Consider the following 55,750-nt stretch of genomic DNA (forward strand, 5'->3'; position numbering starts at 1 on the left):
GTTTGGCTGCGCCAAACGGTCGCTGCGCTCCCACCCCCGGATCAATCCCTCCTCTCAGCCTTCCGATGTCGCCCGTGGATCAAGATCAAGAGCAGGCGAGCTGACACTCGGCCTATTGAGTGGTGAAGAGCGGGTGTTCGGCTTTGGTTTTGTGGTGGATTCGCCCCTCATCGGAACGCCGCCCGCCCAGCCCTCTCCCGAGGGAGAGGGAGCCGATTTGTGAGCCTTTCAAAATCTGAGTTCAACTCGGTATCGCACGTCGGCGTAACTCTCCCAAACACCTCGGTCAGTCCCCTCTCCCTCTGGGAGAGGGCTAGGGTGAGGGTTGGCTTTTGGCTGTTTAAATATGTGGCAAATATCCAGAACCTTCCCACAAGGTTTTCAGGTTGTCCGTCGGACGCTCGCTCTCTAGGCTCTGGGTGTCGCTGAATGTTCAGTGATCGGGTGTGAGAACCCGCCGAGCTTGAAACTAGCACCAGTAAGACCATAATTGCGGCCGGCTTATTAGCTGTCGTAATGCCTTATGGCGGCTGTGTGCGGGCAGACTTCGGTCTGGCCGGTTTTCTGCTCACCGGTTTCTCACTCCGCACATAGCTGCCACCCTTTGCCACGTGAGAAATGGCTGAGGGCGGCTCGAATGACGAGCAGATTTTCATGAAAGATAATGTTGTCCCCCGATCCACCTATCGATCCCACATCTCCACTCGAAGAAGCCATCCGCGCCGACGACCAGATCAAAACCCGCGAAGCCATCAAACGTGCCCTGGATTTCTACCTCAGCCCCGACCCGGTCAAACCCCGGCAGCCCAGCACGATGTTCCTGATCCAGCCAAACATCGACACCGAAAGCCTGTTGGCACATGCCTGTGAGTCACTGGCGTCGGCGAATACGTTAACCGGTAACTTTGCCGATCAATTGGGCCGGCCCGAGCGCAATACGGCGTTGGCGATTCAGCAGATTGTGATGCTCGCTGAGCTGGCGGTGAATCGAGCGTTGGACCGGGTTGATCCGCAGACCTGAGACCGCGTTATCGTTCTTCGCGAGCAAGCTCGCTCCCACAGGTGGATTGCATTTCAACCTGTGGGAGCGAGCTTGCTCGCGAAGGCGGCGGTTCATCCACAGCAAATCCCAGGCACAAAAAAACCGCCGATCATGCACCGATCGGCGGTTTTTCATTCAACCCACTTCAAATCACTGCATCAACACTTCAATCGAGCCATCAGCGGTCATGCTCACCTGGCTGGTGCCGGCTTCAACTTCCGGCGTCACCGGTGCCGAATCCATGGCGGCGGCTTTCATCATCATCGGTGCGCGCAGGTACGGCTGTGGATAGCCGTTGCTGTTGAGGTTCAGGTTGACGATTTTGTAACCCTTGCCGCCCAGTGCGTCGGTGGCCAGTTGCGCGCGGGCCTTGAAGGCGGTGACGGCTTCTTTCAGCAACTGGTCTTCACTGGCCTTGCGGGTCGGGTCGGCGATGGCGAAGTCCATGCCGCCCATTTTCAGGTCGCCGAGCAGTTCGCCGGTGAGTTTGGACAGGGCGGCGAAGTCGGCGCTTTCCAGGCGCAGTTCGGCGCGTTCACGCCAGCCGGTGATTTTCTGGCCTTTGGTGTCGTAGATCGGGTAGCTGTTGCGGCTGCCCTGGCGCAGGGTGATGTCTTTGACTTGCTTGGCCTGGGCCAGGGCCTTGTTCATGGTGGTGCTGACGTCGGCGGCGAGTTTGGCCGGGTCGGTGTTTTGTTCTTCGGTGTAGAGGGTGACGATCATCAGGTCGCGGGCGACTTCCGTGCTGACTTCGGCGCGCAGGGAAATCTGGTTGTAGTGCAGCTCATCGGCGGCCAGGGCTGGAAGGCTGGCGATGCTGCCGACGGTCAGGGCGAGAAGGGCGGCGCTGCGGCGAAATGTGTGCATGAAAGCTCCTTGATGAGGGCGCAGGTGATGGTTCGGGGGCCTGCGTGAAACAATCAGACTCTAGCTTTTATGATCCGGTTCGCCCAGTTACAACTTCTATACAGATGACCGGGGCTGCTGCGCAGCCATTCGCGAGCAGGCTCGCTCCCACCTTGAAATGCATTCCCCTGTGGGAGCGAGCCTGCTCGCGAAGACGTCCTTATAGCCGCCGAAAATGTTTTCGCCATGTGGTCGTTTGCCGCACTTTCGCCTCTGAAGGGCGCGGCTTGGTTATACTCCGTGCGATCCGCCTGGAGCGCTCATCAGGAGAGCTCATGCTCGCCCCCGTACAACTGACTTCCGCCACTCGCCAGAACCTCTGGCGGCTGACTTTCATCCGCACCCTGGTGCTCGCCGCGCAGGCCGGCTCCGTAGGCCTGGCTTACTGGCTGCAACTGTTGCCGTTGCCGTGGGTGCAACTGGCGATGACCCTCGGCTGCTCGACGCTGCTCTGCGTGTTTACCGCCGTGCGGTTGCGCACCTCGTGGCCAGTGACCGAACTCGAATACGCCCTGCAATTGGCCTGCGATCTGGTGATCCACAGTGCGCTGCTGTATTTCTCCGGCGGTTCGACCAATCCGTTCGTTTCCTATTATCTGGTGCCGCTGACCATCGCCGCGGTGACGCTGCCGTGGCGCTATTCGGTGATCCTCTCCGGTATTGCGCTGGCGCTGTACACCGTGATGCTGACGCGTTTCTATCCGCTGGAAACCCTGCCGGTGGCCCGCGAAAACCTGCAGATTTACGGCATGTGGCTGAGCTTCGCGCTCGCCGCTGCGGTGATCACCTTCTTCGCCGCGCGCATGGCCGAAGAGCTGCGTCGTCAGGAAGAATTGCGCGCGATCCGTCGTGAAGAAGGCCTGCGTGATCAGCAACTGCTGGCCGTTGCCACCCAGGCCGCCGGCGCCGCGCATGAACTGGGCACACCGCTGGCGACCATGAGCGTGTTGCTCAAGGAAATGCAGCAGGATCATCCCGACCCGATGCTGCAGGATGATCTGAAGGTGCTGCAGGATCAGGTCAAACTCTGCAAAGAAACCTTGCAACAACTGGTGCGCGCCGCCGAAGCCAATCGTCGTCTGGCCGTCGAGATGCAGGACGTCACCGACTGGCTCGACGAAGCGTTGAACCGTTGGCACCTGATGCGTCCGGAGGCCAGTTACCGTTTCCACCGTCTCGGCCAAGGCACGGTGCCGCGCATGGCGCCGCCGCCGGACCTGACTCAGGCGCTGCTGAATCTGCTCAACAACGCCGCCGATGCCTGCCCGGAAAACCTGCAGGTCACGCTCGACTGGGATGCGGAAAACCTGACCATCAGTATTCGTGACCACGGCGCCGGTGTGCCGCTGGCCATCGCCGAGCAAATCGGCAAACCGTTTTTTACCACCAAGGGCAAAGGTTTCGGCCTGGGCCTGTTTTTGAGCAAGGCCAGCGTGACACGCGCCGGCGGCTCAGTGAAACTCTATAGTCATGAGGAAGGCGGCACGCTCACCGAGCTGCGCCTGCCCCACGGCGCCCGAGGAGACCAACATGAGTGACGAAATCCAAGTCGAAGGCGAAGAACTGCCGCATTTGCTGCTGGTCGACGACGACGCAACGTTCACCCGAGTGATGGCCCGTGCCATGGCTCGTCGTGGCTTTCGCGTCAGCACCGCCGGTTCCGCCGAAGAAGGCCTGACCATCGCCCAGGCCGATCTGCCTGATTACGCCGCGCTCGACCTGAAAATGGACGGCGACTCCGGTCTGGTGCTGCTGCCCAAACTGCTGGAGCTGGACCCGGAAATGCGCGTGGTGATCCTCACCGGTTATTCGAGCATTGCCACCGCCGTCGAGGCGATCAAGCGCGGCGCCTGCAACTACCTGTGCAAACCGGCCGACGCCGACGACGTGCTGGCCGCGCTGCTGTCGGAGCACGCTGACCTCGACAGTCTGGTGCCGGAAAACCCGATGTCGGTCGATCGACTGCAGTGGGAACACATCCAGCGCGTGCTCACCGAACACGAAGGCAACATCTCCGCCACTGCCCGCGCCCTGGGCATGCACCGCCGCACTCTGCAGCGCAAACTGCAGAAGCGCCCGGTTCGTCGCTGAACCTGCGCTGAACGACTATCGCCAGCCCTCGCGATAAAACGCACCGATCTACTATGATCGGTGCGTGTCTGTTCTTTTCTATATCGAGCCTTATCCATGAATCAGAACGCTGAATATTCCGCGGTCAACGATGCTGTGCGCGGGCAGTTTTTTCGCAAGGTCTGGGCGATTATCACGCCGTATTGGCGCAGTGAAGAGAAGGGCAAGGCCTGGACGCTGCTGATCGCGGTGATCGCGCTATCGCTGCTCAGTGTGGGCATCTCGGTGTGGTTCAACACCTGGTACAAGGATTTTTACAACGCCCTGCAAAAGAAGGACGAAGCGGCGTTCTGGCAATTGATTCTGTATTTCTGCGGCATTGCGGCCGTGGCGATTATCGGTGCCGTGTACCGGCTCTATCTGACCCAGATGCTGACGATTCGCTGGCGGGCCTGGCTCACTGAAAAGCATTTCTCGCGTTGGCTTGCCGACAAGAATTACTACCAGCTGGAGCAGGGCGGTTACACCGATAACCCGGACCAGCGGATTTCCGAAGACCTCAACAACTTCACTTCCAACACCCTCGAGCTGGGGATCGGACTGCTGCGCAATATCGTCAGTCTGGTGTCATTCTCGATCATTCTCTGGGGTGTTTCGGGCAGCATTGAAGTCTATGGCATCACCATTCCCGGCTACATGTTCTGGTGTGTGCTCGTCTATGCGGTGGTGGGCAGTTGGCTGACGCATTTGATTGGTCGTCGCTTGATCGGTCTGAACAACCAACAACAACGCTTCGAAGCTGACTTGCGTTTTTCCATGGTGCGAATTCGCGAGAACGCCGAAAGCATCGCGTTGTACAACGGTGAGCCGAACGAAAATCGTCGGTTGAGCGCCCGCTTCGGCAATGTCTGGCACAACTTCTGGGACATCATGAAAGTGTCCAAGCGCCTGACCTTCTTCACCGCCGGTTACAGTCAGGCGGCCATCATCTTCCCGTTCATCGTGGCCTCGCCGCGTTACCTCGCCGGCAAGATCGAGCTGGGTGAACTGATGCAGATCAGCTCGGCATTCGGCAACGTTCAGGAGAGCTTCAGCTGGTTTATCAGCGCGTACCAGAGCCTGGCGTCCTGGCGCGCCACTTGTGATCGACTGCTGAGTTTCCGCCAGGCCATGACCGACAACGAAGAACGCACCCCGGCCATCGATGTGCAGAATCAGGGCAGCGAATTGAAAGTGCATAACCTCGGTCTGGATCTGGCCGATGGTCGTCATCTGCTGACCAGCGCCGACATGACGGTGGAACCTGGTGAGCGGGTGATGCTCAGCGGGCGCTCCGGCAGCGGCAAATCGACGTTGTTGCGGGCGATGGGGCATTTGTGGCCGGCGGGGCACGGCAACATCCGCTTGCCGGCGGCGCGTTATCTATTCCTGCCGCAGAAACCCTATCTGCCGATTGGCACCCTGCGCGAGGCCTTGAGTTATCCACAGGCGGGCGACACCTACGCGTCGGAACGTTATGCACAAGTGTTGGAAACCTGCCGCTTGCCGCATCTGGTCGCGCGACTGGACGAGGCCAATCACTGGCAACGCATGCTCTCGCCGGGTGAGCAACAACGACTGGCCTTTGCCCGCGCACTGCTTTACGCACCGCAATGGCTGTACATGGACGAAGCCACTTCGGCGATGGATGAAGAAGACGAAGCGACGCTGTATCAGGCGCTGATCGATCAGTTGCCGGGCCTGAGCATTGTCAGTGTCGGCCATCGCAGCAGTCTGAAACGCTTCCATCCACGGCATGTGCGGATCGACAGCGGCCATTTGGTTGAACAGACCGTGACTGCTTGATCCCACACATCCCCTTGTGGGAGCGAGCCTGCTCGCGAAGGCGATGTCCTGGTCGAAGTATGTGTCGACTGGCAGTACGCTTTCGCGAGCAGGCTCCCACAGGGGCGCAGTGGAATGCCAACAGTGATCGTACAACCCGCTTGAGCTATGATGCCCACAAGCCGAATTTTCGAGACAAGATGCACACCATGGAAAACCTGATCGACACCCCGCGTCTCCCGCGCAAGCGCCGCAGCCTGGCCCAGGAACTGGTGACGGTGCTGAGCGAGCAGATCCGCGATGGCCTGCTTAAACGCGGTGACAAATTGCCTACCGAGTCGGCGATCATGGAAGCCCATGGCGTCAGCCGCACCGTGGTGCGCGAAGCGATTTCCCGTTTGCAGGCTGCCGGCCAGGTGGAAACCCGCCATGGCATTGGCACCTTTGTGCTCGACACGCCAAGCCCGAGTGGCTTCCGTATCGACCCGGCCACTGTCGTCACCCTGCGCGATGTATTGGCCATTCTCGAATTACGCATCAGCCTTGAAGTCGAGTCTGCCGGCCTCGCTGCACAACGCCGCAGCGCCGAGCAACTGGCGACCATGCGCGCCGCCCTCGATGCGCTCAATGAAAGCGCCGCCCACGCCAGTGATGCGGTTGCGTCGGACTTTGCCTTCCACCTGGAAATCGCGCTGTCCACCGGCAACCGTTACTTCACCGACATCATGACCCACCTGGGCACCAGCATCATTCCGCGTACACGGCTGAATTCGGCGCGACTGGCCCACGATGATCAACAGCACTACATGAGCCGCCTGAGCCGTGAGCACGAAGAAATCTACGACGCGATTGCCCGTCAGGATTCCGATGCAGCGCGTGCCGCGATGCGGCTGCACCTGACCAACAGTCGTGAAAGACTGCGCCAGGCCCATGAAGAGGCGCAGGCGCAGGGCTAGCTCACCGTTTACTTGATAATCCACAAAGAGATTGGCGGTGTCGGGAAGTAAGCATCATTTCGGGCACACCAGAACCTCGGGAACGTGATGTCGAATTCTTCTTTCTGAATTTGAAATTCGAATTCCTTTCCATAATTTTCTTCAGTCACAGGTTTCGAAGAAACCCAAGGATTTATTTGGATCAGCTCAAAGGTGATCTGATCTCCAATCTTGAATTCGGGATTCCAGGGAACGATGCCGTGGGCTGGGCCGCTCAATTTAGTAAGGTCAAGAGTTAGAGAGCCATTATCATCGGCAGTAGCTTCTCTAAATCCAGGAAAGTAAGAGTTTTTTTCTGATTGGGGTGAATTCATCTCTAATTCCTTTTTTCACAATGATTAAGCCGTGATTCGATTCACAGCGCGTAGGGGTGTCTCGTCACCTACGTGATCATTACGGGCGAGAAAAAAATGGCTGGCACCTGTAAGAAATACCAGTTCAGACGAACGGTCGATCTGCTGCCTGCGTACGCCTGACCGTTACACGGACAGGCGCGGAGAGAGGCTCAACCCTCGATCCGTAACGTCAACACCTGCGAAAACGGCTCCATACTCGACTCATCGGAAAACTTGTAGCGCAATTCAACCTCTCTGTTCAGGTACGGAAGCAGCGCCTCTTTGGGGATCTGCAACTCGATCCCCGTGAGTTTTTCCATCTCGTCTTCGGCATCGTCCCAGGTGCCAGTGTCCACTTCTTCGCCTGCCCATTCCGGCTCTTCCGGGTCGTCACCGAGAATTGGATAAACACTCCAGTTCGCCGGAAAATCGCTCGAATCCGGGACCTGTACGATCAATACATCGGGTAGCACGGATAGCTGAAGGGTGAGGGTGTCAGAGGCAGAAGAGGCGATTTGCGCGAGGGTCGGTGCAGCATAATTCACAAACATTTCGGTTTCCTTCGAAGGTCCGCCACGATCCTTCGTGGCAGTCGTCACACCTTACCCGGCGTTTCTCCCAGCGCTCATTAAACGAATCTTGACCAGACATTTCCGCAGCTCAACCCAGTAAACACGGGCCATTGCGATCAATACCGTTGCGTCTTGTACGATTTTGTCCGACAAAAAACCACCCGCAACGATGAAATGCAGTTGACGGTTATCTTTTAAGTTGTACGATGACCTACAACTTCAGCGAGTGCTGAACGATCAACTCACAAAAAACGTTGCTACCAGGGTGTTCGAATAATGAATCCACAAGAACTGAAGTCCATCCTCTCTGCCGGCCTGCTGTCTTTCCCGGTGACCGATTTCAACGCGCAGGGCGATTTCAACCGCGCGGGCTACATCAAACGCCTGGAATGGCTGGCCCCGTATGGCGCTTCAGCCTTGTTCGCCGCCGGTGGCACCGGTGAGTTCTTCTCCCTCGCCGCCAGCGAATACTCGGAAATCATCAAGACTGCCGTCGACACCTGTGAAACCAGCGTGCCGATCCTCGCCGGTGTCGGTGGTTCTACCCGTCAGGCCATCGAATACGCTCAAGAAGCCGAGCGTCTGGGCGCCAAAGGCCTGTTGCTGCTGCCGCACTACCTGACCGAAGCGAGCCAGGACGGTGTTGCTGCTCACGTTGAAGCGGTGTGTAAATCGGTCAACATCGGCGTGGTCGTTTACAACCGCAACGTTTGCCGCTTGACCGCGCCGCTGCTGGAACGTCTGGCCGAGCGCTGCCCGAACCTGATCGGTTACAAGGACGGTCTGGGCGATATCGAGTTGATGGTGTCGATCCGTCGCCGCCTCGGTGATCGCTTCAGCTACCTCGGTGGTTTGCCGACCGCCGAAGTCTACGCCGCCGCCTACAAGGCGCTGGGCGTGCCTGTTTACTCGTCGGCAGTGTTCAACTTCATCCCGAAAACCGCGATGGACTTCTACCACGCGATCGCCCGCGAAGATCACGCCACCGTCGGCAAGATCATCGACGACTTCTTCCTGCCGTACCTCGACATCCGCAACCGCAAGGCCGGTTACGCCGTGAGCATCGTCAAGGCAGGCGCGAAAATCGCCGGCTATGACGCAGGCCCGGTGCGCGCGCCGCTGACCGATCTGACTGGCGAAGAGTACGAAATGCTCGCTGCGCTGATCGACAAGCAAGGTGCGCAGTAACACCCGACAAAAACGCGGCCGCTGAGTAATCAGCGGCTTTTTGCGTAAAGGCTTTTAGTTTTGAGGGCTGCCCCTGTGACAAATGCAAAACGTTACGACAACTACATCAACGGCGAATGGGTTGCCGCTGCCGATTACTCGGCCAACATCAACCCGTCGGAACTGAGCGACACCATCGGCGATTACGCCAAGGCTGACCTGACTCAGGTTCACGCCGCCATCGACGCCGCCCGCGCTGCGTTCCCGGCGTATTCGACTTCGGGCATTCAGGCCCGTCATGATTCGCTGGATAAAGTCGGCACTGAGATTCTGGCCCGTCGCGAAGAACTCGGCACCTTGCTGGCGCGCGAAGAGGGCAAGACCTTGCCCGAAGCCATCGGCGAAGTGACCCGCGCCGGCAACATCTTCAAGTTCTTCGCCGGTGAATGCCTGCGCCTGTCCGGCGACTACGTGCCGTCGGTGCGCCCGGGCGTCAATGTTGAAGTGACTCGCGAAGCACTGGGTGTGGTCGGTCTGATCACCCCGTGGAACTTCCCGATCGCGATTCCGGCGTGGAAAATTGCCCCGGCCCTTGCCTACGGTAACTGCGTGGTGTTGAAGCCGGCCGATCTGGTGCCGGGTTGCGCTTGGGCTCTGGCGGAAATCATCTCCCGCGCAGGCTTCCCGGCCGGTGTGTTCAATCTGGTGATGGGCAGCGGTCGCGTGGTTGGCGATGCGTTGGTGCAGAGCCCGAAAGTCGATGGCATCAGCTTCACCGGTTCGGTCGGCGTTGGCCGGCAGATCGCGGTCAGCTGCGTTTCGCGCCAGGCCAAGGTGCAGCTGGAAATGGGCGGCAAGAACCCGCAGATCATTCTCGACGACGCCGACCTCAAGCAAGCGGTCGAGCTGTCGGTACAGAGCGCGTTCTACTCCACCGGTCAGCGTTGCACCGCGTCGAGTCGTTTGATCGTCACTGCCGGTATTCACGACAAATTCGTTGAGGCCATGGCCGAGCGCATGAAGTCGATCAAGGTCGGCCACGCCCTGAAATCCGGCACCGACATCGGTCCAGTGGTTTCCCAGGCGCAGCTGGAACAGGACATGAAGTACATCGACATCGGCCAGTCCGAAGGTGCGCGTCTGGTCAGCGGTGGCGGTCTGGTGACGTGCGATACCGAAGGCTACTTCCTCGCGCCAACGCTGTTTGCCGACAGTGAAGCGTCGATGCGCATCAGCCGTGAAGAGATCTTCGGGCCGGTGGCCAACATCGTTCGCGTGGCCGATTACGACGCGGCGCTGGCGATGGCCAACGACACCGAGTTCGGTCTGTCGGCGGGTATTGCGACCACCTCGCTGAAGTACGCCAACCACTTCAAGCGTCACTCGCAGGCCGGGATGGTGATGGTCAACTTGCCGACCGCTGGCGTCGATTACCACGTTCCGTTCGGTGGCCGTAAGGGTTCATCCTATGGCTCACGTGAGCAAGGCCGCTATGCGCAAGAGTTCTACACGGTCGTGAAGACCAGCTACATCGGTTCCTGATCCATGCAAAACCTGTAGGAGCTGGCCTGCCAGCTCCTGCAGAAGACCAAAGAAGATTCACCCGCGCATAAAAATAATCAGTGGGAGTACATCTACATGCAATCGTCCAAGCCGACTCACGTCCGCTATTTGATCCTGCTCATGCTGTTTCTGGTGACCACGATCAACTACGCCGACCGCGCCACGATCGCCATCGCCGGCTCCAGCCTGCAAAAAGATCTGGGCATCGACGCGGTCACCCTCGGCTATATCTTCTCCGCATTCGGTTGGGCCTACGTGGCCGGGCAAATTCCCGGTGGCTGGCTGCTCGATCGCTTCGGCTCGAAAAAAGTCTATGCCCTGAGCATTTTCACCTGGTCGCTGTTCACCGTGCTGCAAGGCTTCGTCGGTGAGTTCGGCATGTCCACCGCCATCGTTGCGCTGTTCATGCTGCGCTTTCTGGTCGGCCTCGCTGAAGCGCCGTCGTTCCCCGGTAACGCGCGCATCGTTGCGGCGTGGTTCCCCACCGCTGAGCGCGGTACCGCCTCGGCGATCTTCAACTCGGCGCAATACTTTGCCACCGTGCTGTTCGCACCGCTGATGGGCTGGATCGTTTACTCCTTTGGCTGGGAGCACGTGTTCATCGTCATGGGCCTGTTCGGCATCGTCTTTTCGGGCATCTGGTTGAAGGTTATCCACAGCCCGCGCCAACACCCGATGGCCAACGAAGCCGAAGTGCAGTTCATCGCCGACAACGGCGGCATGGTCGACATGGACGTCAAGCAAGGCAAAAAGGCTGATGGCCCGAAATGGGATTACATCCGTCAGTTGCTGACCAACCGCATGATGCTTGGTGTGTATCTGGGTCAATACTGCATTAACGGCATCACCTATTTCTTCCTGACATGGTTCCCGGTGTATCTGGTGCAAGAGCGTGGCATGACCATTCTCAAGGCCGGTTTCATTGCCTCGTTGCCGGCGATCTGCGGCTTTATCGGCGGTGTGCTGGGCGGGGTGATTTCCGATTACCTGCTGCGCAAGGGCCACTCGCTGACCTTCGCCCGCAAAGCGCCGATCATCGCCGGCCTGCTGGTGTCGAGCAGCATCGTCGCCTGCAACTATGTTGATGTGGAGTGGATGGTCGTTGGCTTCATGGCCCTGGCCTTCTTCGGCAAAGGCGTTGGCGCGCTGGGTTGGGCGGTGGTCTCCGACACCTCGCCAAAACAGATCGCCGGTCTGAGCGGTGGCCTGTTCAACACCTTCGGCAACATCGCTTCGATTACCACGCCGATCGTGATTGGCTACATCATCAGCTCCACTGGCTCGTTCAAATGGGCACTGGTGTTCGTCGGTGCCAACGCACTGGTCGCGGTGTTCAGCTATCTGGTCATCGTCGGCCCGATCAAACGTGTGGTACTCAAAGAGCCGCCAACCAACGGCGGTACTGAAGCCACCGGTAAATTGTCTCAAGCGCATTCCTGAGGAGCGGCGTCATGCAGTTGATTGAACATTCCGACTCGCCGCGCTACATCCGCCTGCACGAGCGGGACAACGTAGTGGTAGTGGTCAACGATCAGGGCGTGCCGGCCGGCACTGAATTCGCCGATGGCCTGGTGACGCTGGATTTCGTCCCGCAGAGCCACAAGGTCACCCTCGAAGACATTCCCGAAGGCGGCCAGGTGATTCGTTACGGTCAGGTGATTGGCTACGCGTTGCAGCCGATCCGCCGTGGCAGTTGGGTCAAGGAAGATCAACTGCGCATGCCGACCGCGCCGCCGCTGGACAGCTTGCCGCTGTCCACCGAGGTGCCGGACGCGCAGGCTCCGCTGGAAGGTTTCACCTTCGAGGGTTATCGCAACGCCGACGGCACCGTCGGCACGCGCAATATTCTCGGCATCACCACCACCGTGCAGTGCGTCACCGGTGTGCTTGATCACGCGGTAAAACGCATCAAGGACGAGCTGCTGCCGAAGTACCCGCACGTCGATGACGTGGTCGCGCTGACCCACAGTTACGGCTGCGGCGTGGCGATTACCGCCACCGACGCCTACATCCCGATTCGCACCGTGCGCAATCTGGCGCGCAACCCGAACCTCGGCGGTGAAGCGTTGGTCATCAGCCTGGGCTGCGAGAAATTGCAGGCCGGGCAGGTGATGCACGAGGACGATGCGTCGGTGGATCTCAGCGATCCGTGGCTGTATCGCTTGCAGGACTCCAGTCACGGCTTCACCGAGATGATCGAGCAGATCATGGAACTGGCTGAAGTGCGCCTGAAGAAACTCGACCAGCGCCGCCGCGAAACCGTGCCGGCGTCCGAGCTGATTCTCGGCATGCAATGCGGCGGCAGTGATGCGTTTTCCGGGATCACCGCCAACCCGGCGTTGGGTTATGCCTCGGACTTGTTATTGCGTGCGGGGGCGACGGTGATGTTTTCCGAAGTCACCGAAGTGCGCGATGCGATTTATTTGCTGACCTCCCGCGCGCAGACCAAAACGGTGGCCGAAGAACTGGTGCGCGAAATGGACTGGTACGACCGTTATCTGGCCAAGGGCGAAGCGGATCGCAGCGCCAACACCACGCCGGGCAACAAGAAGGGCGGGCTGTCGAACATTGTCGAGAAGTCGCTGGGCTCTATCGTCAAGTCCGGCAGCAGCGCGATCAATGGCGTACTCGGCCCGGGTGAGCGTTTCAAGCACAAAGGTTTGATTTTCTGTGCGACGCCGGCGAGTGACTTTGTCTGCGGCACGTTGCAGTTGGCGGCGGGGATTAATTTGCATGTGTTCACTACCGGGCGTGGCACGCCATACGGTTTGGCGATGGCGCCGGTGGTGAAGGTTTCGACGCGTACGGAGCTGGCGCAGCGTTGGCCGGATTTGATCGATATCGATGCCGGTCGGATCGCGACCGGGCGCGCGACGATTGAGGAGTTGGGTTGGGAGCTGTTCCACTATTACCTGGATGTTGCGAGCGGCAGACAGCAGACGTGGGCTGAGAAGCACAAGCTGCATAACGACATTACGTTGTTCAACCCGGCGCCGATTACCTGATGGTTTTGGGGGTAGGTCAAAAGCTACCCTCACCCCAGCCCTCTCCCGGAGGGAGAGGGGGCCGACCGAGTTGTCTTGCGCAATACATCGACCTGAAATACCGAGTTGATTATGGACTCGACACGCAGTTGTGGATTCAGCAAAGTCATTTCAGGTCGGTGAAATTATTGAATATCCCGCGGTCAGTCCCCTCTCCCTCGGGGAGAGGGCTAGGGTGAGGGGGCGACCGAATTGACTTGCGCTATACATCGACCTGACAAATCGGGTCGATTATGGATTCAGCGAAGTCATTTCAGGTCGGTGGATTTCTGCAATATCCCCTGATCGGTTCCCTCTCCCTTTGGGAGAGGGCTAGGGTGAGGGGCTTTTGCTTTATCATTGTCCCCTAACGACGCTCACCCAAGGCTCCCCGGCATGCTGGCAATTTTTCTCGAAACCCTGAACATCACCGCGCCGGTGTTTGCCATGCTGTTTCTCGGTGTGTTGCTCAAGCGCATCGACTGGATCAACGACAACTTCATCCACACCGCCTCGTCGCTGGTGTTCAACGTGACCATGCCGGCGCTGCTGTTTCTCGGCATTCTGCACGCCGACCTTCATGCCGCACTGCAACCGGCGCTGCTGATCTACTTCGCTATCGCCACACTGGTCAGTTTTGCCCTGGCCTGGGGCTGGGCGATTTTCAAATGCCCGCGTGAAGATCGCGGTATCTACACCCAAGGCGCGTTTCGCGGCAACAACGGCGTGATCGGTCTGGCGCTGGCCGCGAGCATGTACGGCGATTACGGGATTTCCCTCGGGGCGATTCTCGCGGCGCTGGTGATCCTGTTTTACAACACGCTGTCGACCATTGTGCTGGCGGTGTACAGCCCGGTGATCAAGTCCGATCCGTGGAGCATCTGCAAAAGCGTGTTCAGCAATCCGCTGATCATCAGCGTCATCGCGGCAGCGCCGTTTGCCTATTTCAAGATCGGTTTGCCGGGGTGGCTGGAAACCTCAGGTCAGTATCTGGCGCAGACCACGTTGCCACTGGCGCTGATCTGCATCGGCGGTACGCTGTCCCTGGCAGCGTTGCGCAAGAGCGGCAACATGGCGCTCAGTTCGAGTCTGGTGAAGATGATCGGTTTGCCGGTGCTGGCAACGCTGGGCGCATGGTTGTGGGGTTTTCGCGGCGCTGAGTTGGGGATTCTGTTTTTGTACTTCGGCAGCCCGACGGCGGCGGCGAGTTTTGTCATGGCGCGGGCGGCGCAGGGCAATCATGAACTGGCGGCGGCGATTATCGTGATGACCACGTTGATGGCGGCGGTGACCACCAATATCGGGATCTTTGTTTTGCAGTGGGGTGGGTGGATCTAGCGTTAAATCTTGTGGTGTTGCTCAGGGCCTCTTCGCGAGCAGGCTCGCTCCCACATGTGAAATGCATTCCAATGTGGGAGCGAGCCTGCTCGCGAAAGCTGTTTCACGGGCGCTGAATCACTCAGGCTTTTGGTAGGTATCGATCACTTCCTGCGCCGCACGAAACGCATCAATCGCCGCTGGCACACCGGCATACACCGCGCAATGCAGCAATGCCTCGCGAATCTCGTCCACCGTGCAGCCATTGTTCAGCGCACCGCGCACGTGGCCCTTCAACTCTTGCGGGCACTTCAACGCCGTCAGCGCCGCGAGGGTGATCAGACTGCGGGTCTTCAGCGGCAGACCTTCACGGTTCCACACACCGCCCCAGGCGTGTTCATTGACGAAATCCTGCAGCGGCTGAGTGAACTCGGTGGCGTTGCCCAGGGCGCGATCAACAAACGCATCGCCCATTACCTGGCGACGGACTTCTACCCCGGATTGCTTCGATTCGGTCATGGCGTGTCACTCTTGTGGTGTTGGCGGCGCCAGGCGCGGATCGACGTGAACAGCAGAAACGTCAACAGCGTCGGCAAGACGTAAAACAGCATCAGCCGCTCAAGCTTGCCAGCCAGCGGCATGCCGGTGGTGAACGACACCACGTGCAGCCCGTAAGCCAGGTACAAACCGAGCAGCAACAAACCTTCGGCGCGGGTCACGCGGTAGCCGGAATAGAACACCGGCAGGCACAACGCGGCGACGCCGAGCATCACCGGCAGGTCGAAATCCAGCGCATTCGGTGACACTGACAGCGGTGTCGGCGCGATCAGTGCGGTCAGGCCGAGCACCCCGAGCAGGTTGAACAGGTTGGCGCCGATCACGTTGCCGACAGCGATGTCGCGTTGCCCGCGCAAAGCCGCGATCAACGAGGTTGCCAGTTCTGGCAGCGAAGTACCGACAGCGACCACGGTCAGACCGATCACGCGTTCGGAGAATCCAAGGTCAGTGGCCACCACAACGGCGGCGCCTAGCAACAGATGCCCGGCAAACACCAGCATTGCCAGACCGATAACGATCATCAGCAGGCTGCCGAACCAGGAGGCCTGTGCTGCTTCAGGTTGTTGCGAATGCGGCCGCGCCGAATGCCGTGACTGGCGCAACAGCAAACCGAGATACAACGCCAGTGCGGCCAACAACAGGATGCCGTCAAAGCGACCGATCTCTTCATTCCAGGCCAGGACGAACACCAGCAGACTGGCACCGATCATCAGCGGAATGTCGAGCCGCACCAATTGCCGCGAGACGCGCAGAGGAATGATCAGCGCCGACAGGCCGAGGGTGACGAGGATATTGAAGATGCTACTGCCGACCACGCTGCCAACGGCAATGTCCGGGTTGTGCGCCAGCGCGGCTTGCAGGCTGACGGCCATTTGCGGCGCACTGCTGCCGAGGGCGACGATGGTCAGACCGATGATCAATGGCCGCACATGCAGACGCTCGGCCAGACGCACCGCCGCGCGCACCATCAATTCGGCACCGAAGATCAGCAGGCACAGGCCGGCGAGCAGTTCGATCACGCTGATCAGCGGTAAATCGGTCAGTCCGAAAATGGTCAGCGCTCCATCAATCGTCGAGGGCCTGCACGCGAACCCGTGCGGTGCCGTTGCGCAGCATGCCAAGCTGCTCGGCGGCTTCGCGGGACACGTCGATCAGGCGCCCGCGGGTGTGCGGGCCGCGGTCGTTGATACGGACCACGACGGATTCATCGTTTTTCAGATTGGTGACCTTCACCCGCGTGCCGAAGGGCAGCTGGCGGTGGGCGGCGGTCAGGGAATTCTGGTTGAACGCTTCGCCACTGGCGGTGCGTTTACCGTGGTGTTTGGCACCGTAATAAGAAGCGACGCCGGTCTGGTCGTAACCGTGCGGGTCGATGGTGTCGGTGCTGGCGCAACCGGCCAGCAAGGAGAGCAGGGCGCAGGCGCCGAGCAGACGTTTCATTCGAAAGCTCCCAAATAACAATGTGGGAGCGAGCCTGCTCGTGAAGAGGCCGTCACATTCAATATCGCTATTGGATGTCATGACGCTTTCGCGAGCAGGCTCGCTCCCACAGGGAATAGAGCCAGGCTTTGGATCTGGCTCCATTGTGGTCAGCCTTCGAGCTTGCTTTTCAGCAGTTCGTTCACTTGCTGCGGGTTGGCTTTGCCTTTCGACGCTTTCATCGCCTGGCCGACAAAGAAGCCGAACATCTTGCCGCGTTTGGCTTCATCCGCCGCACGATATTGTTCAACTTGCTCGGCATTGGCCGCGAGCATTTCGTCGAGTACCGCCGAAATCGCGCCGCTGTCGGTAACCTGCTTCAGGCCGCGTTTTTCGATGATCTCGTCCGCGCTGCCTTCACCGTTGGCCATCGCTTCGAACACCACTTTGGCGATTTTGCCGGAGATGGTGTTGTCCTTGATGCGCTGCAGCATGCCGCCCAATAACTCGGCAGATACCGGCGACTCGTCGATGTCCAGGCCTTGCTTGTTGAGCAGGCTGCCCAACTCGACCATCACCCAGTTCGCCGCCAGTTTGGCGTCGCCGCCGATGCTTGCGACTTTCTCGAAGTAATCGGCTTGCTCGCGGCTGGTGGCCAGGACGCTGGCGTCATAGACCGACAGACCGAATTGCTCCTGGAAGCGCTCGCGTTTTTGCGGTGGCAGTTCCGGCAGGGTGGCGCGCACTTCGCCGAGGAACGACTCTTCGATGACCACCGGCAGCAGGTCCGGATCGGGGAAGTAACGGTAGTCGTTGGCTTCCTCTTTTGAACGCATCGGACGGGTTTCGTCCTTGTTCGGATCGTACAGGCGGGTCTGCTGGATCACTTTGCCGCCGTCTTCGATCAGCTCGATCTGACGCTGGATCTCGGAGTTGATCGCCTTCTCGATGAAGCGGAACGAGTTGACGTTCTTGATCTCGCAGCGCGTGCCGAATTCAACCTGGCCTTTCGGACGGATCGACACGTTGCAGTCGCAACGCAGCGAACCTTCGGCCATGTTGCCGTCGCAGATGCCCAGGTAACGCACCAGCGCGTGGATCGCCTTGACGTAAGCCACGGCTTCCTTGGCGCTGCGCATGTCCGGTTCGGAAACGATTTCCAGCAGCGGCGTGCCGGCACGGTTCAGGTCGATGCCGGTGGCACCGTTGAATTCTTCGTGCAGGCTCTTGCCGGCGTCTTCTTCCAGGTGTGCGCGGGTGATGCCGACACGTTTGACGGTGCCGTCTTCCAGCGCGATGTCCAGGTGGCCTTTGCCAACAATCGGCAATTCCATCTGGCTGATCTGGTAGCCCTTCGGCAGATCCGGGTAGAAATAGTTTTTACGGGCGAACACGTTGTGCTGACCGATCTCGGCGTCAATCGCCAGACCGAACATCACGGCCATGCGCACGGCTTCCTGGTTCAGCACCGGCAACACGCCGGGCATGCCCAGATCGATCAGGCTGGCCTGGGTGTTCGGCTCGGAACCGAATGTGGTGGAACTACCGGAAAAGATTTTCGACCGGGTAGTGAGCTGAGTGTGAATCTCCAGCCCGATCACGACTTCCCATTGCATGTGTGTCTCCTCAGAAGCCGGTTGGGGTGCGGGTGTGCCAGTCAGTGTTCAACTGATACTGGTGCGCAACATTGAGCAAACGGCCTTCCTGGAAATACGGCGCGAGCAACTGCACGCCCACCGGCAGACCGTCGACAAAACCGGCCGGCATCGACAGGCCCGGCAGGCCCGCGAGGTTGGCGGTGATGGTGTAGACGTCTTCCAGATAGGCCGCGACCGGGTCGCTGTTCTTCGCGCCAAGCTTCCAGGCCGGGTTCGGCGTGGTTGGGCCGAGGATGATGTCGACTTCATTAAAGGCAGCCATGAAGTCGTTCTTCACCAGGCGACGGATCTTCTGCGCTTTCAGGTAGTAGGCGTCGTAGTAACCCGCGGACAGCGCGTAGGCACCGACCATGATCCGGCGCTGCACTTCCGCGCCGAAGCCTTCGCCACGGGAGCGTTTGTACAGGTCGATCAGGTCTTTCGGGTGCTCGCAGCGATGGCCGAAACGCACGCCGTCGAAACGCGACAGGTTGGAGGAGGCTTCTGCCGGCGCGATCACGTAGTACGCGGGAATCGCGTGCTGCATGTTCGGCAGGCTGATTTCCTTGATCACGGCACCGAGCTTCTGCAGCTCTTTAATGCTGTTCTGGATCAGCTCGGCGATGCGCGGATCGAGACCGGCGCTGAAGTATTCCTTCGGCACACCGATGCGCAGGCCTTGCAGCGAATCGCCGAGGCTGGCGGAGTAATCCGGCACCGGCTCATCGATGCTGGTCGAGTCGTTCTGATCGAAGCCGGCCATACCTTGCAACAAAATGGCGCAGTCTTCGGCAGTGCGTGCCAGCGGGCCACCCTGATCGAGGCTGGAGGCATAAGCGATCATGCCCCAGCGCGAAACGCGACCGTAGGTCGGTTTCAGGCCGGTGAGGTTGGTGAAGGCCGCCGGCTGACGGATCGAGCCGCCAGTGTCGGTCGCCGTCGCCGCTGGCAACAGACGCGCGGCAACCGCCGCCGCCGAACCACCGGACGAACCGCCCGGTACGTGTTCCAGGTTCCACGGGTTTTTCACCGCACCGTACCAGCTCGACTCGTTGGCCGAACCCATGGCGAATTCGTCCATGTTGGTCTTGCCCAGGGTCACGGCGCCGGCAGCAGCCAGCTTCGCAACGACCGTGGCGTCGTACGGGGCTTTGAAGTTGTCGAGCATCTTCGAGCCGCAGCTGGTGCGAATGCCCTGGGTGCAGAACAGGTCTTTGTGAGCGATCGGCGCGCCAAGCAGGGCGCCACTCTCACCGTTGGCGCGGCGGGCATCGGCGGCTTTCGCCTGCTCGATGGCCAGCGCTTCGGTGAGGCTGATGAAACTGTTGAGCTGCGGATCGAGCTGGGTGATACGCGCCAGCAGGACTTTGGTCAGCTCTTCGGAGGAAAACTTTTTATCGGCGAGACCGCGGGCGATCTCGGCCAGAGTCATTTGATGCATTGCAGGCTCTTTCCCTTTAGTCGATGACTTTCGGAACCAGATACAGGCCGTTTTCGACCGCTGGTGCGATGGACTGGTAGGCCTCGCGGTGATTGGTCTCGGTCACAACGTCGGCGCGCAGGCGCTGACTGGCTTCCAGCGGGTGGGCCAGAGGCTCGATTCCGTCGGTATTAACAGCCTGCATTTCGTCGACCAGACCGAGAATGCTGTTGAGGGCGGAAGTAATGTGTGGAAGATCGGCATCATTGAGGCCAAGGCAGGCCAGATGAGCGATTTTTTCCACGTCGGAGCGTTCTAGCGCCATCGGGATTCTCCTGTGGAAAACAGAACGGACGGCGTCCGTGTGTTAGATTGTCGGAACACTACCGCACTTCTACGGTCATAAGGCCGCGATTGTGGGGCTTGGTGCACAGAAAAGCGGCCAATTTAACATATTGGCGCCTTGCCCAAAATCCCTGTCGTTGTTAGAGTTTGCCGCACTTTTTTACCCACGCGTTGCCTAGGGTCCCTTTCCCATGTTCAAGAAACTGCGTGGCATGTTTTCCAGCGATCTTTCCATTGACCTGGGCACTGCCAACACCCTTATTTACGTGCGCGAGCGCGGTATCGTCCTGAATGAGCCATCGGTTGTGGCCATTCGGACACACGGTAACCAGAAAAGTGTCGTTGCTGTCGGCACCGAAGCCAAGCGCATGCTCGGCCGTACGCCGGGCAACATTGCTGCCATTCGTCCGATGAAGGACGGCGTGATCGCCGACTTCAGCGTCTGCGAAAAGATGCTGCAATACTTTATTAACAAGGTTCACGAAAACAGCTTTCTGCAGCCTAGCCCTCGTGTGCTGATCTGCGTTCCATGCAAATCCACTCAGGTTGAGCGTCGTGCCATCCGTGAATCGGCCCTTGGTGCCGGTGCGCGTGAAGTGTTCCTGATCGAAGAGCCAATGGCTGCTGCGATCGGTGCCGGCCTGCCGGTTGAAGAAGCACGCGGCTCGATGGTCGTGGATATCGGTGGTGGTACCACTGAAATCGCGCTGATCTCCCTGAACGGTGTGGTTTATGCCGAATCCGTGCGCGTTGGCGGCGACCGCTTCGACGAAGCGATCATCACTTATGTACGTCGTAACTACGGCAGCCTGATCGGTGAATCCACCGCTGAGCGCATCAAGCAGGAAATCGGCACGGCCTACCCGGGCGGCGAAGTTCGCGAAGTCGACGTTCGCGGTCGCAACCTGGCCGAAGGCGTTCCACGCGCATTCACCCTGAACTCCAACGAAGTGCTGGAAGCTCTGCAAGAGTCCCTGGCCACTATCGTTCAGGCTGTGAAAAGCGCCCTGGAGCAATCGCCGCCGGAACTGGCTTCCGACATCGCCGAGCGTGGCCTGGTGCTGACCGGTGGTGGCGCGCTGCTGCGTGACCTCGACAAGTTGCTGGCGCAGGAAACCGGTCTGCCGGTGATCGTTGCCGAAGATCCGCTGACCTGTGTTGCTCGCGGCGGTGGCCGTGCATTGGAAATGATGGATAAACACACCATGGACCTGCTCTCCAGCGAATAAGTGCTGGGTTGCATTACATGGGTGAGCGCGCAGGCAGCACTTTGCAGTGCTGCCTGTTGGCGTTTATCTTCTGTCAGTCTTCATCCAGGCCGGTTTGATGCCGTATGAATAAACAGAACATTTGCCTGGGAGGAGCGGCTTATTAAACCGCTTTTCGCCAAGGGCCCTTCGTTGGGCGTGCGCCTGTTGGTGCTGGCCGTGCTATCGGTCGCGCTGATGGTGGTCGATGCCCGCTTCGACCTGCTCAAACCCGCGCGCAAACAAGCGTCGCTGGTGCTGATGGACGCCTACTGGATCACTGACCTGCCCGGACGTCTGTGGGAAGGGATTGCCAGCCAGTTCGGCAGCCGCACCGAGCTTGTCGCCGAAAACGAAAAACTCAAGACCGAAAACCTGCTGCTGCAGGGGCGCATGCAAAAGCTTGCCGCCCTCACCGAGCAGAACGTTCGGCTGCGCGAGTTGCTCAATTCTTCTGCGCTGGTCAATGAGAAGGTCGAAGTGGCCGAGTTGATCGGCATGGACCCCAATCCCTTCACCCATCGCATCATCATCAATAAAGGTGAGCGCGACGGCGTGGTGCTCGGTCAACCGGTGCTCGATGCGCGCGGCTTGATGGGGCAGGTGGTCGAGTTGATGCCTTACACCTCGCGTGTATTGCTGTTGACCGACACCACTCACAGTATTCCTGTACAGGTGAACCGCAATGGTCTGCGGGCGATTGCCAGCGGCACCGGCAACCCGGAGCGCCTTGAACTGCGCCACGTCGCCGACACGGCGGATATCAAGGAAGGCGATCTGCTGGTCAGCTCCGGTCTGGGTCAGCGCTTCCCGGCGGGTTACCCGGTCGCCACGGTGAAAGAAGTCATTCACGATTCCGGTCAGCCTTTTGCCATCGTGCGTGCGGTGCCGACTGCCGCGTTGAACCGCAGCCGCTACCTGTTGCTGGTATTCAGCGACAATCGCACGGCCGAAGAGCGCGTCAACGACGCGGCGCAAGCTCAGGAAAATCTTGATGCCTTTGGCGGCGGGCCAATCATTCCGGCCACCGTGCCGAAAACCGTGACCCCGCCTGTCGCAGCGCCAACCCCTGCGCCGGCTGCCACGCCTGCTGCACCTGCTGCTGCGGCGGCGAAACCGCCGGCGAGCAAACCGCCAGCGGCGGCCAGCAAACCTCCAGCTGCCCAGCCGGCGGCGCGACCCGCGGCGAAACCGCCGGTCAGTGTCCCGGCCACAACCGGGAGACAAGAATAATGGTCGGCGCTACTGCATCGCGAAACGGCTGGATTGTCTGGCTGACGTTTCTCATTGGCATCTTGCTCAGCGTATCGCCATTGCCAGTGTTCATGGAAATCCTGCGTCCGCTCTGGCTGGCCTTGCTCCTGACATTCTGGGCCTTGTACATGCCCCACACGGTCGGCATGGTCACGGCGTTTTGCCTGGGACTTGCCGAAGACGTGTTGCAAGGCGATCTGCTCGGTCAAAACGCCTTGATCCTGACCCTGATCACTTTCCTCGTGTTGTCGTTGCAGCAACGCCTGCGGATGTTTCCGATGTGGCAGCAATGCTTGGTGATTCTAGTGATCTTCGGCCTCGCGCAACTGGTGCAGTTGTGGCTCAGCGCCTTGACCGGCAACCGTCAGCCGACGCTGGCGCTGGTCCTTCCGGCACTGGTCAGTGCCTTGCTCTGGCCTTGGGTCAGCTTCGCTTTGCGTGGATTGCGCCGCCGCTACAAAATCAATTGATCCGGTGAAGCAAGGCACTGAACAGGGAGATGTTTTGATGAAGCCGCTTTACCTCGCCTCCGGATCGCCACGTCGACGTGAACTGCTCACGCAGATAGGCGTTCCGTTCTCCGCCATCAGCGCGGATATCGATGAAACCCCATTACCCGAAGAACCACCTTCGGCCTATGTCGAACGCCTCGCGCGCGGCAAGGCCGAGGCCGGTCGGCGCACGCTCGTGTCCGCTCAGCCGTTCTGCGTGCTGGGTGCCGACACCGCCGTGGTGCTTGACGGCAAAATTCTTGGCAAACCGGTGGACGAAGCCGATGCATGCGCCATGCTGATGATGTTGTCCGGCAAGGAACATGAAGTGCTGACCGCCATCGCCGTGCTTGAAGGTGAGCGCTGCGAGTCGCGGGTGGTGCGCAGCCTGGTGCGGTTTCGGCGTATCGGTGCTGCAGAAGCTGCCGCCTATTGGGCCAGTGGCGAGCCGCGCGACAAGGCCGGCGGTTATGGCATTCAGGGGCTCGGTGCGGTGTTTGTCGCCGGGCTCAATGGCAGTTATTCGGCCGTGGTCGGGCTGCCTGTTTGCGAAACCGCAGAACTGTTGGGCCATTTCGGCATACCCTGTTGGCAAAACCTGAACGCGCAATGAGCGTCGTACGAATCCAGATGCGGCCATTATCGTGAACATGCCTGAACGAGATCCTGCCATGAGTGAAGAGATTCTGATCAACATCACGCCGATGGAGTCGCGCGTGGCGGTGGTCGAAAACGGTGTGCTGCAAGAAGTCCATGTCGAGCGCACGCAAAAGCGCGGGATCGTCGGCAACATCTATAAAGGCAAGATTGTTCGGGTTCTGCCGGGCATGCAGGCGGCGTTCGTCGATATCGGCCTGGACCGTGCCGCGTTCATTCACGCAGCGGAAATCTCCCTGCGCGAAGGGCCGGCGGTGGAAAGCATCAGTTCGCTGGTGCACGAAGGTCAGAGCCTGGTAGTGCAGGTCACCAAGGACCCGATCGGCTCCAAGGGCGCGCGATTGACCACGCAGTTGTCGATCCCCTCGCGCTATCTGGTGTACATGCCGCGCACGGCCCACGTCGGTATTTCCCTGAAAATCGAAGACGAAGCCGAGCGCGAACGCCTCAAGCAAGTGGTCAGCGATTGTGTCGCCAAGGAAGGGATCAAAGAGGCAGGCGGCTTCATCCTGCGCACCGCCGCCGAAGGCGCTGGCGCCGATGAAATCCTCATGGACATCCGTTACCTGCGGCGCCTGTGGGATCAAATCAACGAGCAGATCAAAACCATTGCCGCGCCGAGCGTGATTTACGAAGACCTCGGTCTGGCGTTGCGCACCTTGCGCGATCTGGTCAACCCGAAGATCGAGAAAATCCGCATCGATTCCCGGGAAACCTTCCAGAAAACCACGCAGTTCGTCGCGGAGTTGATGCCAGAGATCGCCGACCGTCTGGAACATTATCCGGGCGAACGACCGATTTTCGACCTGTATGGCGTCGAAGACGAAATCCAGAAAGCCCTGGAACGTAAAGTGCCGTTGAAGTCTGGCGGTTATCTGGTGGTCGATCCGGCGGAAGCCATGACCACCATCGACGTGAATACCGGGGCGTTCGTCGGCCATCGAAATCTTGAAGAGACCATCTTCAAGACCAATCTGGAAGCCGCCACCGCGATTGCCCGACAGATGCGTCTGCGCAATCTCGGCGGGATCATCATCATCGATTTCATCGACATGGAAGATGAAGAGCATCAGCGTCAGGTCCTGCGGACCCTGGAAAAACAGCTGGAGCGTGACCACGCCAAGACCAACATCATCGGCATCACCGAGTTGGGCCTGGTGCAAATGACCCGCAAGCGCACCCGCGAAAGTCTTGAGCAAGTGCTCTGCGAGCCGTGCAGCAGTTGCCAGGGTCGCGGCAAATTGAAGACCGCAGAAACCATATGTTACGAGATCTTCCGCGAGATTCTCCGCGAAGCCCGCGCCTATCAGGCCGAGGGCTATCGGGTGCTGGCGAACCAGAAAGTGGTCGATCGCCTGCTTGACGAAGAATCCGGTAACGTTGCCGAGCTTGAAGGGTTCATCGGTCGGACCATACGCTTCCAGGTCGAAACCATGTATTCCCAGGAACAATACGACGTGGTGCTGCTCTGATCACCTGCGTCACATTTATTCCACCGCGGCTGGCCTCAGCTTTTCGCAGTATTTTTGCCATGGGAGCCATCTGACATGGAGCGTCTGACACGCATTCTGGCCATAATCACCCGTTGGGGGCTGGGCCTGTGCGCGTTGGTTCTGGTGTTGATGGCGTTGTACGTCAGCCTTGGCCGTGAGCTGACCCCACTGGTCGCGGAATACCGCACTGACATCGAAGACAAGGCCAGCGCCGCGCTGGGTATGCCTTTGCAGATTGGCGAACTGGAGGGCAACTGGAGCGGGTTTGCACCGATCCTGCTGGCGCACGATGTGATGGTCGGCAGCGGTGCCAACGCTTTGCGTCTGGATCGGGTGCGCGCCGTGCCGGATTTGTGGGCCAGCCTGCTGGCTCGCGAAGTGCGCATTGCTCATCTGGAACTCAACGGTCTGAAAATCAGCCTGAAAGAGGCCGAAGACGGCAGTTGGGCACTGGAAGGCCTGCCGGTGCAGAGCGATCAGCCGCTCGATCCGCAGCAGTTGTTCAACCGCTCGCAAATGATTCAGCAACTGTCGGTGCTCGACAGTCAGGTGACCCTGCAACCGCTGGATCACGCGCCGCTGACACTCACCTATGTCGGCCTCAATCTGAAAACCGGCGCCAGCCGTCAGCGCCTCGATGCGCGTCTGACCTTGCCGGATGGCCAGCCTGTTGCACTGAGCCTGCGCACGCGAATTCGCCCTGAGCAATGGCAGGACAGTGTGATCGATGGCTATGCCAGCCTGCCGCAAAGCGACTGGTCGAAGTGGCTGCCGGAACGCCTCACCCAGCAGTGGAATTTTTCCGAGATCAAGGCGGGCGGCGAACTTTGGGTCAACTGGGCCGAAGGTACCCTGCAGAGTGCCGCTGTTCGCCTGAACGCGCCGCAACTGACAGGTGCATACGCGGACCGCAAGCCGATCCAGATCAACAATCTGGCGGTTAACGCTTACTACCAGAACAGTGCCGAGGGGGCGATCCTCACGTTCGATTCCCTGGCAATGAGTTTCGGCGAGAACCGTTGGGATTCACATATACAGCTGAAGCAGACGCGCGCGACCGACAAGGTCGAGGAGCTCTGGCACTTGCAGGCGGATCGTCTCGACCTGACCCCGATCACTCCTTTGCTCAACGCACTTGGACCGCTACCCCAAGGTTTCGCCACGGTCGTTGATCATCTGAAAGTCACCGGTGGCCTGCGCAACGTGCTGCTGGATTTCCGCCCCAACGCCACCGATGGCAATAAATTCAGTTTCGCTGCCAACCTCGATAACGTCGGTTTCGACGCCTATCACGGCGCGCCGGCAGCACGAAACGTCAGTGGCAGCCTCAGTGGCAACCTCGACGGCGGCGAGTTGCGCATGGACAGCAAGGATTTTGTCCTGCACCTCGACCCGATCTTCGCCAAGCCATGGCAATACATTCAAGCCAACGCGCGCCTGACCTGGAAACTGGATAAAGACGGCTTCACCCTGATCGCGCCGTATCTGAAGGTGCTGGGCGAAGAGGGCAAGATTGCCGGTGACTTCCTGATTCGTCTGCACTTTGATCATAGCCAGGAAGACTACATGGACCTGCGGGTCGGTCTGGTGGAGGGCGACGGTCGCTACACCGCCAAGTACCTGCCCCAAGTCCTGAGCCCGGCGCTCGACGAGTGGTTGCGTACGGCGATTCTCAAAGGCGCGGTCGATCAGGGTTTCTTCCAGTATCAGGGTTCGCTGAGCAAGAACGCCGGAGAGGCCGATCGCAGCATCAGTCTGTTCTTCAAGGTGCACGACGCTGAACTGGCCTTTCAGCCAGGCTGGCCGCACGTGAGCAAGGTCAGTGGCGACGTGTTTATCGAAGACACTGGTGTGCGGATCGTGGCCGACAAGGGCCAATTGCTCGACACTCAAGTCAGTGATGTCTTCGTCAACATTCCCCACGTGCCTGCCGGGCAACATACGCATATGTTCCTTGACGGTGCCTTTGCCGGCGGCTTGGGGGACGGGCTGAAGATTCTTCAGGACGCACCGATCGGCACCGGTGAAACCTTTGCCGGCTGGGAAGGCGCAGGCGACCTGCAAGGCAAGCTCAAACTGGACATTGCGCTGGACAAGGGCGGCGACCTGCCGAAGATTCTGGTCGATTTCAAAACCGCCAATGCACGTCTGAAGCTCGCCGAGCCGAAGCTTGAGCTGACGCAACTCAAGGGGGATTTCCGCTTCGACAGTGCCAAGGGGCTGAGCGGCCAGAACATCACGGCGCGTGCCTTCGACAAACCGGTCACGGCGCAGATTTTTGCCGATGGCAGCCCGAACAAACTCAAGACTCGAGTGGCGGCTTCCGGCCAGGTCGAGGTGAAGAAACTCACCGACTGGCTGGGCGTGAAGCAAGCGCTGCCGGTGTCCGGGACGATTCCCTATCAGTTGCAATTGAATCTGGACGGTGCCGACAGTCAGTTGATGGTCAGCTCCAGCATGAAAGGCGTGGCGGTGGATCTGCCGGCGCCATTCGGCATGGCGGCGGACGTCGGTCGCGACACGGTGTTTCGCATGACCCTGCAGGGGCAGGAGCGGCGCTACTGGGTCAATTACGATCAACTGGCGAATTTTACCTTTGCGGCGCCGCCGACCAATTTTGCCGAGGGCCGTGGCGAGTTGTTCCTTGGTGCTGGCGAAGCGGTGCTGCCCGGCGCCAAAGGCTTGCGGATTCGCGGGGTGCTCTCGGAACTGGATGTAGCGCCGTGGCAGGATCTGGTCAACAAATACGCAGGGCAAGATCCGGGCGGCAGCGCCAAGCAACTGTTAAACAGTGCTGACTTCAAGGTCGGCAAACTCACGGCGTTCGGCACCACCCTTGATCAGGCCTCGGTTCAGGTCAATCGCAAGCCCGGGGCGTGGAATCTGGCGCTCGACAGCCAGCAGGCCAAAGGCACCGCCAGTCTGCCGGACGCCAAAAGCACACCGATTGCGGTGAATCTGCAATACGTGAAACTGCCAGCCCCCGACCCGTCGGTACAGGCTGACGAGAACTCGCCTGATCCGTTGGTTTCGGTCGATCCAACAAAAATCCCGGCGCTGGATATCACCATCAATCAACTGTTCCTCGGCCCGGATCTGGTCGGTGGCTGGTCGCTCAAGGTCCGCCCGACGGCCAAAGGCATCGCCCTGAATAACCTCGACATGGGCCTCAAGGGCATCCTGTTGCAGGGCAATGGTGGTTGGGAAGGTGCGCCGGGCGCGACCAACAGTTGGTTCAAGGGGCGCATTGGCGGCAAGAACCTCGCGGATGTGCTCAAGGGCTGGGGCTTTGCGCCGAGTGTGACCAGCGAAGAATTCCATATGGACGTCGATGGCCGCTGGCCGGGTTCGCCGGCGTGGCTGGCGACCAAGCGCTTCTCCGGCACCCTCGATGCGTCGCTGAACAAAGGTCAGTTCGTTGAAGTAGAAGGTGGCGCGCAGGCGCTGCGGGTGTTTGGTCTGCTCAACTTCAATTCTATTGGCCGGCGTTTACGTCTGGACTTCTCTGATCTGTTCGGCAAAGGCTTGAGCTATGACCGGGTCAAAGGTTTGCTGGTCGCCACCAACGGCGTCTACGTTACCCGTGAGCCGATCCGTCTGACTGGCCCGTCGAGCAACCTTGAGCTGGACGGCACGCTGGATCTGGTCGGCGATCAGGTCGATGCCAAGTTGCTGGTGACGTTGCCGGTGACCAACAACCTGCCGATCGCCGCGCTGATCGTCGGTGCACCAGCGGTTGGCGGCGCGTTGTTCCTCATCGACAAGTTGATCGGCGACCGTGTGGCGCGCTTTGCCAGTGTCAAATACACCGTCAAAGGCCCATGGAAAGAGCCGAAAATCACCTTCGACAAACCTTTTTGAACAGCCAGCCCCTGAGCCGATGGAGTAGCATGGCCGCATACCTCTTGCGGAGTTCGCCATGTCTTTAGCGGTGATTCAAATGGTCAGCCAGAGCGACGTGCTGGCCAATCTGGCTCAGGCCCGGCGCCTGCTCGAACAGGCTGCCGCCGGCGGCGCGAAGCTGGCGGTACTGCCGGAAAACTTCGCCGCCATGGGGCGTCGTGACATCGCCGACATCGGCCGTGCCGAAGCGCTGGGCGAAGGGCCGATCTTGCCGTGGTTGAAACAGACCGCCCGCGACCTCAAGTTATGGATAGTGGCCGGCACCTTGCCGTTGCCGCCGATGGATCAACCGACGGCCAAGGCCAATGCCTGTTCGCTGCTGGTCAATGATCAGGGCGAAACCGTTGCTCGCTATGACAAGTTGCATCTGTTCGATGTCGATGTCGCGGACAATCGCGGGCGTTATCGTGAATCCGATGACTATGCTTATGGCTGTGGCGTGGTGGTTGCCGACACGCCGGTGGGCAAACTCGGTCTGACCGTGTGTTACGACTTGCGCTTTCCGGAGCTGTACAGCGAATTGCGCGCCGCCGGTGCCGAGTTGATTACCGCACCGTCGGCCTTTACCGCGGTGACCGGCGCCGCCCATTGGGATGTGTTGATCCGGGCGCGGGCCATCGAGACCCAGTGTTATGTGCTGGCCGCAGCGCAGGGCGGGACCCACCCGGGACCGCGAGAAACCTTCGGTCATGCGGCGATTATCGATCCGTGGGGCCGCGTGTTGGCGAGTCAGGATCAAGGCGAAGCGGTGTTGTTGGCCGAACGCGACAGTATTGAACAAGCGTCCATCAGGGCGCGAATGCCGGTGGTGAGCCATCGGCGGTTTTTCTCGCAGGGCGCACAGCGGCCTGCTTCAGAACACGAATTTAAGGCGTAAACCTATGAGCGAGTTGTTGTCCTCAGTCAGTGATCACCTGTTGGCGCCCGGCGGCGTGACGATCGAGAGCCTGCAGAGCGTGCTCGGCGATCTGGCCGGTCCCGGCATCGATGCGGCCGACCTGTATTTCCAGGGCCAGATCTCCGAGTCGTGGGCGCTGGAAGACGGCATCGTCAAGGAAGGCAGCTTCAACCTCGACCAGGGTGTCGGTGTGCGCGCGCAGTCCGGCGAGAAAACCGGTTTTGCCTACAGCAACGCAATCACCCTCGAAGCCCTCGGTGCCGCTGCCCGTGCCGCGCGCTCGATTTCCCGTGCCGGGCAGAACGGCACGGTGCAGGCGTTCACCACGCAGGATGTTGCGCAGTTATACGCGCCGGATAACCCGCTGGAAGTGTTGAGCCGGGCCGAGAAAGTCGAACTGCTCAAGCGCATCGATGTGGCTACCCGGGCACTCGACCCGCGTATTCAGCAGGTCAGCGTCAGCATGGCCGGCGTCTGGGAGCGGATTCTGGTGGCCTCCACCGACGGCGGGCTGGCGGCGGATGTGCGCCCGCTGGTGCGCTTCAACGTCAGCGTGATCGTTGAGCAGAATGGCCGGCGCGAGCGCGGCGGGCATGGCGGCGGCGGGCGTACCGACTACCGTTATTTCCTCGCTGAAGACCGCGCCATGGGCTACGCCCGCGAGGCGCTGCGTCAGGCGCTGGTGAATCTGGAAGCGATTCCGGCGCCGGCCGGCACCTTGCCGGTGGTGTTGGGTTCGGGTTGGTCCGGCGTGCTGTTGCACGAAGCGGTCGGCCACGGTCTCGAAGGCGATTTCAACCGCAAGGGTAGTTCGGCCTACAGCGGGCGCATGGGCGAAATGGTTGCCTCCAAGCTGTGCACCATCGTCGATGACGGCACTTTGAGCGGCCGTCGCGGTTCGCTGAGCGTCGACGACGAAGGCACGCCGACGGAGTGCACCACGCTGATCGAAAACGGCGTACTCAAGGGCTACATGCAGGACAAGCTCAACGCGCGCCTGATGGGCGTGGCCCGCACCGGTAACGGCCGTCGTGAGTCTTATGCGCATCTGCCGATGCCACGCATGACCAACACCTACATGCTCGGTGGCGAAAGTGATCCGGCGGAAATCATCGCTTCGGTGAAAAAGGGTATCTACTGCGCCAACCTCGGCGGTGGTCAGGTTGACATCACCAGCGGCAAGTTCGTGTTCTCCACCAGCGAGGCCTACTTGATCGAAGACGGCAAGATCACCGCGCCGGTCAAAGGCGCGACGTTGATCGGCAACGGCCCTGAGGCGATGAGCCGGGTGTCGATGGTCGGTAACGATCTGGCGCTGGACAGCGGCGTGGGCACGTGCGGCAAGGATGGGCAGTCGGTGCCGGTAGGCGTGGGTCAGCCGACGCTGAAAATCGATGCGATCACCGTGGGTGGCACGGGCGCATAAGAAGAGGTGGAGCTTCGGGTGGCGCGCAGGGCGGCCACCCGGTGGCGAATATCAACGCAGACCGCGTTGGGTATCGTCCAGCTCACGGATGTACTTGAAGATTTTACGGCTGGAAGCAGGAGGTTTGTTTTGCGCAACCTCGTGCTGAGCCTGACGGATCAGGGAACGCAATTGCTGGCGATCGGCGTCCGGGTACTCGACGACGAATTTCTCCAGCACGGCATCGTCGCCTGCGATCAGGCGATCACGCCAGCGTTCCAGGTTATGGAAACGCTCGTTGTACTGACGAGTCGAGGCATCGAGTTGATCGAGCAACGTCAGAATCGCGTCAGTGTCCTGGTCGCGCATCAGCTTGCCGATGAACTGCAGGTGCCGTTTACGCGCGATGTTCGCGGTGTGCTTGGGCGCATCGGCCAGAGCCCGGCGCAAAGCGTCGGTCAACGGCAGTTTTGCCTGCAAGTCGGGCTTGAGTGTTGTAAGGCGCTCGCCAAGGTCAACCAGAGCATGCAGCTCGCGTTTGACCTGAGATTTGCTTTTTTCTCCCGTATCGAGGGAGTCGTCGTAAGAATCAACCATGGTGGCAGTCCGCAAAGAAACGCCGCCATGATAACCAGTCGGGGGCCGCTTGTCCGGCCCGGTCGCTCGATGACCCCAGCCGAAAGCAGAATTTGAGTGGAGATGAGCATGAGTGCAGTTCAAAGCGTCGGCCCGCAGGCATTGCCGGCACTGCAGGAACAAGTCGAGCAGATCATCGCCGAAGCCAAGCGTCAGGGCGCCAGCGCCTGCGAAGTCGCGGTGTCGCTGGAGCAGGGGCTGTCGACTTCGGTGCGCCAGCGCGAGGTCGAAACGGTCGAATTCAACCGCGATCAAGGCTTTGGTATCACGCTGTACGTCGGTCAGCGCAAAGGCTCGGCCAGCACTTCGGCGACTGGCCCGGATGCAATCCGCGAAACAGTGGCGGCGGCTCTGGCCATTGCCAAGCACACTTCCGAAGATGAAGCGTCTGGCTTGGCCGATGCTGCGCTGATGGCCAAGGAACAACACGATTTCGACCTGTTCCACGAATGGGACATCACCCCGGAGCAGGCCATCGAGAAGGCCTTGATCTGTGAAGCGGCGGCGTTCGATGCCGATGCGCGGATCAAGAACGCCGATGGCACCACCCTCAGCACCCATCAGGGCTGCCGCGTGTATGGCAACAGCCACGGTTTCATCGGTGGCTATGCGTCGACCCGGCACAGCCTGAGTTGCGTGATGATCGCCGAGGCGGACGGCCAGATGCAGCGCGATTATTGGTATGACGTCAGCCGTCAGGGCACCTTGCTGGCGGATCCAGTGAGCATCGGTCAGCGTGCCGCGCAGCGGGCGGCAAGCCGCTTGGGCGCGCGTCCGGTGCCGACCTGTGAAGTGCCGGTGCTGTTTTCGGCGGAACTGGCCGGCGGCTTGTTCGGCAGTTTCCTTTCGGCGGTCTCCGGCGGCAGCCTGTATCGCAAATCGTCGTTCCTCGAAGGCACTTTGGGGCAGAAGCTGTTCCCGGAGTGGCTGACCATTGATGAGCGTCCGCACCTGATGCGCGCGATGGGCAGTGCTTCGTACGACGGTGATGGTCTGGCAACGTATGCCAAACCGTTCGTCGAAAAGGGCGAGCTGGTTTCGTACATTCTCGGCACGTACTCCGGGCGCAAGCTCGGCATGCCAAGCACCGCCAATGCTGGCGGCGTGCACAACCTGTTCGTCACCCATGGCGATGAAGACCAGGCGGCGCTGTTGAAGCGCATGGGCCGTGGCTTGTTGGTCACCGAATTGATGGGGCACGGCTTGAACATGGTCACCGGCGATTATTCGCGCGGGGCGGCAGGTTTCTGGGTCGAGAACGGCGAAATCCAGTTCGCGGTGCAGGAAGTGACCATTGCCGGCAACATGCGCGACATGTTCAAGCAAATCGTTGCCGTGGGTAACGATCTGGAAATGCGCAGCAACATTCGCACCGGTTCGGTGTTGATCGAGCGAATGACGGTGGCGGGCAGCTAAACCCCATTCGTCAAAACTAAAAAGGCGCGCCACCCCATCGGGTGGCGCGCCTTTTTTATTGGCTCCCCACAAAACCCTGTGGGAGCGAGCCTGTTCGCGAAAGCGATTTAACAGCCGACCGCAGCGGTGACTGACAGGACGCCTTCGCGAGCAGGCTCGCTCCCACAATGAACTCTGTGTAACCCGGCGCTCTTGTTTTGGTTCTCATTATCATCTAATAATAAATCTCATTATCGGATGAGCCCCGGATCATGAGTTCTGCCTTGCACGAGCAGCCGTACCTCGAAAGCTGGCGCTGGATGAGTCGCCAGATCCGTTGCGCGATGGATCCTGACGAACCGCGCCTGATCGAACATTACCTGGCCGAAGGCCGGTACCTGTCTTGTTGCACCGCGACCTCAGCCTGGACGGTCGCCGAAACTTCCTTCCGTTTGTTGCTCGACACCGCCACCGACATCGCGCTGCCGTGGCACTGGCGCAGCCTGTGTCTCGATCAAGCCTGGCGCCCGCTGCGTGAAATGGAGCGCCTCTCTCTGTGCAACTGTCGGCTCAAACGCTGGCAGCGCTACACCTGGCAGCTCGCCACCTGCGACCTGCTTCCCTCGATTCCTCTTATTGAACTGGTGCAAGGATTTTCAGATGACCAAGACACGTATTGAGCGCGACAGCATGGGCGAACTGCAGGTGCCGGTGGACGCTCTCTACGGCGCGCAAACCCAGCGCGCAGTGGATAACTTCCCGATCAGCGGCAAACCGATGCCGACGCAATTCATTCGCGCACTGATCCTCGCCAAAGCCGCCGCCGCTCGGGCCAACGTTGAGCTCAACCAGATCAGCGCCGCGCAGGGCAAAGCCATCAGCGATGCCGCGCAAGGCCTGCTCGAAGGCGATTTCATGCAGCATTTTCCGGTGGATATCTTCCAGACCGGTTCCGGCACCAGCTCCAACATGAACGCCAACGAGGTGATCGCCACCCTGGCCAGCCGCCTGCTCGGCGAGCCGGTCAACGCCAACGATCACGTCAATTGCGGCCAGAGCAGCAACGACATCATCCCGACCACCATTCACGTCAGCGCCGCGCTGGCCCTGCACGAACAACTGCTGCCGGCGTTGTTGCACCTGGTGCAAGTGATCGAGCAAAAAGCTGCGCAAGTGCATCACCACGTCAAAACCGGTCGCACGCACTTGATGGACGCGATGCCGGTACGCATGAGCCAAGTGCTCAATGGCTGGGCGCAGCAGCTCAAGGCCAACATCAGTCATCTGCAGGATTTGTTGCCGAGCCTGCAATCCCTCGCGCAGGGTGGCACCGCGGTCGGTACCGGGATCAACGCGCATCCCGAGTTCGCCGCACGATTCAGCCGCCAGTTGAGCCAACTGACCGACGTGCAGTTCACCCCGGGCAAGGATCTGTTCGCGCTGATCGGCTCGCAGGACACCGCCGTCGCCGTCTCCGGCCAGCTCAAAGCCACTGCGGTGTCGCTGATGAAAATCGCCAACGACCTGCGCTGGATGAACTCCGGTCCTTTGGCCGGCCTCGGCGAAATCGAGCTCGAAGCCCTGCAACCGGGTTCGTCGATCATGCCCGGCAAGGTCAATCCGGTGATCCCGGAAGCCACTGCCATGGTTGCCGCGCAAGTGATCGGCAACGACTCGGTGATCACCATTGCCGGTCAGTCGGGCAACTTCGAACTGAACGTCATGCTGCCGATCATCGCGCAGAACCTGCTGAGCAGCATCGAGTTGCTGGCCAATTCCAGCCGCCTGCTCGGCGACAAAGCCATCGCCAGTTTCAAGGTCAACGAGTCGCGCTTGAAAGAAGCGTTGTCGCGCAATCCGATTCTGGTCACCGCGCTCAACCCGATCATCGGTTACCAGAAAGCCGCTGAAATCGCCAAGCAGGCCTACAAGGAAGGCCGCGCGGTGATCGACGTCGCTCTGGAACACACCGACCTGTCGCGCAGCCAACTGGAAGAGTTACTCAATCCCGAGAAACTCACCGCCGGCGGCGTGTAAATCCCGCAACCGCTTTGGAGGCTCACCATGGAGCACTGGAAACTCACGATCGAACGGGCCAATCGCTGCTTCATGCTCGGCGAACTGATCGACGCCCGTGAGGCTTACCTGCAAGCCCTGGCCCTGGCGCAAGTGTTGTTCGAACGCTGGGCAGATGCCGACGAAGCGGTGGCGGCCTGCGTCATCTCTCACCACAACCTGGCCGACTTGCACCTGCGTCTGAATCAGCCGGAGGAGAGCGCCGAATACCTTTGCGCCATCCACCAGCGGCTGTTGCAGACCATGCAGGACGAGCGTCTGCGCCCGGCGCTGCGGGAAGCGGCGTTGCGTCAGAGCAGCAAGACCTACGTCGAACTGCTGAATTTCATCAGCGAGCACGGCGAATACCCGCGCACTCAGCGCCTGCTGCACCCGGATACCGGCAATGCGCGCCGCGCGCCTGCCCCACATCACCATGGAGTCCATTGAAATGGCTTTTACCTTGCCTGCCTTGCCTTACGCCTACGATGCCCTGGAACCGCATATCGATGCGCAGACCATGGAGATTCACTACACCAAGCACCACCAGACCTACATCAACAACCTCAACGCCGCCGTAGAGGGCACTGAATACGCCGAGTGGCCGGTGGAAAAACTCGTCGCCAGCGTCAAGGAGTTGCCGGAAAAACTCCGAGCAGCGGTGATCAATCAGGGGGGCGGTCACGCCAACCATTCGCTGTTCTGGGAAGTGATGGTGCCAGGCGGCGGTGGCAAACCGGACGGCGCGCTGGCCAAGGCCATTGATGAGCAACTGGGCGGCCTCGATAGTTTCAAGGACGCCTTCACCAAAGCCGCGCTGACCCGTTTCGGCAGTGGCTGGGCCTGGCTCAGTGTGACCCCGGAGAAAAAACTGATCGTGGAAAGCAGCGGTAACCAGGACAGCCCACTGATGAATGGCAACACGCCGATTCTCGGTCTTGATGTCTGGGAGCACGCCTACTACCTGCGCTATCAGAACCGTCGCCCGGAATACATCAACGCATTCTACAACGTGATCAATTGGCCTGAAGTTGCTGCGCGCTATCAGGCCGCACTGGTTTAAGTCTTCTATAAAAACAATCCAAGGCTGACTATGGGCACTGAAACACTGGCGATCGGAAGTGGGCGTATGTTTCGTTACGCAGTGGGATCGCTATTGCTGTTGGCGGGCATGACTTTGCTGGTTGCCCACGGACTGGAATGGCTGAATCTGGAACCGAGGCTGTTGCGGGCGTTGCAGGGCGGCGCGATCTGCGCCCTCGGCACGGCGCTTGGCGCTGTCCCGGTGCTGGTGATTCGGCGCATGCCGCAGGCACTCAGCGATACGTTGCTGGGTTTTGGCGCCGGGGTGATGCTGGCGGCGACGGCGTTCTCGCTGATCGTGCCGGGCATTGCCGCCGCCGAAAGCCTGGGTCTGACAGCGTGGTCATCCAGCGGCCTGATTTGCTTCGGCATCATGCTCGGAGCATTCGCTCTGTATCTGGTCGATCGTCAGTTGTCCGGAGCCTCGCCGGAAATGCTCGTGGGCACGCCCGAGCATCCGGTGATTGCGCCGCGGATCTGGCTGTTCGTCTTTGCCATCATTGCCCATAACATCCCTGAAGGCATGGCCGTCGGCGTTTCCGCCGGTGGTGGCATGCCGGATGCGGACAGTCTGGCCATGGGCATCGCCCTGCAGGATGTGCCGGAAGGTCTGGTGATTGCCTTGGTATTGGCCGGGGCAGGGATGTCGCGGGTCAAGGCGTTCCTGATCGGTGCGGCGTCTGGCCTGGTCGAGCCGGTGTTTGCCTTGCTGTGCGCGTGGCTGGTCAGTCTGGCGCAGGTGTTGTTGCCATTGGGCCTGGCATTGGCGGCGGGAGCGATGCTGCTGGTGGTGACCCACGAGGTGATCCCGGAATCACGACGTCATGGTCATGACAAACTGGCCAGTCTTGGCCTGTTGATCGGGTTTTGTCTGATGATGGTGATGGATACCGCGTTGGGCTGAACAGGGTGAGGGAGCAAGCTCCCTCATTGGCGGATCAACCGCCTTCATCGAAGTAGTTGTTGATCAACGCCACCAGCGCATCCAGCGCTTCCTGTGCCTGATGCCCCTCAGTGCTCAGGTAAATCTTGGTGCCCTTGCCTGCCGCCAGCATCATCATCGCCATGATGCTTTTGCCATCGACCGTAGTCTCCGGCGTGCGACCCACTCTGATCGTGCAATCCGGATACTGCCCGGCCACGCCAACGAACTTGGCCGACGCACGGGCATGCAGGCCCAGTTTGTTGATGATTTCGATTTCCAGAGCAGGCATCGCGGTGTGAATCCTTTAAGTGAGGTCGCGGTGGCGAACCTGGACGTTCTTCAGGGTTTTCTGCAGGGCCTGACCCAGGCGTTCGGTCAGGTAGACGGAGCGGTGGTGCCCGCCGGTGCAGCCAATGGCAATGGTGACGTAGGCGCGGTTGCTCGCGGCGAAGCGTGGTAGCCACTTGTGCAGGTAGGTGAAAATGTCTTGAAACATCTCTTCAACTTCCGGCTGTGCGGCCAGGTACTCGGCCACTGGCGCATCAAGACCCGATTGCGCGCGCAGTTCCGGTTTCCAGTACGGATTGGGCAGGCAGCGCACGTCGAACACCAGATCCGCATCCACCGGCATGCCGCGCTTGAAGCCGAATGATTCGACCAGAAACGCCGTGCCCGGCTCTGGCTGATTCAGCAGACGCAGCTTGATGGTGTCGCGCAATTGGTACAGGTTGAGATTGGTGGTGTTGATCTTCAGATCGGCCAGATCGGCGATCGGGCCGAGCAGGGCGGTTTCATCCTGAATCGCCTCGGCCAGCGAACGATTGGCATTGCTCAGCGGGTGACGGCGGCGGGTTTCGGAGAAACGCTTGAGCAGGGTTTCTTCGTCGGCATCCAGATACAGGACATCGCACTGAATGTGCTTGCTGCGGACATCTTCAAGCAGTTCGGGAAACCGGGTCAGATGGCTCGGCAGGTTACGCGCATCGATCGACACGGCCACTAGCGGCTGCGCCAGTTCAGTGTGAATCAGTGCGCGCTCGGCCAGTTCCGGCAGCAAGCCGGCCGGCAGGTTGTCGATGCAGTAGTAACCGTTGTCCTCAAGGACATCCAGAGCCGTGCTTTTACCTGAGCCGGAACGGCCGCTGACGATGATCAAGCGCATGATTAGTGCCCGTTCTGCTCGTCCAGGACAACCTGATACAAGGCTTCGTTGCTTGCGGCGCTGCGCAGTTTATCGCGCACGTCTTTGCGATCGAGCATGCTGGCGATCTGGCGCAGCAGTTCCAGATGCGCATCGGTGGCGGCTTCCGGGACCAGCAGGACAAACAGCAGGTCAACCGGCGCGCCGTCGATGGCGTCGAAATCGATAGGGGCTTGAAGGTGCATCAACGCGCTGATTGGCGTTACACAACCTTTCAGGCGGCAATGGGGAATGGCGATGCCGTTGCCAAAACCGGTCGAACCGAGTTTTTCACGGGCAATCAGAGCCTCGAAGACATCTTGCATCTCCAGATCCGGCACTTCGCGGGCGATCAGGTTGGCAATTTGTTCGAGGGCTTTCTTTTTACTGCCGCCCGGCACGTTCACCAGGGAACGGCCGGGGGTCAGGATACTTTCAAGTCGGATCATGGGTTAGGGGTGTTAACGACCGGTCGCGCCCTGGAGGAGGCTCTGGGTCTTTTCCTTATGCTTTTTGAGTTGGCGATCCAGCTTGTCGGTGAGTGAGTCGATCGCAGCGTACATATCAGTATCTTCTGCGTTGGCGACCACTTCGCTGCCGGGAATATGCAAGGTGGCTTCGATTTTCTGCTTCAGCTTTTCGACGCACATCGTGACTTGCACGTTGGTGATCTTGTCGAAATGTCGCTCCAGTCGTTGGAGTTTTTCCTCGATGTAGGAACGCAGAGGTTGGGTCACTTCCAGTTGGTGTCCACTGATGTTGACTTGCATACAGCTTCTCCTTCGTTGCCAGTGCATAAAGCGGCAGGCTGGATAGCCTGCCACTGGAACGCTGTAACGTGGCTTACATCAACCGCTTGCGTTCGCTCGAAGGCGCGATCCCGAGGGATTCGCGGTACTTGGCGACGGTGCGGCGAGCCACCTGAATGCCTTGTGCCTCCAGTAAACCAGCGATCTTGCTGTCACTCAACGGCTTTTTCTGATTTTCCGCCGCAACCAGTTTTTTGATGATCGCGCGGATCGCCGTGGACGAGCATTCGCCGCCTTCGGAGGTGCTGACGTGGCTGGAGAAAAAGTATTTCAGCTCATAAATACCGCGCGGGGTATGCATGAATTTCTGCGTGGTCACCCGTGAAATCGTCGATTCGTGCATGCCCACCGCTTCGGCGATGTCGTGCAGGACCAACGGCTTCATGGCTTCGTCGCCGTACTCCAGAAAACCGCGCTGATGCTCGACGATCTGGGTGGCAACTTTCATCAGGGTTTCGTTGCGACTCTGCAAGCTCTTGATGAACCAGCGGGCTTCCTGCAACTGATTGCGCATGAAGGTGTTGTCGGCGCTGGTGTCGGCGCGACGCACGAAACCGGCGTACTGGGCGTTGACGCGCAGGCGTGGCACCGACTCCTGATTGAGCTCGACCAGCCAGCGCTCGTTGTCCTTGCGCACGATGACGTCCGGAACGACGTATTCGGCTTCCGTGGATTCGATCTGCGAGCCCGGGCGAGGGTTGAGGGTCTGTACCAGCTCGATGACCTGGCGCAGCTCGTCTTCCTTGAGCTTCATGCGGCGCATCAACTGGCTGTAGTCGCGGCTGCCGAGCAGGTCGATGTAATCGGTGACCAGACGTTTGGCTTCAGCCAGCCATGGGGTCTTGGCTGGCAGCTGGCGCAATTGCAGCAGCAGGCATTCGCCGAGATTGCGTGCGCCAATGCCGGCCGGTTCAAATTGCTGGATGCGGTGCAGGACGGCTTCGATTTCGTCCAGTTCGATGTCCAGTTCCGGGTCGAACGCTTCGAGGATTTCTTCGAGGGTTTCGTCCAGGTAGCCCTGATTGTTGATGCAATCGATCAGGGTCACGGCGATCAGGCGATCGGTGTCGGACATCGGTGCGAGGTTCAGTTGCCAGAGCAAATGGCTTTGCAGGCTTTCGCCGGCGGAGGTGCGGGTGGTGAAGTCCCATTCGTCGTCATCGCTGCTGGGCAGGCTGCTGGCGCTGGTCTGGTAGACGTCTTCCCACGCGGTATCGACTGGAAGCTCGTTGGGGATACGCTCGCTCCAGTCACCTTCCTCGAGGTTGTCCACCGTCGGCGCGGTTTCCTGATACGAGGGTTCCTGGATCTCGGTGTTGGGCTTCTGCTCGGCGTTGTCGGCCATGGGGTCGGAATTGTCGAAGTCGTCGCCTTCTTCCTGGCGTTCGAGCATCGGATTGGATTCCAGAGCCTCCTGGATTTCCTGTTGCAGATCCAGGGTCGACAATTGGAGCAGGCGGATGGCCTGTTGCAGCTGCGGTGTCATCGTCAGCTGCTGGCCCATTCTCAAGACTAGCGATGGTTTCATGGCAGGGGCTTAACACCTTATTCGCCGGCGCTATGCGCCATCCACTACAGGGCGCCGAAGCGCCAAACTTAAGCAAATTATATGCCTGAAACTGAAGTGTTTGCCTAGAGCGCTGTAACAATAAAAAGATAGAAAACTTTATTGACGCGTTGCTCGGGCGAGCGGTGAACACCTTTGAAGCGACGTGTTTGCCTAAAGCGCTGTAACAATTAAAGCGTATTAAATCCTGCTTGAATCGATACAGCGCCCCGGCGGCGCACCGGGCACTGTCGCGCTTAGAGGCGGAACTCGTGGCCCAGATACACTTCCTTGACCAGATCGTTGGCCAGGATGGTCTCTGCATCGCCTTCGGCAATCAACTGACCGTCGTTGACGATGTAAGCGGTTTCGCAGATATCCAGCGTCTCACGGACGTTGTGGTCGGTGATCAACACACCGATGCCCTTGGCCTTGAGGTGGTGGATGATCTGCTTGATGTCGCCGACCGAGATCGGGTCGACACCGGCGAACGGTTCGTCGAGCAGGATGAATTTCGGGGCGGTCGCCAGAGCGCGAGCGATTTCCACCCGGCGGCGTTCACCACCGGACAGGCTCATGCCGAGGTTGTCGCGGATGTGGCTGATGTGGAATTCCTGCAGCAGGCTTTCCAGCTCCTTGCGACGGCCAGCCTTGTCGAGTTCCGGACGGGTCTCGAGGATGGCCATGATATTATCGGCCACCGACAGTTTGCGGAAGATCGACGCTTCTTGCGGCAGATAGCCGATACCAGCCTTGGCACGACCGTGCATTGGCTGGTGGCTGACGTCCAGATCATCGATCAGTACGCGGCCCTGATCAGCCTGTACCAGGCCGACGATCATGTAGAAGCACGTGGTCTTGCCGGCACCGTTCGGGCCGAGCAGGCCGACGATCTGGCCGCTGTCGATCGACAGGCTGACGTCACGCACGACCTGGCGGCTTTTATAGGCCTTGGCCAGGTGCTGAGCTTTCAGAGTTGCCATTACTGGGTTTTCTCGTCGGTTTTCTTCTTCGGCTGGATCACCATGTCGATGCGCGGACGCGCTTCGGTGACCTTGCTGCCGGTAGCGCGACCGGCGCTGGCGAGTTTCTTCACCGTGTCATAGACGATTTTCTCGCCTTGAGTCGTGTTGTTGTCCTTGTCGACAACTTTGGCCTTGTCGATCAGCACAACGCGGTTTTGTGCGGCGTGGTACTGAATCGTCACACCCCAGCCCTGTACAGGCTTGGTGTCGCCTTGAGTTTGCAACTGCTCGAAGTAGGCAAGGTTGCCCACCGACGTCACAACGTCGATATCGCCGGCCGGGGTGCGAGTGATGGTCACGGTATTACCGGTCACCTTCATCGAGCCCTGAGTGATGATCACATCACCTTTATAGGTAGCGATGCCGTTCTTGTCGTCCAGTTGGGCGTCGTCGGCCTGAATGCGGATAGGTTGCTGCTGATCGTTCGGCAGAGCCCAGGCGCTCACGCTTCCCAGTGCTGCGCCCAGACTGAGCAAAATAGGGAGGGTTTTAACGAGCCTCATACTGTCCTCTTACGTTCGATAGCAGGTGTATCCTGCTTTCCTTCAGGTACGCTTTCATTCCAACGCCAGTCGATACACCGCCAGCGCCGTCGATTCTAACGGGTTGCTCGGTCTGCGCATATTGCTCCTGCGGGAACACGGTCATGCGCGTGGAGGTGACCAGCAGGTCGCGGTTCTTCTCATCGGTGCGCTTGATGCGTACCGAATCGATCAATTCGACTTGGGTACCACCGGAGTTCACTTCGCCGCGCTCGCTGGTCACGTGCCACGGGAACTCGGTTCCGCGGTACATGTTCAGGTCGGGTTTGGTCACCAGGGTGATGTCGGTTGCCTTGACGTGCTCGGCCTTGTCGGAGGTCATTTCATACTGCACTTTGCCGTCCGGCAGGTATTGCAGGGTATGCGTGTTGGTCGCATACCAGTCGATAGGGGTATCAACGGACGAAACCGGAGGCTTGTCGAGGAAGCGTTCCGGGCTGATGTTCCAGTAGCCTACCGCGGCAAATATCGCCGCGATGCAGCCGAACAGCAGGAAGTTGCGAAATTTTTTGCTAAACATGGTTTCGCTCAAAGGTAAGCGGCGTTGGCCGCATCGAGGCGGCCCTGGGCGCGCAGGATCAATTCGCAGAATTCGCGGGCGGCACCTTCGCCGCCACGGGCGCGGGTAACGCCATGGGCATGTTCGCGCACGAAGTCGGCCGCATTGGCCACTGCCATGCCGAGGCCGACGCGGCGGATCACCGGCAGATCTGGCAAGTCGTCACCGAGGTAGGCGACCTCTTCGTAGCTTAGGCCCAGTTGTTCAAGTAGGCCGTCGAGAACGACCAATTTGTCTTCACGCCCCTGGAACAGGTGGGGAATCCCCAGGTTTTTCGCGCGACGTTCGACCACCGGTGTTTTGCGACCACTGATGATAGCGGTCTGCACGCCGGCGTTCATCAGCATTTTGATGCCTTGGCCGTCGAGGGTGTTGAAGGTCTTGAATTCACTGCCGTCTTCAAGGAAGTACAGGCGACCGTCGGTGAGAACGCCGTCGACGTCGAAAACCGCCAGTTTGATCGCTTTGCCGCGTTGCAGCAGATCGTTGCTCATTACATCACTCCTGCGCGCAGCAGATCGGAGAGGTTGAAGGCGCCGACCGGGCGATCTTCTTCATCCACAACGACCAGTGCGTTGATCCGGTGGTCTTCCATGATTTTCAGCGCTTCGGCGGCGAGCATCTCGGGCCGGGCGGTTTTGCCGTGTGCGGTCATCACCTGATCGATGGTGGCGCTGCGGATGTCGATGCTGCGATCCAGCGTGCGGCGCAAGTCGCCGTCGGTGAAGATCCCGGCCAGTTTACCGTCAGTTTCAAGGATGACGGTCATGCCCAGACCTTTACGGGTCATTTCCATCAGCGCGTCCTTGAGCAACGTGCCGCGTTGTACTTGCGGCAACTCTTGCCCGGCGTGCATGACATTTTCCACTTTCAGCAGCAGGCGACGGCCCAGGGCACCGCCGGGGTGCGAGAACGCGAAGTCTTCAGCGGTAAAGCCGCGCGCCTCCAGCAGGGCGACCGCGAGGGCGTCGCCCATGACCAGTGCCGCCGTGGTCGAGGAGGTCGGCGCCAGGTTCAATGGGCAGGCCTCGTGCTCGACGTGAACGTTGAGATTGACTTCGGCGGCCTTGGCCAGCGGCGATTGCGGATTGCCGGTGACGCTGATCAGCTGGATGCCCAGACGCTTGATCAGCGGCAGCAGGGTAACGATTTCGTTGGTCGAGCCGGAGTTCGACAGGGCCAGGATCACGTCATCGCGGGTGATCATGCCCATGTCGCCGTGGCTGGCCTCGGCCGGATGGACGAAAAAGGCCGGGGTGCCGGTGCTGGCCAGGGTCGCGGCAATCTTGTTGCCAATGTGCCCGGACTTGCCCATGCCGACCACGACCACACGGCCCTTGCTGGCCAGAATCATCTCGCAAGCGCGTACGAAATCGGCGTCGATATGGGGCAACAAGCCTTGTACGGCTTCCACTTCGAGTTGGATGGTGCGTTGTGCCGATTGAATCAGGTCGCTGGATTGGCTCATGTCAGAAATCGTATAGCCCGATGAAAAGGCGGCGATTATAGCGGTTATGTGGCAAAGCCTCACGCAAGTTCGTCGTGCTTTGTCATTACTCGTAACCAAAACCCTGAAAAACCCCCTGCAACCCAGTCAAGTCGCTGAACACAGCCCGGCACAGGCCTTGGGCGCTTGGCCTTTGCAGTGATATAGTTCGCCGCCAGTTCGGCCTGCCTCCGAGGTATGTGCTTTCCCAGGAAAGCCAGGCGTCCGAGTGAGAGGCTGCATCGCAAGGAGTTTAGATGAGTGCCGATAACGCCTACGCGGTCGAGCTGAAGGGAGTCTCCTTCAAGCGCGGTGCGCGCAGCATTTTCAATAACGTCGATATTCGCATCCCGCGCGGCAAGGTCACCGGCATCATGGGGCCTTCCGGGTGTGGCAAGACCACACTGCTGAGGTTGATGGGCGCACAGTTGCGTCCCTCCAGCGGCGAGGTCTGGGTCAACGGTCAGAACCTGCCGAAGCTGTCGCGCAGTGATCTGTTCGATGCGCGCAAGCACATGGGCGTGCTGTTTCAGAGCGGCGCGCTGTTCACCGATCTCGATGTTTTCGAGAACGTTGCTTTTCCCCTGCGCGTTCATACCGATCTGCCGGAAGAGATGATCCGCGACATCGTCCTGCTCAAATTGCAGGCCGTGGGTTTGCGCGGCGCCATCGAGCTGATGCCGGATGAACTGTCCGGTGGCATGAAGCGTCGCGTGGCGCTGGCCCGGGCCATTGCGCTCGATCCACAGATCCTCATGTACGACGAACCGTTCGTCGGTCAGGACCCGATCGCCATGGGCGTGCTGGTGCGTCTGATCCGCCTGCTCAACGATGCGCTGGGTATCACCAGCATCGTGGTGTCCCACGACCTCGCCGAAACCGCGAGCATTGCCGACTACATCTATGTAGTGGGTGATGGTCAGGTGTTGGGGCAGGGCACGCCGGATGAGCTGATGAACTCGGACGAGCCACGTATCCGTCAGTTCATGACCGGTAATCCCGATGGCCCGGTGCCGTACCATTTTCCAGCGACGGATTACCGCGCAGATCTTCTGGGGAAGCGCTGATGCGCAGAATTTCATTAATAGAACGCGTACGCCGCTTCGGCGAATCGGCGATCGACGCCGTAGCGGTGTTCGGTCGTGCGACGCTGTTTCTGTTCCACGCCTTGCTCGGGCGCGGCGGTATCAGTGGCGGTTTTGGCCTGTTGGTCAAGCAACTGCATTCGGTCGGCGTGATGTCGCTGGTGATCATCGTCGTTTCCGGGATTTTCATCGGCATGGTGCTGGCGCTGCAGGGCTTCAGCATTCTGTCGAGCTACGGTTCGGAGCAGGCGGTGGGGCAGATGGTTGCGCTGACCTTGCTGCGCGAACTGGGGCCGGTGGTGACCGCGCTGTTGTTCGCCGGGCGTGCCGGTTCGGCGCTGACCGCTGAAATCGGCAACATGAAATCCACCGAACAGCTGTCCAGCCTGGAAATGATCGGCGTCGATCCGCTCAAATACATCATTGCTCCGCGCCTGTGGGCCGGCTTCATTTCCCTGCCGGTGCTGGCGATGATTTTCAGCGTGGTGGGCATCTGGGGCGGCTCGTGGGTGGCTGTCGACTGGCTGGGCGTGTATGAAGGTTCCTACTGGGCGAACATGCAAAACAGCGTGAACTTCACCAGTGATGTACTCAACGGTGTCATCAAAAGCATCGTTTTCGCCTTTGTCGTGACCTGGATCGCCGTATTCCAAGGCTACGACTGTGAGCCCACTTCCGAGGGCATCAGTCGCGCCACCACCAAGACTGTAGTGTTTGCCTCGCTGGCAGTGCTCGGCCTGGACTTTATTCTGACCGCTTTGATGTTTGGAGATTTCTGATGCAAAACCGCACCCTGGAAATCGGTGTCGGCCTGTTCCTGCTGGCAGGGATCCTGGCTTTGTTACTGCTTGCGTTGCGGGTCAGTGGCCTGTCTCCGACGTCGACCACCGACACTTATAAACTGTATGCCTACTTCGACAATATCGCCGGTTTGACGGTCAGAGCCAAAGTGACCATGGCCGGTGTGACCATCGGCAAGGTCACGGCGATCGATCTGGATCGCGACAGCTTCACCGGTCGGGTGACCCTGCAAGTGGATAAAAAGGTCGACAATCTGCCGACTGACTCCACAGCGTCTATCCTGACCGCTGGTCTGCTGGGCGAGAAGTACATCGGTATCAGCGTCGGCGGGGAAGACAAACCGCTGAAGGATGGTGGAACCATTCACGACACGCAGTCGTCACTGGTACTGGAAGACCTGATCGGTAAATTCCTGCTCAATACCGTTAGCAAAGACGCCAAATGAGGAGCTTTTGAATGATCTCTACCTTGCGACGTGGCCTGTTGGTGTTGCTCGCGGCATTGCCACTGATGGGTAACGCTGTGGCTGCACAGTCTGCGCATGATCTGGTTCAGGACACCACGAACCGGATGCTTGCCGACCTGTCGGCCAACAAAGAGAAGTACAAGCAGGACCCGCAGGATTTCTACACGGCGCTGAACACCATCGTCGGTCCGGTGGTGGATGCCGAAGGCATTTCCAAAAGCATCATGACGGTCAAGTATTCGCGCAAGGCTACGCCGGCGCAGATGCAGACCTTCCAGGAAAACTTCAAAAAAGGCCTGTTCCAGTTCTACGGTAACGCCTTGCTCGAGTACAACAATCAGGGCATCACCGTTGATCCGGCCAAGGACGAGTCGGGCGATCGCACCAGCGTTGGCATGACCGTAAAAGGCACCAACGGCGCGATCTACCCGGTGCAGTACACGCTGGAGAAGATCAACGGCGAGTGGAAACTGCGCAACGTGATCATCAACGGCATCAACATCGGCAAGCTGTTCCGTGATCAGTTCGCCGACGCCATGCAGCGCAATGGCAATGATCTGGACAAGACCATCAACAATTGGGCTGGTGAAGTCGCCAAGGCCAAAGAAGAAACCGACAAAGCTGCCGCGAAGCCAGCGCAATGAGTGAGGCCGCAGTTCGTATGAGTGATGTCGACGAGCTCTTGCTCAGCGGAGTGCTGGACTATCGAACCGGTGCCGACCTGCGCAAGGAAGGTCAGACGCTGATCAAATCCAGCAAGGCAGCCGCGCTGGTGATTGATTGCTCGGCGGTGAAGAAGTCCAGCAGCGTCGGCTTGTCGTTGCTGCTGTGCTTCATGCGCGATGCCAAGGCGGCCGGCAAGGCCGTGAGCATCCGTGCGATGCCCGAAGATATGCGCGAAATCGCTCAGGTCAGTGAACTGACCGAACTGTTGGCGCAACCCTGAACCCGCATCAATAAAGAAGCCCCCCGTCAGAGTCCTGCCATGCGGGGTTCGCAGGCGCGGGGCTTTTTTGTATGATGTCCGACCCGTGCGCACAGGGCGCCGATTGAGGTTGAGCATGCAGGCCGTAGAAGTGAAGAGCTTCCTTGAAGGAAAGCTGCCCGGAACGTTGGTAGAAGTTGAGGGCGAAGGCTGCAATTTCCAGCTGAACGTGATTAGCGATGAACTGGCGGCGTTGAGCCCGGTGAAGCGTCAGCAGCAGGTCTATGCCCATTTGAACCCATGGATCACCGATGGCAGCATCCATGCGGTCACTATGAAATTTTTCAGCAGCGCGGCCTGGGCCGAGCGCACCTGAGCCTAAGGGCGTCGAGATTCTTATGGATAAATTGATTATTACCGGTGGCGCTCGTCTTGATGGCGAGATCCGCATTTCCGGCGCAAAAAACTCCGCCCTGCCGATCCTGGCTGCCACCCTGCTGTGCGATGGCCCGGTGACCGTTGGCAACCTGCCGCACCTGCACGACATCACCACCATGATCGAGCTGTTCGGTCGCATGGGCATTGAGCCGGTGATCGACGAGAAACTCAGCGTCGAAATCGACCCACGCACCATCAAGACCCTGATCGCGCCGTACGAACTGGTGAAAACCATGCGTGCGTCGATCCTGGTACTGGGCCCGATGGTTGCCCGTTTCGGTGAAGCCGAAGTGGCGCTGCCTGGCGGTTGTGCCATCGGTTCGCGTCCGGTTGACTTGCACATCCGTGGTCTCGAAGCCATGGGCGCAGTCATCGACGTCGAAGGCGGTTACATCAAGGCCAAGGCGCCTGAAGGTGGCCTGCGCGGTGCAAGCTTCTTCTTCGATACCGTCAGTGTGACCGGTACCGAGAACATCATGATGGCGGCTGCTCTGGCCAAGGGCCGCAGCGTGCTGCAGAACGCCGCCCGCGAGCCAGAAGTGGTTGACCTGGCGAACTTCCTCAACGCCATGGGCGCCAAGGTTTCCGGTGCCGGTACCGACACCATCACCATCGATGGCGTCGAGCGTCTGGGTTCGGCTTTCTATAAGGTCATGCCTGACCGTATCGAAACCGGTACCTATCTGGTCGCTGCTGCCGTTACCGGTGGTCGCGTCAAGGTCAAGGACACTGATCCGACCATCCTCGAAGCCGTTCTGGAAAAACTCCGTGAAGCCGGCGCAGAAATCACCTGCGGTGAAGACTGGATCGAGCTGAACATGCACGGCAAGCGTCCGAAAGCGGTTAACGTGCGCACCGCGCCGTACCCGGCTTTCCCGACTGACATGCAAGCGCAGTTCATCTCGCTCAACGCCATTGCCGAAGGCACCGGTGCGGTGATCGAGACGATCTTCGAAAACCGTTTCATGCACGTCTACGAGCTGCACCGCATGGGCGCCAAGATCCAGGTCGAAGGCAACACTGCCATCGTCACCGGTACCGAAGTCCTGAAAGGCGCGCCAGTCATGGCGACCGACCTGCGTGCTTCGGCCAGTCTGGTGATCTCGGCACTGGTTGCCGAAGGCGATACCCTGATCGACCGCATCTACCACATCGACCGTGGTTACGAGTGCATCGAAGAAAAACTGCAGATGCTGGGCGCCAAGATCCGTCGCGTTCCGGGCTGATTGCTGCATCGGGACACAGGGACGTGTCCACTGAATTCGTTTTGAGTCGAGCCGGTTTCCGGCTCGATGTGTGTCCGGCGCCGATTGCGACCGGACATGAGTACCTTGATAAGGACTGACGTTTCCCATGTTGACCATCGCACTGTCCAAGGGCCGCATCCTTGACGACACCCTGCCGCTTCTCGCCGAAGCGGGCATCGTGCCGACCGAGAATCCGGACAAGAGCCGCAAGCTGATCATTCCCACGACGCAGGACGATGTTCGTCTGCTGATCGTGCGTGCCACCGATGTGCCGACCTATGTCGAGCATGGCGCGGCTGACCTCGGCGTTGCCGGTAAAGACGTGTTGATGGAATACACCGGCCAGGGCCTGTACGAGCCACTGGATCTGCAGATTGCCCAGTGCAAGCTGATGACCGCCGGCAAGATCGGCGCGCCTGAGCCCAAGGGCCGTCTGCGCGTGGCGACCAAGTTCGTCAACGTCGCCAAGCGTTACTACGCCGAGCAGGGCCGTCAGGTCGACATCATCAAGCTGTACGGCTCGATGGAGCTGGCACCGCTGATCGGTCTGGCCGACAAGATCATCGACGTGGTCGACACCGGCAACACCCTGCGCGCCAACGGCCTGGAACCTCAGGAACTGATCGCCACGATCAGCTCGCGCCTGGTGGTCAACAAGGCTTCGATGAAAATGCAACACGCCCGAATCCAGGCGTTGATCGATACCCTGCGCAACGCAGTGGAATCGCGACACCGCGGCTGATTCACCCGCGCGACGTTAAGTCGCGCCCGTCTATCCGCCTCATAGCCAGAATCTCAGGTGCCCAAGCGGAAACGACTGCTAAGTTAGGGCGCCTGAGTTTTTGCCATTCCTATGAGGCTCTCGCTATGACCGCACCGACTGCAATTCGCCGACTCAACGCTGCTGACCCGGATTTCGCGCATCATCTGGATCATCTGCTGAGCTGGGAAAGTGTGTCTGACGACTCGGTCAATCAGCGCGTGCTGGACATCATCAAGGCTGTGCGCGAACGCGGTGACGCGGCGCTGGTGGAGTTCACCCAGAAGTTCGACGGCCTCGAAGTCGCCTCGATGGCTGATCTGATCCTGCCGCGTGAGCGTCTGGAACTGGCCCTGACCCGCATCACCGTGGCGCAGCGCGAAGCGTTGGAAAAAGCCGCGGCCCGCGTACGCAGCTACCACGAAAAACAGAAGCAGGATTCCTGGAGCTACACCGAAGCCGACGGCACTGTGCTCGGCCAAAAGGTCACGCCGCTGGACCGCGCCGGTCTGTACGTGCCGGGCGGCAAGGCGTCGTACCCCTCGTCAGTGTTGATGAACGCGATTCCGGCCAAGGTCGCCGGTGTGACCGAAGTGGTCATGGTCGTGCCGACCCCGCGTGGTGAAATCAACGAGTTGGTATTGGCCGCCGCGTGCATTGCCGGCGTTGACCGGGTCTTCACCATCGGTGGCGCGCAAGCCGTCGCGGCCCTGGCCTACGGCACCGAAAGCGTGCCGAAGGTCGACAAAGTGGTTGGCCCGGGCAACATCTATGTCGCTACCGCCAAACGTCACGTGTTCGGTCAGGTCGGCATCGACATGATCGCCGGCCCTTCGGAAATCCTCGTGGTGTGCGACGGCCAGACTGACCCGGACTGGATCGCCATGGATCTGTTCTCGCAAGCCGAGCACGACGAAGACGCGCAGGCGATTCTGGTCAGCCCGGACGCCGAGTTCCTCGACAAGGTCGCCGCGAGCATCGACAAATTGCTGCCGACCATGGACCGCGCGACCATCATCGAAACCTCGATCAATGGCCGTGGTGCACTGATTCACGTGAAGGACATGGCGCAAGCCATCGAAGTCGCCAACCGTATCGCCCCGGAACACCTGGAGCTGTCGGTCGCTGACCCGCAGGCCTGGCTGCCGCAGATCCGCCACGCCGGCGCGATCTTCATGGGCCGTCACACTTCCGAAGCGCTGGGCGACTACTGCGCAGGCCCGAACCACGTATTGCCGACTTCCGGCACTGCGCGTTTCTCCTCGCCGCTGGGCGTGTACGACTTCCAGAAGCGTTCGTCGATCATCTTCTGCTCCGAGGCCGGTGCTTCCGAACTGGGTAAAACCGCCTCCGTGCTGGCCCGTGGCGAATCGCTGAGCGCCCACGCGCGCAGCGCCGAATACCGCATCAAAGACGAAGACTTTCTACAAGGGCAGGGGAACTGAGCGATGAGCAAATTCTGGAGCCCGTTCGTTAAAGATCTGGTGCCTTATGTGCCGGGCGAACAACCGAAGCTGACCAAACTGGTCAAGCTCAACACCAACGAAAACCCGTACGGCCCATCGCCAAAAGTCTTGGCGGCGATGCAGGTCGAACTGAATGACAACCTGCGCCTGTACCCGGATCCGAACAGCGATCTGCTGAAAACTGCCGTCGCCGAGTATTACGGCGTGCAGAACAATCAGGTGTTCCTCGGCAACGGTTCGGACGAAGTGCTCGCGCACATTTTCCATGGTTTGCTGCAACACGATCAGCCGTTGCTGTTCCCGGACATCAGCTACAGCTTCTATCCGGTTTACTGTGGTTTGTACGGCATCAAATACGATGCGGTGCCACTGGACGCGCAGTTCCAGATCGATCCGGCCGACTACGCCAAGCCGAATGGCGGGATCATTTTCCCCAACCCGAACGCACCGACCGGCTGCCTGCTGGCGCTGGAAGCGGTTGAGCAGATCCTCAAGACCAGCCCGGATTCGGTGGTGGTTGTGGACGAGGCGTACATCGATTTCGGCGGCGAGACGGCGATCAGTCTGGTCGATCGTTATCCGAATCTGCTGGTGACGCAGACGCTGTCCAAGTCGCGCTCGCTGGCCGGGCTGCGGGTGGGGCTGGCGGTCGGGCATCCGGACCTGATCGAGGCGCTGGAGCGGATCAAGAACAGCTTCAACTCTTATCCACTGGATCGTCTGGCGATTGTCGGAGCAGCGGCGGCGTTCGAAGATCGCGAATACTTCGACAAGACTTGCCGTCTGGTGATCGAGAGCCGTGAGTGGGTGATTGCGCAGTTGCAGGCCAAGGGTTTTGAAGTGCTGCCGTCGGCGGCGAACTTCATCTTCGCGCGGCATCCGCAGCAGGATGCGGCGGGGCTGGCGGCCAAGTTGCGTGAGCAGGGCGTGATCGTGCGGCACTTCAAGCAGGAGCGGATTGCGCAGTTCCTGCGGATTTCGATTGGTACGCCGGAGCAGAATCAGGCGCTGATCGATGGGCTTGGCGACCTCTAAAAGCAAAAGCCCCTCACCCTAGCCCTCTCCCAGAGGGAGAGGGGACTGATTGGGGGATATTGCAGAGCTTCGTCGACGTGAAAGTGTTGTACCGAATCCATAATCGACTCGGTCTTTCAAGTCGACGTACTTCGCAAGACAACTCGGTCGGCCCCCTCTCCCTCCGGGAGAGGGCTGGGGTGAGGGTGTGCTTTTATTCGTGATGCGGCTCGCCAAGGAACGTCAGCGAACTGAACAACCCACGACTATCCACATCCGCACTGTCCTTCACCGGCACCTCAACCTGCGCCGCAATCACATTCAACCCTTCATTCCTCACCAACACCTGCGCCCGACCATCCTTGTCAGTCTCAGTGCTCAACGTGTTCGGCGCACTGCGATAGTCGCCAATCAACTTCACGCCCGCCGCCGGTTTGCCATCGAGCAACACCCGCACCGGCAATGACTTGCCCGGCCCTACGGTCAGCGGATCAACCTCCGGCAGAATCAGCAGTTTGATCTGATCGAGCTTCGGCAACTTCGCCCCCGGCTGATAAATCGCCAGACTGTATTTGAACGTCTCCGTCGCCTCGACAGCGCCCGGCACTTTGCTGCGACCTTCGTTGATCCACTTCTTGTCGGCCGTTTGCGACCACATGCCATTGTTCAACGCCACCGCCATCACCGCAGGCGTCTTCAGCGGCTTCAAACGTGCATGATCCGCCAGGCGCTCGACGCTCACCGGAATCATCTTGCCGCCCGCGTCATAAGCCCAGGCGCCGCTGATCTTCTGCGCCTTGAACGCGTTGTCTTCTGCGCCGTGGCCGTAGATCACTTCGATGTTGCCGCGACGTTGTTCGGTCCACAGGCCATGGGCCGAGACTTGGCCTGCGAACAGCGCGGCGATCAGCGCGAGGGTTTTACCGTATTGCATGGGGGACTTCCTTTTACAGGTTGAGAGTCAGGCTGACAGTGAAATTGCGCGGCTCGCCGGGGTTGACCCAGTAGTTGCTGTAGGAGCGCTCGTAATACTTTTCGTCGAAGAGATTGTTCAGGTTCAGGCCAACGGTGACGTTGTCGCTGGCTTTGTAATGAGCCAGCAGGTCGACGGTCTGGTACTCCGGTAATTCGAAGTCGCTGCCGGATTCTCCGGAGCGGTCACCGACATAGGTGAACGCCGCGCCGACGTCCGAGCCGCGCAAATGGCCATTCTGAAACTCATAGACGCCGAGCAGACTGCCGCTGCGTTTGGCCACGCCGAGGATGCGGCTGCCGGTGGCAATGACCGCGTCGCCTTTGGTGACTTCGGCGTCGATGTAAGCGAAGGCGCCGATCACCCGAACGGCGTCGGTCACTTGCCCGCTCACTTGCAGATCAAAGCCGCGGCTGCGCGCCTTGCCCATGGCGCGGCTGGTGTCGGTGGCCGGGTCGAGGGCGAGGACGTTTTCCTTGTCGATGTGGAAGAAGGCGAGGGTGCTGCTCAAACGCTCGTCGAACAACTCGTTCTTGATCCCGACTTCGTAGCCGACGCCTTCTTCCGGGTCGAAGGATTTACCGGAGGCGTCGAGGCCGTTGTTCGGTTTGAACGAGGTCGAGGCGTTGGCGAACACGCCCGTTTGCGGCGTCAGTTGATAGAGCAGGCCGGCGCGTTGAGTGAGCGCATCGTGGCGTTGGTCGCTTGTGGCGTTGCGACTGTGGTCGTCGATGTGCTGATCGAAGTGCTCGAAACGCGCCCCGATCATCCCGCGCAGTTTGTCGGTGAAGACGATCTGGTCCTGCAAGTTCAGTGCATGACTTTCGACGTGTTCGAAGAAGTCGCTGCCCGCGCGCGCGCCGTTGGGTTTGGGCTGGCCGTAGATCGGCTTATAGATGTCGATGGCGTAAGGGCCGCCGGCAATGGTGCTGACACGTTCGTTCTTGCGGAAGTTTTCGTATTCGCTGCCGATCAGCAGTTCGTGCTGCCACGGGCCGAGATCGAACAGCCCGCGCAATTCCAGTTGGGTGATGCTGTCGTGCCAATTGGTATCGCGCTCGCGATAGCGACGGTTGACGGTGTGGCCGTCGGCGTTCAATGGGCGATTTTCTGAAGCATCGCCCCAGAGTTTGCCTTCCTTGTAATGACTGGCCAGGCGCAGTTTCCAGTTGTCGTTGAGGTGATGTTCCAGCGTGGCCTGCAGCAGGTTGTTGTGGTTGTCGATGTTGCCGTCGTTGGGTTCGCCGAGGAAGGTCGAGCGCGAAACGCCGCTCCATTTGTTGTTCGGCGCGACGATGCCGCGATCGAAGGTGGAGCTGTGGCGGACGATTTCGCTTTCCACCAACAGCGAGGTGTCCGGGTTTAATTGCCAACTGATCGAGGGCGCGACGAACACGCGCTGGCTGTCGACGTGATCGCGGAAGCTGTGGTTGTCCTCGACCGCGAGGTTGATGCGCGAGAGCACATTGCCTTGGTCATCCAGCGGCGTGTTGAGGTCGAGCGCGGTGCGATAGCGATCCCAACTGCCGGCGCTGGTTTGCAGCGTGGTGAAGGCCTCGGGCTGCGGTTTTTTGGTGACGATGTTCACCGTGCCGCCCGGATCGCCTCGACCGTACAGGCTGGCCGCCGGGCCTTTGAGCACTTCGATGCGCTCTATGTTGGCCGCATCCGGTGTGCTCGGATAACCCCGGTTGGCACTGAAGCCGTCCTTGTAGAACTCCGACGTGGTGAAGCCGCGCACGCTGTATTCGTAAAGCGTCAGGCCACCGAAGTTGTTTTGCTTCGACACGCCG

General features: G+C 59.8%; 57 protein-coding genes (1 of these 57 cut by a window edge). 35 read left to right on the forward strand and 22 right to left on the reverse strand.

Annotated elements, in window-relative coordinates:
- On the forward strand, positions 1–223 hold a 223-nt coding region (locus A8O26_RS30075; protein WP_216637712.1), incomplete at its 5' end, for a hypothetical protein.
- A gap of 441 nt (positions 224–664) precedes the next feature.
- Complete coding sequence (locus A8O26_RS18925) at positions 665–1,021, forward strand: DUF6124 family protein (RefSeq protein ID WP_064119336.1); 357 nt, start codon at positions 665–667, stop codon at positions 1,019–1,021.
- Positions 1,022–1,192: 171 nt separating this feature from the next.
- Here A8O26_RS18925 and A8O26_RS18930 read toward each other — a convergent pair whose 3' ends face one another.
- The gene (locus A8O26_RS18930) at positions 1,193–1,909 is read right to left on the reverse strand and encodes an SIMPL domain-containing protein (protein WP_064119337.1); all 717 of its coding nucleotides are present in this window, start codon (positions 1,907–1,909) and stop codon (positions 1,193–1,195) included.
- A gap of 314 nt (positions 1,910–2,223) precedes the next feature.
- Between A8O26_RS18930 and A8O26_RS18935 the strand changes: the two genes are divergently transcribed.
- The 4 genes from A8O26_RS18935 (at position 2,224) to A8O26_RS18950 (ending at position 6,798) form a co-directional block, all read left to right on the forward strand.
- Positions 2,224–3,486, forward strand: coding sequence for an ATP-binding protein (locus A8O26_RS18935; RefSeq protein ID WP_064119338.1), 1,263 nt, complete (start codon positions 2,224–2,226; stop codon positions 3,484–3,486).
- Positions 3,479–4,039 (forward strand): response regulator transcription factor, encoded by a 561-nt coding sequence (locus tag A8O26_RS18940; RefSeq protein WP_003221630.1) that lies wholly within the window; start codon positions 3,479–3,481, stop codon positions 4,037–4,039. Before A8O26_RS18935 ends, A8O26_RS18940 begins: the two co-directional genes overlap by 8 nt.
- Before the next feature lie 96 nt (positions 4,040–4,135).
- On the forward strand, positions 4,136–5,863 hold the full coding sequence (locus A8O26_RS18945) for an ABC transporter ATP-binding protein/permease (RefSeq protein ID WP_064119339.1): 1,728 nt from the start codon (positions 4,136–4,138) through the stop codon (positions 5,861–5,863).
- Positions 5,864–6,051: 188 nt separating this feature from the next.
- On the forward strand, positions 6,052–6,798 hold the full coding sequence (locus A8O26_RS18950; protein ID WP_176472316.1) for a FadR/GntR family transcriptional regulator: 747 nt from the start codon (positions 6,052–6,054) through the stop codon (positions 6,796–6,798).
- Positions 6,799–6,806: 8 nt separating this feature from the next.
- On the opposite strand, the gene A8O26_RS18955 is transcribed toward A8O26_RS18950, so the two are convergent.
- Together A8O26_RS18955 and A8O26_RS18960 are read right to left on the reverse strand one after the other, a co-directional pair.
- Positions 6,807–7,151 (reverse strand): hypothetical protein, encoded by a 345-nt coding sequence (locus tag A8O26_RS18955; protein WP_064119340.1) that lies wholly within the window; start codon positions 7,149–7,151, stop codon positions 6,807–6,809.
- A gap of 191 nt (positions 7,152–7,342) precedes the next feature.
- Complete coding sequence (locus tag A8O26_RS18960) at positions 7,343–7,723, reverse strand: hypothetical protein (protein ID WP_064119341.1); 381 nt, start codon at positions 7,721–7,723, stop codon at positions 7,343–7,345.
- A 297-nt stretch (positions 7,724–8,020) separates the two neighbouring features.
- On the opposite strand from A8O26_RS18960, the gene kdgD reads away from it, so the two are divergent.
- From kdgD to A8O26_RS18985, 5 genes are all read left to right on the forward strand, one after another.
- Positions 8,021–8,932: a 5-dehydro-4-deoxyglucarate dehydratase gene (kdgD, locus tag A8O26_RS18965; RefSeq protein ID WP_016984321.1), complete on the forward strand. Its 912-nt coding sequence runs from the start codon at positions 8,021–8,023 to the stop codon at positions 8,930–8,932.
- 75 nt (positions 8,933–9,007) lie between these two features.
- A complete protein-coding gene (locus tag A8O26_RS18970; RefSeq protein WP_064119342.1) occupies positions 9,008–10,453 on the forward strand; it encodes an aldehyde dehydrogenase family protein in 1,446 nt (481 codons plus the stop codon).
- Positions 10,454–10,549: 96 nt separating this feature from the next.
- The gene (locus A8O26_RS18975) at positions 10,550–11,914 is read left to right on the forward strand and encodes an MFS transporter (protein ID WP_064119343.1); all 1,365 of its coding nucleotides are present in this window, start codon (positions 10,550–10,552) and stop codon (positions 11,912–11,914) included.
- An 11-nt stretch (positions 11,915–11,925) separates the two neighbouring features.
- The gene (garD, locus tag A8O26_RS18980; RefSeq protein ID WP_064119344.1) at positions 11,926–13,479 is read left to right on the forward strand and encodes a galactarate dehydratase; all 1,554 of its coding nucleotides are present in this window, start codon (positions 11,926–11,928) and stop codon (positions 13,477–13,479) included.
- A 414-nt stretch (positions 13,480–13,893) separates the two neighbouring features.
- Entirely contained in the window at positions 13,894–14,835 is a 942-nt protein-coding gene (locus A8O26_RS18985; protein WP_064119345.1) for an AEC family transporter, read from the forward strand.
- A gap of 117 nt (positions 14,836–14,952) precedes the next feature.
- Here A8O26_RS18985 and A8O26_RS18990 read toward each other — a convergent pair whose 3' ends face one another.
- The 6 genes from A8O26_RS18990 to gatC form a co-directional block, all read right to left on the reverse strand.
- Positions 14,953–15,333, reverse strand: coding sequence for a carboxymuconolactone decarboxylase family protein (locus A8O26_RS18990; protein WP_064119346.1), 381 nt, complete (start codon positions 15,331–15,333; stop codon positions 14,953–14,955).
- Positions 15,330–16,391, reverse strand: a complete 1,062-nt coding sequence (locus A8O26_RS18995) for a calcium/sodium antiporter (protein WP_064119347.1) — start codon at positions 16,389–16,391, stop codon at positions 15,330–15,332. The genes A8O26_RS18990 and A8O26_RS18995 overlap by 4 nt, the downstream gene beginning before the upstream one ends.
- Before the next feature lie 46 nt (positions 16,392–16,437).
- Positions 16,438–16,812: a septal ring lytic transglycosylase RlpA family protein gene (locus tag A8O26_RS19000; protein ID WP_064119348.1), complete on the reverse strand. Its 375-nt coding sequence runs from the start codon at positions 16,810–16,812 to the stop codon at positions 16,438–16,440.
- A 149-nt stretch (positions 16,813–16,961) separates the two neighbouring features.
- Complete coding sequence (gatB, locus tag A8O26_RS19005; RefSeq protein ID WP_034154465.1) at positions 16,962–18,407, reverse strand: Asp-tRNA(Asn)/Glu-tRNA(Gln) amidotransferase subunit GatB; 1,446 nt, start codon at positions 18,405–18,407, stop codon at positions 16,962–16,964.
- Positions 18,408–18,417: 10 nt separating this feature from the next.
- Entirely contained in the window at positions 18,418–19,869 is a 1,452-nt protein-coding gene (gene gatA, locus A8O26_RS19010; protein ID WP_064119349.1) for an Asp-tRNA(Asn)/Glu-tRNA(Gln) amidotransferase subunit GatA, read from the reverse strand.
- A gap of 16 nt (positions 19,870–19,885) precedes the next feature.
- Positions 19,886–20,173 carry an Asp-tRNA(Asn)/Glu-tRNA(Gln) amidotransferase subunit GatC gene (gene gatC, locus A8O26_RS19015; RefSeq protein WP_007901429.1) on the reverse strand — a complete coding sequence of 96 codons (288 nt, stop codon included), beginning with the start codon at positions 20,171–20,173 and terminating at the stop codon, positions 19,886–19,888.
- 211 nt (positions 20,174–20,384) lie between these two features.
- On the opposite strand from gatC, the gene mreB reads away from it, so the two are divergent.
- The 8 genes from mreB to tldD all read left to right on the forward strand — a co-directional run bounded on the left by mreB (position 20,385) and on the right by tldD (position 31,562).
- Positions 20,385–21,422: a rod shape-determining protein MreB gene (gene mreB, locus A8O26_RS19020; RefSeq protein WP_002555108.1), complete on the forward strand. Its 1,038-nt coding sequence runs from the start codon at positions 20,385–20,387 to the stop codon at positions 21,420–21,422.
- 141 nt (positions 21,423–21,563) lie between these two features.
- Positions 21,564–22,673 (forward strand): rod shape-determining protein MreC, encoded by a 1,110-nt coding sequence (gene mreC, locus A8O26_RS19025; RefSeq protein ID WP_081265218.1) that lies wholly within the window; start codon positions 21,564–21,566, stop codon positions 22,671–22,673.
- Positions 22,673–23,164: a rod shape-determining protein MreD gene (gene mreD, locus A8O26_RS19030; protein WP_064119351.1), complete on the forward strand. Its 492-nt coding sequence runs from the start codon at positions 22,673–22,675 to the stop codon at positions 23,162–23,164. Before mreC ends, mreD begins: the two co-directional genes overlap by 1 nt.
- Positions 23,165–23,201: 37 nt before the next feature.
- The gene (locus A8O26_RS19035; protein WP_064119352.1) at positions 23,202–23,798 is read left to right on the forward strand and encodes a Maf family protein; all 597 of its coding nucleotides are present in this window, start codon (positions 23,202–23,204) and stop codon (positions 23,796–23,798) included.
- Between the two features lie 58 nt (positions 23,799–23,856).
- Complete coding sequence (gene rng / locus A8O26_RS19040; RefSeq protein ID WP_064119353.1) at positions 23,857–25,314, forward strand: ribonuclease G; 1,458 nt, start codon at positions 23,857–23,859, stop codon at positions 25,312–25,314.
- 75 nt (positions 25,315–25,389) lie between these two features.
- Entirely contained in the window at positions 25,390–29,196 is a 3,807-nt protein-coding gene (locus A8O26_RS19045; protein ID WP_064119354.1) for a YhdP family protein, read from the forward strand.
- Positions 29,197–29,254: 58 nt separating this feature from the next.
- A complete protein-coding gene (locus A8O26_RS19050) occupies positions 29,255–30,115 on the forward strand; it encodes a carbon-nitrogen hydrolase family protein (RefSeq protein ID WP_064119355.1) in 861 nt (286 codons plus the stop codon).
- A 4-nt stretch (positions 30,116–30,119) separates the two neighbouring features.
- Positions 30,120–31,562, forward strand: a complete 1,443-nt coding sequence (gene tldD / locus A8O26_RS19055) for a metalloprotease TldD (RefSeq protein ID WP_016984166.1) — start codon at positions 30,120–30,122, stop codon at positions 31,560–31,562.
- Positions 31,563–31,613: 51 nt separating this feature from the next.
- Here tldD and yjgA read toward each other — a convergent pair whose 3' ends face one another.
- On the reverse strand, positions 31,614–32,138 hold the full coding sequence (gene yjgA / locus A8O26_RS19060) for a ribosome biogenesis factor YjgA (protein WP_025109468.1): 525 nt from the start codon (positions 32,136–32,138) through the stop codon (positions 31,614–31,616).
- A gap of 108 nt (positions 32,139–32,246) precedes the next feature.
- Here yjgA and pmbA point away from each other — a divergent pair, with 108 nt between their 5' ends.
- The 6 genes from pmbA (at position 32,247) to A8O26_RS19090 (ending at position 37,614) form a co-directional block, all read left to right on the forward strand.
- Positions 32,247–33,593: a metalloprotease PmbA gene (gene pmbA, locus A8O26_RS19065; RefSeq protein ID WP_064119356.1), complete on the forward strand. Its 1,347-nt coding sequence runs from the start codon at positions 32,247–32,249 to the stop codon at positions 33,591–33,593.
- 251 nt (positions 33,594–33,844) lie between these two features.
- A complete protein-coding gene (locus tag A8O26_RS19070) occupies positions 33,845–34,252 on the forward strand; it encodes a hypothetical protein (protein WP_064119357.1) in 408 nt (135 codons plus the stop codon).
- The gene (locus A8O26_RS19075) at positions 34,233–35,609 is read left to right on the forward strand and encodes a class II fumarate hydratase (RefSeq protein ID WP_064119358.1); all 1,377 of its coding nucleotides are present in this window, start codon (positions 34,233–34,235) and stop codon (positions 35,607–35,609) included. The genes A8O26_RS19070 and A8O26_RS19075 overlap by 20 nt, the downstream gene beginning before the upstream one ends.
- 27 nt (positions 35,610–35,636) lie before the next feature.
- A complete protein-coding gene (locus A8O26_RS19080; protein WP_064119359.1) occupies positions 35,637–36,077 on the forward strand; it encodes a hypothetical protein in 441 nt (146 codons plus the stop codon).
- A 1-nt stretch (position 36,078) separates the two neighbouring features.
- The gene (locus tag A8O26_RS19085; RefSeq protein ID WP_064119360.1) at positions 36,079–36,690 is read left to right on the forward strand and encodes a superoxide dismutase; all 612 of its coding nucleotides are present in this window, start codon (positions 36,079–36,081) and stop codon (positions 36,688–36,690) included.
- A gap of 30 nt (positions 36,691–36,720) precedes the next feature.
- On the forward strand, positions 36,721–37,614 hold the full coding sequence (locus tag A8O26_RS19090) for a ZIP family metal transporter (RefSeq protein ID WP_064119361.1): 894 nt from the start codon (positions 36,721–36,723) through the stop codon (positions 37,612–37,614).
- A 34-nt stretch (positions 37,615–37,648) separates the two neighbouring features.
- Here the strand turns inward: A8O26_RS19090 and A8O26_RS19095 are convergent, their stop codons facing one another.
- The 10 genes from A8O26_RS19095 to A8O26_RS19140 form a co-directional block, all read right to left on the reverse strand.
- Positions 37,649–37,924 (reverse strand): HPr family phosphocarrier protein, encoded by a 276-nt coding sequence (locus tag A8O26_RS19095; RefSeq protein WP_047597848.1) that lies wholly within the window; start codon positions 37,922–37,924, stop codon positions 37,649–37,651.
- A gap of 15 nt (positions 37,925–37,939) precedes the next feature.
- Positions 37,940–38,797, reverse strand: coding sequence for an RNase adapter RapZ (gene rapZ / locus A8O26_RS19100; protein WP_064119362.1), 858 nt, complete (start codon positions 38,795–38,797; stop codon positions 37,940–37,942).
- A gap of 2 nt (positions 38,798–38,799) precedes the next feature.
- Positions 38,800–39,264, reverse strand: coding sequence for a PTS IIA-like nitrogen regulatory protein PtsN (gene ptsN, locus A8O26_RS19105; RefSeq protein ID WP_064119363.1), 465 nt, complete (start codon positions 39,262–39,264; stop codon positions 38,800–38,802).
- A gap of 12 nt (positions 39,265–39,276) precedes the next feature.
- Entirely contained in the window at positions 39,277–39,585 is a 309-nt protein-coding gene (gene hpf, locus A8O26_RS19110) for a ribosome hibernation-promoting factor, HPF/YfiA family (RefSeq protein WP_007912419.1), read from the reverse strand.
- 73 nt (positions 39,586–39,658) lie between these two features.
- Positions 39,659–41,152 (reverse strand): RNA polymerase factor sigma-54, encoded by a 1,494-nt coding sequence (locus A8O26_RS19115; RefSeq protein WP_064119364.1) that lies wholly within the window; start codon positions 41,150–41,152, stop codon positions 39,659–39,661.
- 275 nt (positions 41,153–41,427) lie between these two features.
- The gene (lptB, locus tag A8O26_RS19120) at positions 41,428–42,153 is read right to left on the reverse strand and encodes an LPS export ABC transporter ATP-binding protein (RefSeq protein ID WP_024011621.1); all 726 of its coding nucleotides are present in this window, start codon (positions 42,151–42,153) and stop codon (positions 41,428–41,430) included.
- Positions 42,153–42,698: a lipopolysaccharide transport periplasmic protein LptA gene (gene lptA, locus A8O26_RS19125; RefSeq protein ID WP_064119365.1), complete on the reverse strand. Its 546-nt coding sequence runs from the start codon at positions 42,696–42,698 to the stop codon at positions 42,153–42,155. The genes lptB and lptA overlap by 1 nt, the downstream gene beginning before the upstream one ends.
- Entirely contained in the window at positions 42,685–43,257 is a 573-nt protein-coding gene (gene lptC, locus A8O26_RS19130) for an LPS export ABC transporter periplasmic protein LptC (RefSeq protein WP_064119366.1), read from the reverse strand. Before lptC ends, lptA begins: the two co-directional genes overlap by 14 nt.
- A gap of 8 nt (positions 43,258–43,265) precedes the next feature.
- Positions 43,266–43,790: a KdsC family phosphatase gene (locus A8O26_RS19135; RefSeq protein ID WP_007912407.1), complete on the reverse strand. Its 525-nt coding sequence runs from the start codon at positions 43,788–43,790 to the stop codon at positions 43,266–43,268.
- Entirely contained in the window at positions 43,790–44,764 is a 975-nt protein-coding gene (locus A8O26_RS19140) for a KpsF/GutQ family sugar-phosphate isomerase (RefSeq protein ID WP_007912405.1), read from the reverse strand. The genes A8O26_RS19135 and A8O26_RS19140 overlap by 1 nt, the downstream gene beginning before the upstream one ends.
- Positions 44,765–45,039: 275 nt before the next feature.
- Here A8O26_RS19140 and A8O26_RS19145 point away from each other — a divergent pair, with 275 nt between their 5' ends.
- The 10 genes from A8O26_RS19145 to hisC all read left to right on the forward strand — a co-directional run bounded on the left by A8O26_RS19145 (position 45,040) and on the right by hisC (position 53,005).
- Complete coding sequence (locus A8O26_RS19145) at positions 45,040–45,849, forward strand: ATP-binding cassette domain-containing protein (RefSeq protein WP_064119367.1); 810 nt, start codon at positions 45,040–45,042, stop codon at positions 45,847–45,849.
- A complete protein-coding gene (gene mlaE, locus A8O26_RS19150; RefSeq protein WP_064119368.1) occupies positions 45,849–46,646 on the forward strand; it encodes a lipid asymmetry maintenance ABC transporter permease subunit MlaE in 798 nt (265 codons plus the stop codon). The genes A8O26_RS19145 and mlaE overlap by 1 nt, the downstream gene beginning before the upstream one ends.
- Positions 46,646–47,113, forward strand: a complete 468-nt coding sequence (mlaD, locus tag A8O26_RS19155) for an outer membrane lipid asymmetry maintenance protein MlaD (protein WP_007912400.1) — start codon at positions 46,646–46,648, stop codon at positions 47,111–47,113. The genes mlaE and mlaD overlap by 1 nt, the downstream gene beginning before the upstream one ends.
- 11 nt (positions 47,114–47,124) lie before the next feature.
- Positions 47,125–47,778 (forward strand): MlaC/ttg2D family ABC transporter substrate-binding protein, encoded by a 654-nt coding sequence (locus tag A8O26_RS19160; protein WP_064119369.1) that lies wholly within the window; start codon positions 47,125–47,127, stop codon positions 47,776–47,778.
- Complete coding sequence (locus tag A8O26_RS19165; protein ID WP_064119370.1) at positions 47,775–48,080, forward strand: STAS domain-containing protein; 306 nt, start codon at positions 47,775–47,777, stop codon at positions 48,078–48,080. The genes A8O26_RS19160 and A8O26_RS19165 overlap by 4 nt, the downstream gene beginning before the upstream one ends.
- 115 nt (positions 48,081–48,195) lie before the next feature.
- On the forward strand, positions 48,196–48,435 hold the full coding sequence (locus A8O26_RS19170) for a BolA family protein (protein ID WP_008085051.1): 240 nt from the start codon (positions 48,196–48,198) through the stop codon (positions 48,433–48,435).
- A 22-nt stretch (positions 48,436–48,457) separates the two neighbouring features.
- The gene (gene murA, locus A8O26_RS19175; protein WP_016984147.1) at positions 48,458–49,723 is read left to right on the forward strand and encodes a UDP-N-acetylglucosamine 1-carboxyvinyltransferase; all 1,266 of its coding nucleotides are present in this window, start codon (positions 48,458–48,460) and stop codon (positions 49,721–49,723) included.
- Between the two features lie 127 nt (positions 49,724–49,850).
- Positions 49,851–50,486, forward strand: a complete 636-nt coding sequence (gene hisG / locus A8O26_RS19180) for an ATP phosphoribosyltransferase (protein ID WP_007912384.1) — start codon at positions 49,851–49,853, stop codon at positions 50,484–50,486.
- A 125-nt stretch (positions 50,487–50,611) separates the two neighbouring features.
- Positions 50,612–51,949 (forward strand): histidinol dehydrogenase, encoded by a 1,338-nt coding sequence (hisD, locus tag A8O26_RS19185; RefSeq protein WP_064119371.1) that lies wholly within the window; start codon positions 50,612–50,614, stop codon positions 51,947–51,949.
- Positions 51,950–51,952: 3 nt separating this feature from the next.
- Entirely contained in the window at positions 51,953–53,005 is a 1,053-nt protein-coding gene (gene hisC / locus A8O26_RS19190; protein WP_064119372.1) for a histidinol-phosphate transaminase, read from the forward strand.
- 193 nt (positions 53,006–53,198) lie between these two features.
- On the opposite strand, the gene A8O26_RS19195 is transcribed toward hisC, so the two are convergent.
- Positions 53,199–53,918 carry a DUF4198 domain-containing protein gene (locus A8O26_RS19195; protein WP_064119373.1) on the reverse strand — a complete coding sequence of 240 codons (720 nt, stop codon included), beginning with the start codon at positions 53,916–53,918 and terminating at the stop codon, positions 53,199–53,201.
- Between the two features lie 13 nt (positions 53,919–53,931).
- Positions 53,932–55,750 carry the 3' portion of a TonB-dependent siderophore receptor gene (locus A8O26_RS19200; protein WP_064119374.1) on the reverse strand. Its footprint extends 287 nt past the window's final position, so the window shows 1,819 of its 2,106 coding nt (coding positions 288–2,106); its start codon lies off the right edge, out of view — the gene reads right to left on this strand; its stop codon occupies positions 53,932–53,934.

Origin of the sequence: Pseudomonas fluorescens (assembly GCF_001648775.1) — a bacterium.
GTDB lineage: Bacteria > Pseudomonadota > Gammaproteobacteria > Pseudomonadales > Pseudomonadaceae > Aquipseudomonas > Aquipseudomonas fluorescens_M.

Excerpts from the sequence above, each read along its gene's own strand:
- A8O26_RS18935 (WP_064119338.1), top strand. The coding sequence starts at position 2,224 with ATGCTCGCCCCCGTACAACTGACTTCCGCCACTCGCCAGAACCTCTGG.
- yjgA (WP_025109468.1), bottom strand. The coding sequence starts at position 32,138 with ATGGTTGATTCTTACGACGACTCCCTCGATACGGGAGAAAAAAGCAAA.
- A8O26_RS18930 (WP_064119337.1), bottom strand. The coding sequence starts at position 1,909 with ATGCACACATTTCGCCGCAGCGCCGCCCTTCTCGCCCTGACCGTCGGC.
- hisC (WP_064119372.1), top strand. The coding sequence starts at position 51,953 with ATGAGCAAATTCTGGAGCCCGTTCGTTAAAGATCTGGTGCCTTATGTG.
- A8O26_RS18960 (WP_064119341.1), bottom strand. The coding sequence starts at position 7,723 with ATGTTTGTGAATTATGCTGCACCGACCCTCGCGCAAATCGCCTCTTCT.
- ptsN (WP_064119363.1), bottom strand. The coding sequence starts at position 39,264 with ATGATCCGACTTGAAAGTATCCTGACCCCCGGCCGTTCCCTGGTGAAC.
- A8O26_RS18990 (WP_064119346.1), bottom strand. The coding sequence starts at position 15,333 with ATGACCGAATCGAAGCAATCCGGGGTAGAAGTCCGTCGCCAGGTAATG.
- A8O26_RS19085 (WP_064119360.1), top strand. The coding sequence starts at position 36,079 with ATGGCTTTTACCTTGCCTGCCTTGCCTTACGCCTACGATGCCCTGGAA.
- kdgD (WP_016984321.1), top strand. The coding sequence starts at position 8,021 with ATGAATCCACAAGAACTGAAGTCCATCCTCTCTGCCGGCCTGCTGTCT.
- mreB (WP_002555108.1), top strand. The coding sequence starts at position 20,385 with ATGTTCAAGAAACTGCGTGGCATGTTTTCCAGCGATCTTTCCATTGAC.
- hisD (WP_064119371.1), top strand. The coding sequence starts at position 50,612 with ATGACCGCACCGACTGCAATTCGCCGACTCAACGCTGCTGACCCGGAT.
- rapZ (WP_064119362.1), bottom strand. The coding sequence starts at position 38,797 with ATGCGCTTGATCATCGTCAGCGGCCGTTCCGGCTCAGGTAAAAGCACG.
- gatB (WP_034154465.1), bottom strand. The coding sequence starts at position 18,407 with ATGCAATGGGAAGTCGTGATCGGGCTGGAGATTCACACTCAGCTCACT.
- A8O26_RS19115 (WP_064119364.1), bottom strand. The coding sequence starts at position 41,152 with ATGAAACCATCGCTAGTCTTGAGAATGGGCCAGCAGCTGACGATGACA.
- A8O26_RS19050 (WP_064119355.1), top strand. The coding sequence starts at position 29,255 with ATGTCTTTAGCGGTGATTCAAATGGTCAGCCAGAGCGACGTGCTGGCC.
- mlaE (WP_064119368.1), top strand. The coding sequence starts at position 45,849 with ATGCGCAGAATTTCATTAATAGAACGCGTACGCCGCTTCGGCGAATCG.
- A8O26_RS18975 (WP_064119343.1), top strand. The coding sequence starts at position 10,550 with ATGCAATCGTCCAAGCCGACTCACGTCCGCTATTTGATCCTGCTCATG.
- A8O26_RS19080 (WP_064119359.1), top strand. The coding sequence starts at position 35,637 with ATGGAGCACTGGAAACTCACGATCGAACGGGCCAATCGCTGCTTCATG.
- mlaD (WP_007912400.1), top strand. The coding sequence starts at position 46,646 with ATGCAAAACCGCACCCTGGAAATCGGTGTCGGCCTGTTCCTGCTGGCA.
- A8O26_RS18925 (WP_064119336.1), top strand. The coding sequence starts at position 665 with ATGTTGTCCCCCGATCCACCTATCGATCCCACATCTCCACTCGAAGAA.
- A8O26_RS19035 (WP_064119352.1), top strand. The coding sequence starts at position 23,202 with ATGAAGCCGCTTTACCTCGCCTCCGGATCGCCACGTCGACGTGAACTG.
- A8O26_RS19075 (WP_064119358.1), top strand. The coding sequence starts at position 34,233 with ATGACCAAGACACGTATTGAGCGCGACAGCATGGGCGAACTGCAGGTG.
- A8O26_RS19165 (WP_064119370.1), top strand. The coding sequence starts at position 47,775 with ATGAGTGAGGCCGCAGTTCGTATGAGTGATGTCGACGAGCTCTTGCTC.
- A8O26_RS19090 (WP_064119361.1), top strand. The coding sequence starts at position 36,721 with ATGGGCACTGAAACACTGGCGATCGGAAGTGGGCGTATGTTTCGTTAC.
- A8O26_RS19135 (WP_007912407.1), bottom strand. The coding sequence starts at position 43,790 with ATGAGCAACGATCTGCTGCAACGCGGCAAAGCGATCAAACTGGCGGTT.
- A8O26_RS19140 (WP_007912405.1), bottom strand. The coding sequence starts at position 44,764 with ATGAGCCAATCCAGCGACCTGATTCAATCGGCACAACGCACCATCCAA.
- A8O26_RS19170 (WP_008085051.1), top strand. The coding sequence starts at position 48,196 with ATGCAGGCCGTAGAAGTGAAGAGCTTCCTTGAAGGAAAGCTGCCCGGA.
- A8O26_RS18945 (WP_064119339.1), top strand. The coding sequence starts at position 4,136 with ATGAATCAGAACGCTGAATATTCCGCGGTCAACGATGCTGTGCGCGGG.
- rng (WP_064119353.1), top strand. The coding sequence starts at position 23,857 with ATGAGTGAAGAGATTCTGATCAACATCACGCCGATGGAGTCGCGCGTG.
- A8O26_RS19145 (WP_064119367.1), top strand. The coding sequence starts at position 45,040 with ATGAGTGCCGATAACGCCTACGCGGTCGAGCTGAAGGGAGTCTCCTTC.
- A8O26_RS19045 (WP_064119354.1), top strand. The coding sequence starts at position 25,390 with ATGGAGCGTCTGACACGCATTCTGGCCATAATCACCCGTTGGGGGCTG.
- pmbA (WP_064119356.1), top strand. The coding sequence starts at position 32,247 with ATGAGTGCAGTTCAAAGCGTCGGCCCGCAGGCATTGCCGGCACTGCAG.
- A8O26_RS19070 (WP_064119357.1), top strand. The coding sequence starts at position 33,845 with ATGAGTTCTGCCTTGCACGAGCAGCCGTACCTCGAAAGCTGGCGCTGG.
- A8O26_RS19160 (WP_064119369.1), top strand. The coding sequence starts at position 47,125 with ATGATCTCTACCTTGCGACGTGGCCTGTTGGTGTTGCTCGCGGCATTG.
- lptA (WP_064119365.1), bottom strand. The coding sequence starts at position 42,698 with ATGAGGCTCGTTAAAACCCTCCCTATTTTGCTCAGTCTGGGCGCAGCA.
- A8O26_RS19000 (WP_064119348.1), bottom strand. The coding sequence starts at position 16,812 with ATGAAACGTCTGCTCGGCGCCTGCGCCCTGCTCTCCTTGCTGGCCGGT.
- lptB (WP_024011621.1), bottom strand. The coding sequence starts at position 42,153 with ATGGCAACTCTGAAAGCTCAGCACCTGGCCAAGGCCTATAAAAGCCGC.
- A8O26_RS19195 (WP_064119373.1), bottom strand. The coding sequence starts at position 53,918 with ATGCAATACGGTAAAACCCTCGCGCTGATCGCCGCGCTGTTCGCAGGC.
- A8O26_RS19095 (WP_047597848.1), bottom strand. The coding sequence starts at position 37,924 with ATGCCTGCTCTGGAAATCGAAATCATCAACAAACTGGGCCTGCATGCC.
- A8O26_RS18985 (WP_064119345.1), top strand. The coding sequence starts at position 13,894 with ATGCTGGCAATTTTTCTCGAAACCCTGAACATCACCGCGCCGGTGTTT.
- gatA (WP_064119349.1), bottom strand. The coding sequence starts at position 19,869 with ATGCATCAAATGACTCTGGCCGAGATCGCCCGCGGTCTCGCCGATAAA.
- lptC (WP_064119366.1), bottom strand. The coding sequence starts at position 43,257 with ATGTTTAGCAAAAAATTTCGCAACTTCCTGCTGTTCGGCTGCATCGCG.
- A8O26_RS18955 (WP_064119340.1), bottom strand. The coding sequence starts at position 7,151 with ATGAATTCACCCCAATCAGAAAAAAACTCTTACTTTCCTGGATTTAGA.
- garD (WP_064119344.1), top strand. The coding sequence starts at position 11,926 with ATGCAGTTGATTGAACATTCCGACTCGCCGCGCTACATCCGCCTGCAC.
- murA (WP_016984147.1), top strand. The coding sequence starts at position 48,458 with ATGGATAAATTGATTATTACCGGTGGCGCTCGTCTTGATGGCGAGATC.
- hpf (WP_007912419.1), bottom strand. The coding sequence starts at position 39,585 with ATGCAAGTCAACATCAGTGGACACCAACTGGAAGTGACCCAACCTCTG.
- mreD (WP_064119351.1), top strand. The coding sequence starts at position 22,673 with ATGGTCGGCGCTACTGCATCGCGAAACGGCTGGATTGTCTGGCTGACG.
- A8O26_RS18940 (WP_003221630.1), top strand. The coding sequence starts at position 3,479 with ATGAGTGACGAAATCCAAGTCGAAGGCGAAGAACTGCCGCATTTGCTG.
- hisG (WP_007912384.1), top strand. The coding sequence starts at position 49,851 with ATGTTGACCATCGCACTGTCCAAGGGCCGCATCCTTGACGACACCCTG.
- A8O26_RS18950 (WP_176472316.1), top strand. The coding sequence starts at position 6,052 with ATGGAAAACCTGATCGACACCCCGCGTCTCCCGCGCAAGCGCCGCAGC.
- tldD (WP_016984166.1), top strand. The coding sequence starts at position 30,120 with ATGAGCGAGTTGTTGTCCTCAGTCAGTGATCACCTGTTGGCGCCCGGC.
- gatC (WP_007901429.1), bottom strand. The coding sequence starts at position 20,173 with ATGGCGCTAGAACGCTCCGACGTGGAAAAAATCGCTCATCTGGCCTGC.